Raw genomic sequence first — 57,671 nt, forward strand, 5'->3', positions numbered from 1 at the left:
GTCGTTCATCAGGTTCTCGCTCGTAGGTGCCGGAAAGGTCGAGGTCGCCGCGTCGCCAAAGGATGCAGCCAAGACTTCCCTGGCAATTAACCACACAGGTCTTGAAAGCGCAGGTCTCGTGGAGGATTGGCGCGCATACTGGAAGGCATTGCTCACCGAATTGTAAGGCGAGGTGCCACGTGAAGAGAACCCAGAAGGTCCTGATCGCTTCGGGTGTCGGCGTCATCGTGCTCGGTGTTCTCGTCGCACTCGCTGGTCCGCCAATTTATCGAGATTTCATCGCCCCGCCGGCGGCCGAGGCGCCGACGCTGATGGGCGATCCATCACTGACTGGCGAATCTGAGGTGCCAGCGCTCGACGGCCCCTCGAACCGGCAGATATTGCGGGGGCCTGGTCGATCTCTGAGGGATCAGTTGCTGGGTACCGAGTCAATGAGGTGCTGCGCGGAACCGACGTTACGGTAACGGGCCGCACGTCTGAGGTGACCGGTTCGCTCGAGATCAGTGATGACGGGCTCACGCTCGAAACGGCAGAGTTCACGGTCGATGTTGCGTCGATCGCGACCGACCAGAGCCAGCGCGACTCATATTTTAGGGACTCAGCGATCCGCGTATCCGAAAACCCCGAGGCAGGGTTCGTGCTCACCTCACCGGTGACGGTCGATGCGCTCCCCGAGGCGGGCGAAATTGTCGAGCTTGAGATCACGGGCGACCTCTCCATCGCTGGCGAAACCAACGCTGTCACAACGGTCGTGCAGGTGCGCAGCGATGGATCCACAACCGAACTCGCGGGCTCGATACCCATCACCTTTGCCGACTACGGCGTCGAGGCACCAAGCCTCGGGTTCGTGAAGGTCGAAGACAACGGGTTCGTGGAATTTCAGCTCGTCGCCATGAAGGGTTAGCCTACGCCCCGGCCTGGGGGCCCTCGGCGAGCTCCTGCGCCTCGGGCGAAAGCTTGCGCACGCGGGCACGGCGGCGGCGACGCTCTGGAATCATGCCGCGCATCTCCTCAAGCTTGCCGAAGCACAGCAGGCGATCTTCAGCCTCGAGCACCACGTGCTTGCGAGGGTTCGGGATCACCTGCACACCACGGTGCAGGGTAAGCACGGTGATGTCGCGATCCCACAGCCCAAGCTCGCCGAGCTGTTTGCCGACCTGCTCGGCACCGGCGTGCATCACGAGTTCGGCAACACCGTACCCTGTCGACACTGAGAGCCTCTGGCGCACGTCGATCTCTGGGAAGTTCACCTGGTTCGCGATGTAGTCGATGATCGCGCCGGCCACGTCGAGCCCGGTCGCGGCCTCGATGCCTTGAAGCCCCGGTGACGAGTTCACCTCCATGACGAGCGGCCCCTCGTTGCCCTCAAGCATGTCGACGCCGGCGACGCGCAGCCCCATGATCTGCGCCGCGCGCACAGCCGCCTGCTCGTATGAGGGGTCGAGCTGCACGGCCTCCACCGATCCACCCCTGTGCACATTGGATCGAAACTCATCGCCCGACGCACTGCGTCGCATCGCCGCAACCACCCGGTCGCCAACAACGAGTGCCCGCACGTCGCGGCCTCGGCTCTCTGACACGAAGCGCTGAATAAGCACGTTCTGGCGGGTCGAATGCAGCGTCTCAATGATGGCCTCGGCGACCTTCACCTGCGGCGCGAGGATCACCCCGATGCCCTGCGTTCCTTCGAGCAACTTGATCACGACGGGCGCACCGCCGACGCTCTCGATTGCCGGGCGCACGTCTGCCCGGTTGCGCACAAACGCGGTCGCGGGCATCGCAATATTGTGACGCAGCAGAATCTGCGTCGCGCGCAGCTTGTCGCGCGAGTTCGTGATGCCGTTCGCGGTGTTCGGGGTGTACACGTCCATCTGCTCGAACTGGCGCACGACCGCGGTGCCGAAGTAGGTGATGGAGTTGCCGATGCGAGGTAGAATCGCGTCGTAATCGCTGAGCTGTTTGCCCCGATATTGCAGGTCTGGCTCGTCGCCCGCAAGGTCAATCGCAAAGCGGAGCGTGTTCAGCACTTTCACCTTGTGTCCGCGCTCTGCAGCGGCAGCGCGAAGGCGCTGCGTGGAATAAGCCTGCGGGGCGCGCGAGAGAATCGCGAGTTTCAAGTAAATTTCCTGCCAATATAGAGAACGTGAACTCCCACTATTCAAGCACTCTCACGGGCTGGCGTGAATGGGTCAGCCTGCCCGATGTCGGGGTGCCGTGGATCAAAGCCAAGATAGACACGGGCGCGCAGACCTCAGCGCTGCACGCAGACGACATTGTCGAGTTCGAGAACGACGGCGTGGCGTGGGTTCGGTTCACCGTGCACCCGTGGCAGGTCGGCACGGGCGATGCGGTGACGGTGGAGTTGCCGATCCACGACCGCCGCACCGTACGCAGCTCGTCTGGCCACACCCAAGATCGCCTGGTCGTCATGATGAACCTCATGCTCGTCGGCCGCGAGATTCCCGTCGAGGTCACGCTCACCGACCGCGATGAGATGGTGTTTCGCATGCTCATTGGGCGCGAGGCGCTGCAGCAAGGTTACGTTGTTGACTCGGGCGCGTCGTATTTGGGTGGCCGCCCGGCTGCTTCAATCCGCCGCCGCAATCAAGGCAAGTAACCAAGGTAAGTAGGCACACGCGCAGGCCACAGTGTGACGGTCTGTTACGTGTTTTCGTGACGCCAGGTTACTCCGGGCATCGCGCTTCTCGGGCCTGAGGAGCATGATGGGCACATGTCCGACTGTCCCGCTCCACAGCTCCCCCTCACCGACGCTAGCGGTGTGCCGTTCTCGGCACTCGACCCGGCACTGCTGCGCGAGCAGCGCAGGAGCATTAAGTGGACGCGGTTTCCGGCCGACGTGCTGCCCCTGTTCGTCGCCGAAATGGATTTCACGGTTGCTCCCGCGATCAAGCGCGAGCTCATCGAGCGGATCGAGCACTCCGACACCGGCTATCTCGAGGGCGCAGGTGACCTCGCGGTAGCGTTCGCCGAGTTCGCGCGCGACCGTTGGGGTTGGGAGATTTCGACCTCGCACGTGCGTCTCGCGACCGATGTCGCGACGGGCGTTGTCGAGTCGCTGCGCGTCTGGCTCAAGGCGCACGGCGCCGCATTCGGGGTGGATCGCGCTCCGCGCATCGCCCTCCCCGTACCCGTCTACCCGGGCTTCTTTGAAATGCTCGAGGAGGTTCCCTTCGAGATCGTGGAGCTTCCGCTCACAAAGGCCACCGATGCCGATGCCGATGCCGCTGCCGCTGCCGCTGCCGCTGGTGGATCCGCACGCCTCGACTTCGCGGCGATCGAGCGCGAGTTCGCGAGCGAGCGGGGCATCGACGCGTTTCTGCTCTGCAACCCGCACAACCCGCACGGGCTCGTGCACACCCGCGAAGAGCTCGCTGAACTCGCGAGGCTCGCCGCGAAGCACGAGGTGTTTGTCGTCTCAGACGAGATCCACGCGCCACTCACCCACGCAGGTGAGACCTTCACACCGTTTGCACCGCTCGCGGCCACCGCCGGGGCACTCGCGGTAACGACCACCTCTGCGAGCAAGGGCTGGAACCTCGCGGGCACCAAGTGCTCGGTCATTGTCGCGGCAGACGAGCGCGCGAACGAACTGCTGAAGTTGCTGCCACCCGAGACCGAGGTGCGGGCGAGCATTCTCGGTCTGCACGCATCGATCGCGGCGTTCCGCGATGCGCGCGATTGGCTCGACGCAACCGTCGCGCAGATCGAGTCGAACATCGCGCTCTTCGCAGAGCTCGCAGACGAGCATCTACCGGGTGTGACGTACACGATCCCGAAGTCAAGCTACCTCGTGTGGCTCGACTTCCGAGACGCGGGCCTCGGCGAGAACCCGTACGCACGGTTGCTTCGCGACGCGAAGGTCGCGCTCAACGACGGCGTCTACTTCGGCGCCGGCGGCGAGAGCCACGCCCGCATCAACCTCGCGTGCGCACCCGACACGATCCGCGAAGCCGTTCGGCGCATCGCTCAGGTTCTTCCTCAGGCAGATTCCACTCAACCAGAGGCTGGTGAATGATGAGCACGATCCACCCCAATACGCGCGAAGCGGCCACCCCAATCTACGACTGGGAGGGCTACGACTTCGACACCCGCCAGGTGCACGCCGGCGAGTACCCCGACCTCAATAACGGGCTACGAGTGCCGCCAATCGCCCTCTCGGCCGGATACGTGTTCGACGACTTCGACGATCAGGTCGAGCGGTTCTCCGCGGTTCCGTCGCGCGACGGGGCGTTTCACGGCGACTCCGAAGCGACCCCGGGCCCGATCTACTCGCGCCAGGGCAACCCGACGAACTCGGTTGCAGAAGAGCGGCTCGCCTCGCTCGAGGGTGGATCAAACACCGTGCTCGTCTCGAGCGGGCAGGCGGCGATCACCTCGGCGCTCTTGACGCTCGCGCAGGGCGGCGACCATATCGTCTCGACCGCGTCGATCTACGGCGGTACCCGAATCCTCTTCGGGCGCAGCATCAAGCGATTCGGCATCGACGTCGACTATGTGTGGGATTCGGAGGACGACGACGAGTGGGCCCGCGCGATTCGACCGAACACGAAGGCGATATACGCTGAGTCGATCCCGAACCCCCGCAACGACATCACCGACCTCCGCCGCATCGCTGAGGTCGCGGCGCGCTACCACCTGCCGCTCGTCGTCGACAACACCGTCGGGTCGCCCGCGCTCATCAGACCCTTCGAGCACGGCGCCAACATCGTCGTGCACTCGACCACGAAGTTCCTCACCGGACACGGCGCGGTCGTTGGCGGCGCGATCGTCGATGGCGGCAACTTCGACTGGGAGGCCGCGGTGGCTGCTGGTCGCGCGTACCCGCTGCTCACGTCGAGCCCGCGCCCGGGTGTTGGGTCGATGGTGGATCGCTTCGGCCCCGCCGCCTACGCCCGTGCCACCCGGGAGGCTGTCGTCAACGACATCGGCCCCGCGCTATCGCCGTTCAGCGGATTTCTGCTGCACCAGGGCCTCGAAACACTTTCTGTGCGCATGGAGCGGCACGTGAACTCTTCGCTTGAGATCGCCTCCTGGCTCGAGCAGCAACCCGAGGTCGAGCAGGTCGACTACGCGGGGCTCCCAACCTCTCCCCTATACGAGCTCGCGGTGCGGGACTACGGGCTCGCCACGAACGGGCTCGGTGCTCGGACGAGCTCTGTGTTCGGGGTGAAGGTTCGCGGCGGCATTGACGGTGCTCGTGCATTCGTGAACGGGTTGCGAGTCTTCTCACGCATGACAGGTATTGGCGATACTCGGTCTATGGTGATCCACCCCGGAACGTCGACGCACGCAACCTTCGCACCCGAGATCAATGATCGGCTTGGCATCACCCCGGGGCTGCTGCGCCTCTCGGTCGGCCTCGAGTCGCCGCGCGATCTCATTGCGGATCTGCGCGTCGGCCTCGACCACGTCGCCGTCCTATAGGGTCTCGACGAAGTCCGCAAAGCGGGCGTAATAGTCGTCTTGCAATTGGCGGAACGTGTCGAGCAGGAATCCGGGCTTCTCCTCGTACTCACGAAGGCCGCGGTAATAGAACGCCTTACGACCATCGAGCACGATGAACGGCATGATGTTGTTCTGCAGACACTGCTGAAACATAAGCGCCCTGCCAACGCGGCCGTTCCCGTCTTGGAACGGATGAATACTCTCAAAGCGATAGTGGAAGTCTGCGATGTCGGTGAAGGACATGCGCTGCGGCGTGACATCAAGCATCTCGGCGACTGCAAGTTCGACCTTCTCCGGCGGCACTGTGCGCTGATTCCCAACTACGTTGGCATGGCGCTTCCAGTCACGGACCGCGAACGACGGCCGGTTGGCGTCTGCAGTTCCGCGCTTAAGCGTTTGATGGTAATTCTTCATCGTCTGCGCAGTGATCGGCTCGTCCAAACCGTCGAGCACTGCATCGAACAACTCAAAGGAGTTCACCGTCTCCATGACGTCGTCGACTCTTACAGCTGGCGTGTCCTCATCGGTGAAGATCGTTCGCGTCTCGTAGATATAACGCGTCTGCTCCTCATCGAGCTGACTCCCCTCGATCCGGTTCGTGTTATACGCCATGAGAATCTGGTTCAGGTGGTAGAGACCACCCTTCTGACGGCTCGCGCGCTGACTCAGCAGCGTCTGCCGAAACAGACTGGCGTCGATGGCGTACTCATCGGGCTGCGAGCCAGTCATGTGCAGCGATCCTTCCGTGTAATTGGTCATTGGCTCTAGCGTACGCACCTAGATCGCCCTAGACACGACGAACACTCGAACAACATTCGAAGACGGCCTTCCAACCATGCTGGGTTACAGTGCTGTCATGCCCACACTGCGCATTCTGCACCTCAGTGACACCCACCTGTTCGGTGACGATTCGAAGCACTACGACGTCGTTGATACCGAGGAGCACCTGCGGCGAGCACTCAAACATATAGCTAAGCAGGAGTTCGATCTGATGGTGTGCTCGGGCGACGTGAGCAACGACGGAACCGAGACGTCGTATCGGAAGGCGCGAGATGTGATCGGTGTTTGGGCAGCCGAGCGCGGTGCCCGCACGATCTTCGCGATGGGCAATCACGATGAGCGCCAGGGGTTTCGCGCGGTGCTCGGCAGCGGGCAGCCCGGTGTAGAGGCGAGGTGTCTTGTGGGCGACGCCGATCCACCACACTTCGCCACCCCAACCACCGAACGCGCCACGCTAGCCGCACACAGTGAATCGCTCACCGAGCCACCAATCGCGTCTAGCGCGACCGTCGACGGGTGGCGAACCATCGTGCTCGACACGTCAGTCCCGCGCGCAGGGTATGGATCGCTTGAGCCCTCCCAACTCGACTTTCTGCGCGCCGAACTCGCCTCCCCCGCCCCGAACGGCACTCTCATCATCATGCATCACCCGCCCATTGCAGCCCAGACTGACCTGCTGGAGGCACTCGCGCTCGGCGAGCAAGATGCCGCGGCATTCTGGGAGATCGTGCGCGGTGCCGAGGCCGGTAGTTTATCTGAAGGCAGTTCTGCGGGCCAGGGCGCTTCCCCAGGCCAGAGCACCGACGTACGGGCGATTCTCTGCGGTCACTACCACCAGCCGATCGTCGAATACGTGCACGGAATCCCCGTGATTGTGGCGCCTGGAGTGTCCAATCTCGCCGACGCGTTTGGCCCCCGTGATGAGGAGGCCGCGAGCGATTACTTCGGCGGGGCGACGGTCGAGATCACGGGCTCAATCTCAGCCAGCCGGGTACGCGTGCTCCTCTTTACGGTGCCGGTGACGGGCGCTGAGGTGTTCCGCTACCCCAACAACATAGTGGATCAGATAATAAGGGCCGCCGGTCGCCAAGATCAGGAAAAATAGGCGCAAGAGAATCCCTTTCTCAGGCCCCAAATCACTGATTCTCTTGCGCAGATTCTGCGAGAGAGAGAGAGAGAGAGAGAGAGAGAGAGAGAGAGAGAGAGAGAGAGAGAGAGAATCGGCCCTAGAGCTCTATCCCATAGAGGTTCGGCTCAGGCACGAGCAGCACCCCGAACTCCTGCTGCACGCGCTGCACGATAAGCCTGGCAAGCTCGCCGATATCCTCCGCGGTGGCGGCCCCACGGTTGGTGATGGCAAGCGTGTGCTTCGAGGAAATCGCGGCCCCCGAACCCGGCAGGCGGAACCCCTTGGGCACGCCAGATTGCTCAATCAACCACGCCGCCGACAATTTGACCCGCTGATCGGGGTTCGCCTCAGGAATCGACACCGGAACACCGGCGTTGAACTCGTCGAGCGACAGCACCGCTGGCTCAACCTCTTGCTCACCCAAAGGAAACGTAGGCGCTCCAGCAGGCAGCGCACGAGCAAAGTGGGCAGAAACAATCGGGTTCGTGAAGAAGGATCCGGCGCTCCAGCTGTCGTGATCCTCGGCATCCAACACCATGCCCTTCGACGCACGCAGCGACAGCACGGCCGATCGCACGACGGCGAGCGGCACCCGAGAACCAAGCTCAACGCCAACGGCAGACGCCAGTTGCGGAAATCTAATGCGACCCGAAACCGGCACCGGCCCGGAACTCGCCGAGGTAAGCACAGCAGCGTCTGCGAGCACGAGGTCGATCGACAGCACAACACCCTGCAGCCCCTGCTTTAACACCGAATCGCGGTATCCGAGTCCGAGCTCAGCAGCGAGCATACGCCGAGGCTCATACGTCTCTGCGTCGAGAAACTCGATCGAGTGCAGCACGTCAGACAGCTCTTGGCCATACGCGCCAATGTTCTGCACGGGCGCGGCACCCGCAAGCCCCGGAATACCCGAGAGCGCCTCGATGCCCGCCCAGCCGCGCTCGACGCACTCAGCAACGAGCGCATCCCAGTCGTGGCCAGCCTGCACCCGCAGGCGCACGGAGCCGGCACCGAGCTCCGGATCATCAACTATCTCGAGACCAGACGTGCGCACCAGCAGGACGGGACCCGGATAGCCTTCGTCGGCGACGACCGTGTTCGATCCACCGCCGAGCAGTAACCAGTCTTCGCGCGTCTCCCAGAGTTCGACGGCTCGGTCGATGAGTTCGTCGCGAGTGCTGGCCGTGATAATACGATCGGCGGGCCCGCCGACGCGCATCGTCGTGAGCTCAGCGAGGGTAGTCACGCGAACGCCACCACCAGTTGCGACTTGCCGAGCACCGTCGACCCGTCGAAGACAACCTTGAGGTCGATGCGCGCGGTTCTGGCCTCGGCGTCGAGTGCGCCGACGGTCGCAGTGACGTTCACGAGCGCTCCAAGCTGCGCATCAACGGGCACGGGCCGCGTGAAGCGCGACTGGTAGTCCTTGACCCAGCCGGCATCGCTGATCCAGTCGGTCGCCACGGCTCCAGCGACGCCCATCGTGAGCATGCCGTGCGCGAGCACACCGGGCAGACCGACAGACTGCGCGACGTCGTCGCGATAATGGATCGGGTTGAAGTCACCCGATGCCCCGGCGTACCGCACGAGGTTGTCGCGCGTGAGCGTGATCTCCCGCTCGGCAACGACTGCGCCAACTTCGAGTTCGTCAAACACAGGTGCGCTCATTCTTCGCCCCTCACTACCAGTGTCGAAATTGCTGTCACGACGTGTGCACCCTCGGCGTCGACGATCTCGCTCGAGGCTGTTACCATCGAGTGCCCGCCGAGTTGCTTCACCGCCGCGATTGTCAGTGTCGCGGTCAGTTCGTCGCCAGCGACAATTGGCCGGGTGTAGGTGAAGCGCTGGTCGCCGTGCACGACGCGCGAGAAGTCGACGCCCGCCTCGTCGTCTGCGAGCAGTTGCGCGAGCGTCGCCTCTTGAATCGTCACCGCGAAGGTCGGCGGGGCGACCACATCTGAGAACCCCGCGGCACGGGCCGCTTCGGGGTCGTGGTGGATCGGCGACTCGCTAAGCACAGCCCGAGCGAACTCGCGCACTTTCTCGCGACCGACGAGGTATGGCACTGTCGACGGGTAGACCCGCCCCTGAACGTCTGGATTAACCACGCACCCAGTCTATGCGAGGTCGCAAATGCCTATCGGCCGAGCAAGCCACCAAGTAACCCGCCGAGGCCACCGCCATTGCTGCCGCTCGACGCTCCGCCCGATCCACCGCCAAGGAGACCACCGAGGATATCGCCGAGGCCGCCAGACGATGCTGCGGTTGAAGAGCCCGATCCACCACCGAGCAGGCCGCCCAGCAGGTCGCCGAGGCCACCCGCGATGCCGCCCTCGGACTGCTGCTGAGTCTTCTCAGCGCCGCCGCCGAACTTGCCCGCAAGAAATTGCATGACGATCGGCGCGAGAATTGGCAGGAGCATCGGAATGAGCTTCGCGATGCCCGAACTCTGCGCGTTCGTGCTCAACGCATTCGTGACAGCCTCTTCTTTGTCGCCAAGCACGTGCTTCACGATCTTCTTGCCGTCTTCGGTGTCGACCGCGTCGAGCGAGATCTTGCCGTCTTTGGGGGTGTGCTTGTCGAGCGCACCAACCAGCTTCTGCTCACCCTCAGCGTCGCTCGCATTGACGGCCATTCCGCCGAGGAGCCCCGGTAGCGTCTGCTTCACCGCTCCAAGAGCCGTGTCTTCATCGACACCAAGCTGCTTCGCAATGTCGTCAACAGGAATCTGCGCAAGCAGAGCATCGAGGTCAACGTTATTCGCCATGAGATCTCCTTCATTGGAACATGCCGCGAGTGGCGGTGCTCAAATCCTACTGTGCTACGCGAACGCTGTGCCCGTAACTTATGCACAACTGTTGAACTGTGCACTCCGGCAACGTTTTCGTGAAAGTTTTGTACTGAATATCCAAGGGTTGCGTGCGTTCCTCCAATAGGCTGGAACGCATGTCGCGCATTCGTAAAGTGCTTATCGCCAACCGTGGTGAGATCGCCGTTCGCATTATCCGTGCCGCAGCAGACAGTGGCATCGCCTCAGTCGCTGTTTACGCAGACCAAGATCGCGATGCGTTGCATGCGCAGCTTGCTGACGAGGCCTACGCACTCGGTGGATCGACGAGCGCAGAGACGTACCTCGTCATCGACAAGATTCTCGGGGTCGCACGCCGCTCTGGCGCCGATGCGGTGCACCCGGGCTATGGGTTCCTCGCGGAGAACGCAGAGTTCGCGAAGGCCGTGATTGACCAGGGACTTACCTGGATCGGGCCAAGCCCCGAGGCCATCGAGCGCCTCGGCGACAAGGTGTCCGCACGCCACGTCGCCGAAAAGGTGAACGCGCCACTCGCCCCTGGCACAAGCGATCCCGTCGCGGGTGCCGAAGAGGTGCTCGCGTTTGCGGATCAGGTCGGGCTTCCCGTCGCCATCAAGGCGGCATTCGGTGGTGGTGGTCGCGGCCTCAAGGTTGCGTACGAGCGCGACGAGGTCGCAGACCTCTTTGAATCGGCAACCCGCGAGGCCGTCGCCGCATTCGGTCGAGGCGAGTGCTTTGTCGAGAAGTTCCTTGAGAAGCCCCGCCACGTTGAGACGCAGTGCCTCGCCGACAGCCACGGAAACGTCGTAGTCGTGTCGACCCGCGACTGCTCGCTTCAGCGACGCCACCAGAAGCTTGTCGAAGAAGCGCCTGCACCGTTCCTCAGCGATGAGCAGAACGAAAAGTTGTACGCCGCGTCGAAGGCGATCCTCAAAGAGGTTGGTTATGTGGGTGCCGGCACCTGCGAGTTCCTCGTCGCAATCGACGGCACGATCTCGTTCCTCGAGGTCAACACCCGCCTACAGGTCGAGCACCCGGTCTCTGAAGAGATCACGGGTATTGACCTCGTGCGCGAGCAGTTCCGCATCGCCGAGGGCGGGGTGCTCGACTACGACGACCCCGTGACGCACGGTCACTCCATCGAGTTCCGTCTCAACGGCGAAGACGCAGGCAACGGGTTCCTCCCGGCTCCTGGCCCGGTCGCGCTCTTCAAGCCTGCGTCGGGCCCTGGTGTTCGCATCGATACCGGCGTCGAGACCGGTGACGTAGTTTCGGGCGCCTTCGATTCCATGCTCGGCAAGCTCATCGTTACAGGATCAACACGTGAGGAGGCGCTGCAGCGCGCCCGCCGTGCCCTCGACGAGTTCGAGATTCAGGGTCTGCCAACCGTGCTGCCGTTCCACCGCAAGATCGTGCGCGACCCCGCATTCACCGCGCCAGACGGCGACTTCAAGGTCTACACCACCTGGATCGAGAACGAGTTCGAAAACGACATCGCTCCGTGGGAGGGCGAGACGCCGCCACTCGCGAACGACCCACGCCGCCAGGAGGTCGTTGTCGAGGTCGCTGGCCGCCGCATTGAAGTATCGATGCCAACCACACTGCTGCCGCTCGCCGATCAAGACGTGACTCGTGGCCCAGCGCCGAAGCGCGCGAAGGGCCTAGGTGTCGCTGCGACGACCGGCGACGCCGTGCTCGCGCCGATGCAGGCGACCGTCGTGAAGGTGCTCGCTGAAGCTGGTCAAGAGGTGCAAGAGGGCGATCTGCTGCTCGTGCTCGAGGCGATGAAGATGGAGCAGTCCGTCTACGCACACCGCGCGGGCACCGTTTCGACCATCGATGCACCCGTGGGGCAGACGGTTCCGAGCGGGCACCTGCTGCTCGCGATCACCGACGCGGTGTAACCGACGCGAAGTAATTGCGGGTCGGTCGCGGAATAGTCGCGGCCCAGACCCGGTTGCATCCAGCATGGCCGACTTGAAGCTCTCGTTCCTTGACCTCGCAACTGTCGAACGCGACGGTGACATCGCCGCTGCCCTCGCGCACTCAGTAGAACTCGCGAGGGCCGCCGAGGCGGGCGGGTACGAACGAATCTGGTACGCAGAGCACCACAACATGCCGACCATCGCGTCGAGCGCGCCCGCGGTGCTCATCGCGCACATCGCGGCGCACACCGAGCGAATCGGGTTAGGTTCGGGCGGCGTTATGCTCCCGAATCACTCGCCGCTTGTGGTCGCCGAGCAGTTTGGCACGCTCGCCGAGTTGCACCCAGGGCGGATCCACATTGGCCTCGGCCGAGCCCCCGGCACCGATGGTGCGACCTTCCGCGCACTGCGTCGTACGGTTCAGGCCGCTGACTCGTTCCCGCAAGACGTACTCGAACTGCAGGCGCTCCTCGGCGACGAGCTGCCCCGTTCAGGAGTGAACGCGTATCCCGGTCGCGGTACCAAGATCCCGCTGACGATTCTCGGTTCGAGCCTCTTCGGTGCGAACCTTGCAGCACAGCTTGGCCTCCCCTACTCCTTCGCCTCGCACTTCGCACCTCAGGCGCTCACGCAAGCCGTGCAGCACTATCGCGACAACTACCAGCCGAGCGAGGCTCACCCCGAACCCTACGTCAGCGCCGGAGTGAACGTGGTCGCTGCCGAGTCAGACCAGGCCGCCGCCGAGCTCTTCGGCCGGGCAGAAGTCGAGCGGATCCGCAGTTTTCTCTCGCGCGGTCGCGAAACGCCGATCACTACCGAGCAGGCCGAGCAACTCATCGACTCACCCGCGGCGTACGAAATTCGCCAGATGCTGCACTACTCAGCGGTTGGCGGGCCCGAGCGGGTGCGCGAGCAACTCGCTGAGTTCGCGAAGCTCGCGAACGCCGATGAACTCGTCACGGTGCACCCGCTGCCCACTCGCGAAGAGCAACTCGCGTCGCTCCGCATCGCTGCACCGGCTGCTGCTGCTGCCACGGTTTAGCCCGTCAGTTAACATGAACGACCCCGGTCATTTCGGGGTGGATCGAGCAGACATACGGGAACTCGCCTGACTCATCGAACACGTGAGTGTAAGTACCCTCGTACATGAGCTCGCTCACAAAGCTGCCGTCATCGGCCACTACATCGTGCTTTGCTGAGCCCTGGAACACCCATTGCACTGCTTCGCCAGCTTCGATCTCGACCTCGCTCGGCTCGTACCTGTTATCGATCACCGTCACGACGACCGCGGGCTCGACACCGTCATCCGAGGGCACCACTTCGGGCGGCGAGGCACACGCTGCGAGCGTGAGAGCGAGGGTCAAGGCGCCGAGTGTTGCGGCGGCGCGAGCCGCGATCCGCCTGCTCATTGCCGCACGTGCATCGCGCGGGCGGCGTCGGTAATCGCGCCCGTGAGCGATGGGTAGACGGTGAATGCTGACGCTACCTGATCCACTGTCAAACGGTGCTCAACCGCGAGTGCGAGCGGGAAAATCAGCTCACTCGCGCGGTGAGCAACGATGACGCCGCCGATCACGGTGCCCGACGCCTCCCATGCGAAGAGCTTTACGAAGCCGTCGGTGAACCCAATCATCTTCGCGCGAGGGTTACCGTTCAGCGGAATCGTGTGTGTGACAGCCTTCGCAACGTTGCTCGCGTCGGCGAGGGTGTGCTCGTTCCACCCGACCGTCGCGATCTCGGGGTAGGTAAACACGTTTGCGGCGACGTTGCGCAGCGATATGGGGCGCACGAAGTCGCCGAGCGCGTGCATGATCGCGGTGCGGCCCTGCATCGAGGCCACCGATGCGAGCGGAAAGAAGTCGGTGCAGTCGCCAGCCGCGTAGACCGAAGGTATCGACGTTCGAGCAACCTTATTCACGCGAATGTGGCCGCTCTCGGTGAGCTCGATGCCGGCTTCTTCGAGCCCAAGACCCTCGGTGTTCGGGGTGGATCCCACAGCCATGAGACAGTGCGACCCCTCAACTGTGCGCCCGTCGGCAAGCGTGACGAGTACGCCCTTCTCGGTACGCTCCACGGACTCTGCGCGCGACTTCGACATCACGTTCATGCCGATCCGCTTGAACTCGTGCTCGATCACCGCGGCGGCATCTGGGTCTTCGCCCGGGAGCACCTGCTCGCGGCTCGACACGAGAGTTACCTCGGCCCCGAGCGTCGCGTACGCGTTCGCGAACTCTGCACCGGTCACGCCAGACCCGACGACAATGAGGTGCTCGGGCACATCTTGCAGGTCATAGAGCTGTTTCCAGGTGAGAATTCGCTCGCCATCTGGCTTCGCCGAGTCGAGCTCGCGCGGGCTCGCACCCACCGACACCACAATGGTGTCTGCTTCAACCCGGTCAAAATCAGTTCCGCCGTCACTTGAGGTCGACACCAGTACAGCGCCTGGCCCGTCGAGACGCCCCGATCCGTGAACAATGCGTACGCCCGCAGCCTCGAGGCTTTCTCGCATATCTACCGACTGCGCACCCGCCATCGCGAGAAGTCGCTTATTCACTGCCGCGAGGTTGACCGCGATCTCAGGACGCAAGGGCTTGCCGTCGCCACCAGGCAGAAACGCCTGTACTCCAAGCTTGCCTGCGTCGCGCACGGCCTGCGCCGCGCCAGCGGTTGCAATCAGACTCTTCGACGGCACAACATCGGTGAGCACCGTCGATCCACCAACGCCCGCGCGTTCAATGAGCGTGACCTCGGCACCCAACTGCGCGCCGGTGAGCGCGGCTTCATATCCGCCCGGACCGCCGCCAACGACAACGATTCGATGCTTTCGTTCTTTCGCCATACCTCAAGTCTAGGCGCGCGCAGGCATGGGTCGCACCGTATGATCAGGGAGGCGGATCGCAGCACAGGGGTGTTGCTCGCGTCGCCACCGTGTGAACAGTGCAGTTGGAGGCGAAATATGTCAGACCCGCAGGCAGAATCAGTGCTTGAACGCGACTCGGGTATGCCCGCGAGCACCTGGAGATTGCGAAGCGATGCCTGGGAGTTTCTGAGGTTCGCGGTGAAGCGCCTCGTGTACGGCGATGGATCCGAGGTTTCTGAAGCTCTTGCTCCGGACGGCGAGATTCGGCGCTCACTTCGCACACTTGAAACCGTTGAGATGTACTGGGCGGGGTTCGGCAGACGCTACACCAGGGAGATTGGTGAGCTCCTCGATGAGGGCAAGTTCCAGATCGCGCTCGATCGCATCGGCAAGGTCGTCAACCGACTCCGCACCGCGGGCACGCCCGAAGAGGCGACGAATCTCGCGGTCGAAGAAGACGAAGTTGAAACCGACGTCGACCCCAGGCCGCGCTTCGAGGTGCTCGTTATTGATGAGACGACCGAGGCTGACCGCGAGGCGATGCACGCCGATGTGCTGCGCATGCGAAGCTCTGCCGACGCGTTCGTCTACGAATACGTCATCGTACCGTCGGCGGACGATGCGGTCGCTGCGGTGCTCACCAACCCGAACATCCTCGCCTGCGTAATTCGCCCCGGATTCAGCGAGCGAACCAAGCGCAGCCTGAGTTCCGATCTTCGTCGGTCGATCGAACTCGCGCACGGGGCGGTTACTGCGCCGCAAACCTCGCTGCGCAATCAGCTCCAGTCAGTACAGCGCGTGCTCGGACTTGCCGACACACTCGCGAGCGTCAGGCCCGAGCTCGACCTCTACCTCATGGCGGGCGCCCACATCGAAGACCTTGCGGGCTCCCTCACCAAGCGTTTCCGCCGTATTTTCCGCCGCGAGGACCAGCTAGAACTGCACCTCTCGCTGCTGCGTCGCGTCTCGCACCTGTACGACACTCCGTTCTTCTCCGCGATCCAAGACCACGCACGTCGCCCGGTCGGCGTGTTCCACGCGTTGCCCGTCGCTCGCGGTGGCTCGGTGGTTTCGTCGAAGTGGATCCGCGACCTCGCCGACTTCTACGGCCTCAACCTACTACTTGCCGAGACGTCTGCGACGTCAGGCGGGCTCGATTCGCTGCTCGCTCCAGTGCACACGCTCAAGAAGGCGCAGGAGCTCGCCGCCCGCGCATACGGCGCGAAGCATACGTTCTTTGTGACTAACGGCACGTCGACCGCAAACAAGATCGTGCACCAGGCGCTCGTGTCTCCCAACGAGGTCGTGATGGTGGATCGCAACTGCCACAAGTCGCACCACCACTCAGTAATGCTCACGGGTGCCCGACCCGCCTACCTCGAGGCGTACCCGCTCAACGAGTTCGCGTTCTACGGCGCGGTTCCGCTCAGCCAGATCAAGCAGATGCTGCTCGACTACCGCGCCGCTGGCCGCCTCGACGAGGTGCGAATGGTGACGCTGACCAACTGCACCTTTGACGGCATCGTCTACGACCCTGCCCGCATCATGGCTGAGTGCCTCACGATCAAACCAGACCTCGTGTTTCTCTGGGATGAGGCATGGTTCGCCTTCGGCGCCTTCCATCCCGTCACCCGCCGCCGCACGGCAATGGCCTCGGCGAAGCAGCTGGAACAGCAGCTCAAGACGTCGGCACACGCTGCCGCGTATCAGGAGCAACAGGAGCGGCTGTTCGACGCCGACGGTAACGCAGCCCCCGATGAGGTGTGGATCAACGAGCGTCTCATCCCTTCACCCGATGCCCGTATTCGGGTCTACGCCACCCAATCTACGCACAAGACTCTAACGGCGCTTCGCCAAGGTTCGATGATCCACGTTTATGACCAGGACTGGGTACGCGACGCGGAAGATCCATTCCACGAGGCGTATATGACTCACACGTCAACCTCGCCGAACTACCAGATTCTCGCCTCGCTCGACATTGGCCGTCGCCAGGTCGAGCTCGAGGGTTTCGAGCTCGTGCAGCGGCAGCTCGATCTCGCGACGAGCCTGAAGCAGTCGATCTCGCGCCATCCGCTCTTGAAGCGCACCTTTAGGGTGCTCACGGGGCACGACCTGATCCCCGAGGAGTACCGAGGCGTGGGCGGCCCGATGCCGCTCCGCGAAGGGCTCTCGAACATGTGGGAGGCGTGGGATCACGACGAGTTTGTGGTGGATCCGTCGCGCATCACCATCGAGATTTCTCGCTCTGGCGTGAGCGGAGACACCTTCAAGCACGAGCTGCTCATGGACCGCTACGGCATCCAAGTCAACAAGACGAGCCGCAACACCGTGCTGTTCATGACGAACATCGGCACCTCGCGCAGCGCGATCGCATACCTCATCGAGGTACTCGTGAAGCTCGCCGAGCGCTTCGAGGAGGAGAGTGCGCAGCGCGATCCGGACCAACTGGTGCCCGAGGAAGTGCCGATGCCTCCGCTCCCCGACTTCAGTTCATTCGCGCCCGAGTATGCGAGCGACGAGGTACTTCGTGACGGAGACATGCGCCGTGCGTTCTTCAAGGGCCAGCGACGCAACAATGTTGAGTACGTGCTGGGTGATGACCTGCGCGCCCGCGTCGAGGCCGGCGAGCAGCCGGTGTCTGCCGCGTTCGTGACGCCGTACCCACCGGGCTTCCCCGTACTGGTTCCCGGTCAAGTTGTCTCGCGCGAGGTGCTCGCGTTTATGCAGGTGCTCGATACGCGCGAGATCCACGGCTACGACCCGCTTCGCGGATACCGCATCCTCAAGTAAGCGAGCAACGGCACGGCGAAGTACGCTTGTGCTCATGGAGAACTCACAAGACCCGAAGGCCCTTGCTGCCGAAGCCGCAGCAGTCATCGCTGACCTCACCGGTGTCGCTCACCACGACATCGCGCTCACGCTCGGAAGCGGCTGGGGCAAGGCCGCAGACGTCATCGGCGAGACCGTGTCGGTGCTCGACGCCGAGCAGGTGCCGGGCTTTCACACGTCGGGCGTGCCCGGTCACTCGGGAACGCTGAAGTCGATCCGCCTCGAAAACGGCAAGCATGCGCTCGTCATCGGCGCCCGCACCCACTTCTATGAGGGGCGCGGCGTGCGCGCGGTCGTGCACGGGGTGCGCACCGCGGCCGCCACTGGCGCGAAAATCATGGTGCTGACGAATGGCGCGGGTGGCGTGAACCCGAACTACGCGCCGGGTCAGCCGGTGCTCATTCGCGATCACATCAATCTCACGGCGGCGTCGCCGCTCGAGGGCGCGACATTTGTGGATCTCACCGACCTCTACTCGCAGCGACTGCGCGCACTTGCCCTCGAGGTGGATCCGACACTGAACGAGGGCGTCTACACCCAATTCACTGGTCCTCACTACGAGACTCCGGCGGAGGTGCGCTACGCAGGGATCATTGGCGGCGACATCGTAGGTATGTCGACCGCGCTCGAGGCGATCGCGGCGCGTGAGGCTGGCATGGAGATTCTAGGGTTCTCGCTCATCACGAACCTTGCCGCCGGAATCCAAGAGACCCCACTAAGCCACGCCGAGGTGCTCGAAGCCGGCCGCGACGCCGAGCCGCGCCTCGCGAAGCTGCTCAGCGAGATCGTCACTCGTTTCTAATCAAGCTCACCGGGCGCCTTAGGTCCGTCGAACTCGTCATGCACATCGGGCCAAACAGGCCGCACAGGACCCGGCCCGGAATTACCAGAAAAAGCAGAAGGATCTCATGCACACTGTCGATGTTGTGGTGATTGGTGCGGGCTTCGCGGGGCTTACTGCATCGCGCGAACTCTCGAACGCGGGCTACGAGGTGCTCACGCTCGAGGCGAGAGACCGCATTGGTGGACGCACCTGGACCGACTATCGCCTCGGTCACGACCTCGAACTCGGCGCGAACTGGGTTCACTGGGTGCAGCCGCACGTCTGGGCCGAGATGACCCGCTACTCCCGCGGCATCGAGCGCAGCCCAAGGGCCGAAGAGGCCTACTGGCACGGTGCCGATGGCAAGCCGAGGCAGGGCACACTCGAGGAGTTCATGGCGCTCATCGACGAGGGTCAGCAGCTCGTCATCGACGATGTGCGCGAGGCGATGCCGCGCGGCGCAGAGCCAACAGTGGGGCGGATCGAAGAGCTCGACCACCTCTCAATACAAGATCGGTTTGACCGCCTCGGCCTCGCCTCAGAGGCCAAGGCAGCGAACGAGTCGGTGTGGGTCGGGCACGTGAACGCTCCGCTCTCAGAGGTCGGCCTATCGAGCGCCCTCCGCTGGGTGGCCGCCACAGGCGGGCACTGGCAGCTCATGCACGAGGCGTCGGCAACCTACCGAGTGGCGGGAGGGCTCAAAGCTTTCACCGCCGCAATTGCGAGCGAGATCACGGGCGAGATCCGCCTGAACTCGCGCGTCGCCTCGGTGGCCCAGTCAGGAACAGGCGCCGACGCGCACGCAGTGGTCACGCTCGAAAGTGGCGAGCAGATTCGCGCGAAGCGCGTCGTCTCCACCCTCCCCGTGAACGCAATTGGCGAGATCGCCTTCGAACCAGAGCTTCCGCTCGCCTGGCGTCGCCAGCACGCCGAGCGCGTTGCGTCACAGGGCACTAAGGTGTGGATCCGCGTAGGCGGCCACGTGTCCAGGTTCTTCGCGTACGCCAACCAAAACGACCCGATCTCGGTGCTCAAGGCAGAGTTCTACTGCGCGGATGAGCGCGGTAACTACACGATCCTCGTTGGGTTCGGCCCCGACCACAGTCGCGTCGATGTCGACGACATCGCCTCGCTGCAGGCGGCAGTTGACCGCTGCAGGCCGGGGCTCGCCGTGGAAGAGGCGACCGCGCACGACTGGATGGCCGATCCACTGTCTCAGACGACCTGGATGACGCATCGCCCGCACCAACTCACCCGCGACCTCACCGAGCTACAGGCGACGCAGGGCATGCTGCACTTCGCGACCACCGACAACGCGAACCTCTGGGGCGGCTTTATCGATGGCGCGATTGAGAGTGGGCTTCGCGAGGCGCGGCGCATCATCGATTCGCTTCCTCGGCCGCAACGTCGATCGGGGTCGTGAGCGGACCGCAGCAACCTCTCACGCCCTCAATGCGGGGTTCGTCGCAACTGGGTGGTAGCTTAAATGGCGTTACCTAGACATGTCGGTAAGGGGGAGATGGTGGAACAGGAACAGCTCGATCAGCTGATTGCGCACGCAGAACGCTGGGCTGCAGACGATATTGACGACCTCACCCGAGCCGAGGCAACACGCCTCTTGGAACACGCACGCGAGGGCGACGAAGCTTCAATTGCCGAGCTCGAAGCCTGCTTTTCCGATCGGCTCGCCTTCGGCACCGCGGGTCTTCGAGGCAAGCTCGGCCCCGGCCCCTCACGCATGAACCGCATTGTTGTTTCACAAACCAGCGCGGGCTTCGCCGCGTTCTTGCTCGCCCGGGCGGCTGCCGGTGAGACCACGTCTCCTCCATCTGTCGTCATCGGATACGACGCCCGCGTGAACTCAGACGTCTTTGCAAAGGACGCGGCCGAGATTATGGCGGGCGCGGGCGTTCGCGTCATCCTGCTACCTCAAGCCGGCCCGACTCCGCTCACCGCCTTCGCTGTTCGGCACCTCGGCGTCTCGGCTGGCGTGATGGTGACCGCAAGTCACAATCCTCCGCGCGACAACGGGTACAAGGTGTACCTGGGAGACTCAGACGGTGGATCGCAGATAGTGCCCCCGGCCGACGCCGATATCGCGAAGCGTATTCTCGAAGCCGCCTCGCAGCCAGTTAGCGAGTTCGCCCGCAGTGACAAGTACGAGGTCGCCGACGAGGAGATCGCGAACGCGTACGTGCAACGGACCGCCGCGGCCCTGGTTGCCGGATTTGATGCCGACAAAGATGGTGCGGTGCTCGGCAGTGACACCCCACTCACCGTCGTGTATACGGCAATGCACGGGGTCGGCGCGGAGCTCGCGCAGCGTGTCTTCCTTGCGAGCGGGCTGCCGAAGGTTACTGTTGTCGCCGAGCAAGTCGAGCCCGACGGGAATTTCCCGACAGTAGATTTCCCGAATCCAGAGGAGCCGGGTGCACTCGATCTCGCGATCCGCACCGCGAACGAGACCGAGGCAGATCTCATCGTCGCCCACGACCCCGATGCCGATCGCCTGGCGATCGCAGTACCCCACCCCGATGCCGAGGGCGGGTACCGCAGGCTCACCGGCAATGAACTCGGGCTGCTGCTCGGGTGGCGCGCGGCAGAGCGTGCACAGCAGGCGGCCGAACTGCGCAACGAGGAGTTCAGCGGTTCCCTGGCTTGCACCATCGTGTCCTCTCCGGCGCTCGGTGCGGTCGCACGCGAGTTCGGACTCGACTACGCGGAGACGCTGTCGGGCTTCAAATGGGTGTCTCGCGTTCCGAACCTCATCTTCGGGTTCGAGGAAGCCCTTGGCTACCTCACGCACCCCGATGTAGTGCGCGACAAAGACGGCATCTCTGCGAGCGGTGACGCCATCGCGATGGTGCGTGAGTGCAAAGCCCGCGGCATTGATATCTGGGGTCTTCTCGACGAGGCTGCTGAGCTGTTCGGGCATTTCTCGAGCACCCAGGTCACGCTGCGGCTCGACTCGATGGCTGCGGCTGCAGACCTTTCGAGCAAGGTTCGCGATACTCCCCCGACCTCGTTCGGTGTGCGCGTCGTCGAGACTACGCAAGACTTGCTCGAGCCGGGTCTCGCGGAGATTCCCTCGAACGTGCTGCGCTATGACCTGTCAGACGGCTCGCGCGTCATGATTCGCCCGAGCGGCACCGAGCCGAAGCTCAAGGTATACCTCGACACGTTTAGTGATCGTGGCAATGCCGCTGCTCGGCGCTCGGCCGCGGAGAGCGCTCTCGCAGAGCTCGAGACCGACGTGCGGTCGTTCCTCGACAAGCTGCAGTAGCTTACCCAGCTCCGGCGTCTAACAGCCTGGCTCAGCCGAGCCCGGCCTAGCCCGACCCCCAGCTCCCAGCCTTTCTACCCACCCCGGCCCAGCTCCCACTCCTGGCCCGGCCCAAACTTCGAGTCAAAGTTTGCCCTTATCCCTGGCCTCTTGCCAGCAAACTTGCACTCGGATTTAGGCCGCATGAGTACGTTGGTAGATCGCATGAGCCAAACGACCAAGATACTCGCGGGGATCACGAAGATCACGGGCAGTTGCCTGCAGCACGATCCACCCAGCATCGACCATTGCTTCGCGCCGAGACACATCGCGCCTAGCTTGTTCAACTCCGCCAGTGAAGTGGTACTCGCCCTCATATTCACAAGCGATCTTCCACTGCGGGTACCCCAAGTCTGAGTGGAAGAGGCGAATATTGGTAGGAACAGGACAGCACGTGACGAGGTCGGGAAAACCAGCGCGAAGAATATGAAGCCGCAGTTGGCTCTCAGATGGCGATTCGACGCCGGTGCGCAAAAGCGGAAGGGCCACGCGCATCTTCTGGGACCCGGCGCACCCCGAGAAGCGAAGCCGAGCTGCCTCTAGCTCTTCCAGTGAACTCAACGGGCGGCTGCGGCGAGAAAGACCCGAAATGAGTGCGTCACCGACTGCAATGAGCTGATCGACAGTGAGTACGGCCGCGAGAAGTGCCCATACATCGGCTGGCACGGGAAGCCAGTCTGGTGCGCTTGGCAACTGCAGTAGGCACCCCTCACGCACCCTGTGAGGAGAAATACCTACACGTCGAGGAGGAGTCGTCGGCCAATGGACCCCAACGTCAATTGCTCCATCGCCACCGTATTCCGGGAGGTCGTAAAGTTTTGCGGCCGTACGTCGAGAGAGAAAACTGCCTGGTTTGAGGAGTAACTTCGCGGCTGCAACACGTGTTGTGAATGCGTCCGGATCTACGCCTGGCGCTGGCACGATTCCATAAATAGTGCGGGCCTGATCACTCGCATAGAGTCGGTGGTGAGGCACACCCGATGCGCGCAAATCAGCAACGCGCGCGATTGGTCCAGATGTGACGATAGGTGGCAGCGGTCTCATTCGAAAACCGTAGGGGTGGATCGCACCTCTAAAACGGTTCTCCACAACAGAAGCACCTGGATCTGAGCAATCGCCCACTGTGGACGAGGCTCTCCCCGCCGGACCAGGCAAACCCACCTGGCCCCCCAAGTATCACGCCGATCCGAGTCAAAGTCTTCGGTAAACCGTGGCCGAATTGCCACAGACATTGACTCGGATTCACTAGCACAACCAAAGATGCAGCTGACGAGGCTGCATCAGGATGCTACGGCCCCAATCCGAGTCACAGATTGCGGTTAAAAGTGGCCAGATAGTCGCAAACTTTGACTCGAAGTTGGTGGAGGGGTGGGGTGGGGTGGATCAGGCAAGGCCCGCCAGGCCCCTAGAGCACGTCGCGGTGGGCCTCGCGAAGGTCCTCAACGGCGCGGTCGAGCGATGGGTCGTCGCCGCGGGCGAGCCCCGCGTACTGCAGCACGATGCCGTCGTCTGTCGGGATCGCCTTCACCCAGACGCGACGCCGCGGCACAAAGAGTGACCAGAGCAGGCCACCGAGCGAGAGCAAAGCGAACAGCAGCACACCGATCTGGAACGGGTTCTGCATGACGTCGAACGATGCGTAACGCGGCACGTCGGTGAGGGTGACAGTGCCGAGGCCGTCTGGCAGATCCACCGTATCGCCCGGGCGCAACTCGAGCGAAGGCACATCGATCGCGCGACCTGTCAACTGAGTCATGCCGTCTGTTTCGAGCACGTAGACCGACTGCGGAATGCCGTTGTCGACTCCGAGGTCGCCCTCGAATGCGTCGAGTGTGAGAACCGGGTTCTCAAGGTCTGGGTAGTTCGACGTGTACGCACCTGATTCGAGCTTGGTCTGGGTCGGGTAGAAGAAACCACGCAACCCGAGCTGCACCGTGTTGCCGTCGGCATCGGTGAGCCCGTTGAGCACCTTCACGACACCGATGGAGGTGAGGTTTGGATCGGCTCCCTGCGGAATGAACGGCACCGACTCCTCGAACACAACTTCACCGTCAGCGTTCTTAATGGAGAGTGTCGGTGCGTACCCGTTGGCCAGAAGATAGACCGGCGAGCCGTGCACGCGCAACGGGTGATTCACACGGATAACCTCGCTCGACTCCGTGCCGTCGGGGCTTGTAAGGGTCATGCTCGCGACGAAGTCTTTGACCTGACCGATGGCGTTGTTGTTGCCGTCGTCTGGGGTGATGTAACTCACGTCAAGATCGTCGAGCCTGAGACTGAAAGGTTCGAGTGTGGCTGGGTTGAACGCACGACCAGACTTCGCCGAGTCATAGTCGATGAGCTGGTTCACAAAGGTTTCGCCCTCGTAGATGACTCGCTGTCCGTTAAAGGTGAATGCGCTTCCGAGCCCCACGCACACGAGCACGCCGAGCAGCGCGAAGTGGAAGATGAGGTTACCAGTCTCGCGAAGGTAGCCTCGCTCTGCCGACACCGAGACCTCTGAAACGCCACGCACGGTAGCCTCTTGCACCTCAACGCGGTAACGCTGGCGCTTGAGCAGCGCCGCTGCCGATTCGACAGCTTGTTTCGCAAAGCTCTCACGCTCTGCGGCACTCGCCTCAGCGTTGGTGACACGAATCTCAGAGAACCCGGCCATGCGATTCAGCCGGGCGGGAGTCTTCGGCGGCGTTCCGCGCCACGCCTTCCAGTGGTGCACGAGTCGTGGCAGCACACAGCCGATCAGCGAGATGAAGAGCAGCAAGTAGATGGCCGAGAACCAGACCGAGCCGTAGACATCGAAGGCCTGGATTGGGAACGCATCAAGCACCTTGAAGAGCTTCGGGTGTTCCTCTTCATACTGGATCACACCATTGGGGTCCGCGCCACGCTGTGGCACGAGTGACCCGGGGATCGCGGCAACCGCAAGCAGGAGCAGCAGGATCAGCGCGACCTTCATGCTCGTGAGTTGACGCCAGAACCAGCGCCCCCACCCGATCAGGCCGAGTTCGGGGTTTGTGATTGCGCGCTCTGGGGCGCCCGATCCATCATCGTAATCAGAGGGGCGTGACATAGCCGCCGATCACCACCTGCAGTTGGTTCATAATTAAGCTCCACACGCCCGTCACCATGAGCAAGCCAATCACAATGAGCAGTATGCCGCCGACGATGTTCACCGCGCGAATGTGTCGCCGGAAGAAGCTCAGTGTCTGTGTCATCCAGCCGAAACCGAATGCAGCAAGGATGAACGGCAATCCGAGTCCGATGCAATACAGTGCTGCGAGGATCGCGGCTCTCGGTGCTGACCCCTGCTGCATTGCCAAGAGCCCGACCGTGCCGATTGTTGGCCCGAGACACGGTGCCCACCCGATCGCGAAGACCACACCGAGGAGCGGAGCACCCGCGAGCCCAACCTTCGGGCTGAACTTCATGCGACTGGTTCGCTGGAGTCGCGAGAACGCGCCCATAAACACGAGGCCCAAGACAATGACGATGACGCCCATCACGCGCAGAATCACGTCTTGCCAGTCGAGATACCAGGTGCTCGCCCCCACCGCGCCAGACAGCATGAGCAGCAGCACGAACACAGCGGTAAAACCAAGCACGAACAGCAGCGCACCGAGCACCATGCGGCGTCGTTCGCGAACTGCGGCGCGCTTCGGGTCGGCCGCAGCAGCGCTCGGGGCACCCGCAATGCCCGAGACGTAGGCAAGATAGCCGGGAATGAGTGGAAGCACGCACGGCGAGAGGAACGAAACGAGTCCAGCGGCGAGCGCAATCGCCGCAGCGACGAGCAGTTGACCGTTAGCGATCGTCTGCTGGATATCCATCAGCTCGCGTCCGATGCAGCGGCATCCGAGGTTTCAGCACCGGTGGTCGCTGCATCCGAGTCGGTCTCTGCGAGGGTCTCTGAAATGAGGGTGCGCAGCTGCGATGCACCTGCGATCTGCCCCACTACGCGGTGTGCTACGCGCCCCTCGGTATCAAGCACAAGAGTTGTTGGCACCGCGTTCAACGGGATCTGGCCCGCAAACGCGCGCTGCACCGAACGGCCGCCCGGATTGTCGAGAATCGACGGGTATTCGATGCCGAACTGCTCTGCGAACTGGATCGCCTGGGCGGCTTGGTCTCTCGTGTTCACGCCGACGAACTGCACGCCCTCTGGTGAGAACTCGTCGTATGCTTCTTCGAGGTCTGGCGCCTCGGCGCGGCAGGGCGCGCACCCGGCGTACCAAAAGTTCACGACGGTGACGTTGCCAATGGTGTCTGTCGACCCAAATGATTCACCGTGCTCGGTTTCGCCCGCAAATTCAACGGGCTCACCGCGTTCTGACGCGGGCAGGGAGTACGACGATCCATCGCCAGCGACATAGCCCTTATCGCCACCGTCTTGCCACTGCTGTGAAAGACTGTCGGCCTCGTTCGTGCTGCATCCCGTGAGTGCGAGCGCGGCTACAGCCGCTACTGTCACTGCGAACTTCGCGCCTCTCATACAGCACCCACGTCGAGTGCGCCGTCGAGCAGCCCATCTGCGGGGGTGCGGTAATCGACCTCGAACCAGCGCTCGCCACGGCGTTCGAAGCTCGTGATACTCGAAAGCGCGCAGCGGCGCGATGCCGGGTTGTGAAAGAGGGGCTTGCCCGCGATGTCTAGGTGCGCCATCCAAATAGGCGACTGGTGCGAGACCATCACGATGTCACCATCGGTGGTGTCCTCCCACGCATCGTCCATTGCCTCGCGCACGCGCGCCGCCACCTGGCGGTACGGCTCGCCCCAGCTCGGGCGGAATGGGTTCGCAAACTTGTACCAGTAGATCGGGTTCTTGAACGCAGCCTTGGGGCCAGAGTTCACTTTGCCCTCGAAGAAGTTCGTGGGCTCGATGATGCGCTCCTCGGTCTGAATGTCGAGGTTTAGCGCGTGCGCGATTGGCTTTGCAGACTGCTGAGCGCGCTCAAGCGGAGATGCGTACAGCGCCGCAACCTTTCGGTCGCTGCCTGCGAGTTCGAGTGCTGCCGCTTCGGCCATTTCGTGCCCGCGTTCTGACAGGCGAAAGCCCGGAATGCGCCCGTACAGCACGAGATCAGGGTTGTGCACTTCACCATGGCGCACGAGATGCAAGAGTTTGTCGCTCACGCCCTTATTCTAGGCGGGGTGCACCTGAGAGATTGGCCAACGGCGTTGTCGCGGCAAGCACGGTGAACGTCTTGTCACGCGCGAGCTGGCGCACAGGCCCTATTGCGGCCTCGACGAGCGGTCGGTGTGCGAGGTGCGAGTTGTAGACGATTCGCAGTTCGCCGCCGGGCCGTAGCACGCGCGCGCAGTCGCGAATGAGTCGGTGCGCGACCCCCGCGTGCACGGTTGCACCGGTGTGAAACGGCGGGTTGAGCAGCACCAGGTCGATCGATGCGTCGGGCACGGCCTCGGTTCCGTCTGCCCGGTGGATCACTAACCGCTCCGAGACTCCGGCAGCCTCTGCGGTGAGAGCCGTCGCTCGAACCGCTGCCTCAGATTGGTCGCTGGCAACAATCTCGGCGTCCGGCCAGGTCAGAGCCGCCGACACGGCAAGCACACCGTTGCCGCACCCGAGATCGAGCACGCGTTTGGGCTCACGCGCGGGCGGCTGTGACCGCAGCGTCGAGAGCAGCAGCCTGCTGCCGTGGTCGAGCTTTGGGCCGCCGAAGGTCGCGCCGAATGCGGCGAGTTTGAACGGCAGTTCGCGATCCACACCCCACTTGGGAAATGGCGGCTCAGCGACCGGGCGTGGCACAGCCGTCTCGAGCACCCTGGCTTTGCGCCAGCCGAGCCCTGCCTTGACCTCGCCAAAGTACCGCCTGAGCACTTCGTTCTGCGCGAGCATCATGTGCTTCACGCGGCCGCCCGCGAAGACCCTCACGTCTGGATGCGCGCGCTGCGCGATCGCCCACGCGATCTCGTCAAGCGCTTCGAGGCCGCGCGGCAGTTGCATAATCACCGTACGAGCGCCCGACAGCAGCGAGGCATCGAGCGGGTGAGAGCTATAGGTTTCACTAAGCCCCAGTCGATCTGCGTTACGCGCGAGGGCTCGCTCGCCAAGCAGTGGGTCTTGGTGGGTGCGGATCCCCCGTGCACCCAGCACAGCCGCTGCGCCCAGGGTGAGTGCGCCGTGCCGATCGCCGATGATGGCGAGCGAGCCTGGAGCAGGAGGCTCGCCCGCATCGCTGAGCAGTTGAGGCGCCGCGGTGCGCATTAGCAGCGCGTCGGCAGCATCGTGTGCCAGCAGCTCTGGTGCATCAAAGTCTGGTGTGCGCTCTAACCGCTGGAACAGCGCCTCGAGCTCCGCGGCGATATCGTTCGCGCGAGCATCATTCTCGGTCACCTGTGTACGACTACGGCTTCCATACAACGATCTCGGCGTTGCGGCGCACTCGGGTCCCTCGGCGGATCGTCACAACCTCGCCACCCGCGCCAGCTGCAAACACCCGGCGCTCGGGCCGCTTGAGCACCTCGTCAGAAAGAGCTCGTTCGAGGTCGCGCACCTGTAATTCAAGTTCGCGCACCCGATCTTCGAGACTGAGCACCCTGCGAATGCCCTCGAGGCTCAGCCCTTCGGCCGACAGCCTCGCGACTTCTTGCAGGCGCTGAACATCGTGCAGCGAGTATCGCCGCGTGTTGCCACTCGTGCGTTGCGGCACGACAAGGCCAATGCGGTCGTACTGCCGAAGGGTTTGCGGATGCATCTCGGCGAGTTCGGCCGCAGCGGCGATCGCAAATACCGGGGTGTACCGATCCATTTGCACTCTCGCCACTGCGTCCCTCCCTACGTCGTTCTATTCAGCATATGTGCGAACCCTACGCGCGCGCCCTCGCAATGAGGTCTTCACGTGGATTCTCTTGCGGTTCAACCTTTTGGAATGCCTCGAGGGCTTCCTTCGCCTCGGCGCTCATGTTGCCGGGAACGGCCACTTGAACTTCTGCGAGGAGGTCGCCAGTGCCCTTTGAGGTCTGCACCCCGCGGCCCTTCACGCGAAGCACACGGCCGCTCGGTGTGCCAGGCTGCACCTTGAGTTTCACACTCGGGCCGCCAAGAGTCGGCACCTCAACGGTCGCCCCGAAGACCGCCTCAGTGAACGTCACTGGCAGCTTGAACTTGAGGTTCAAACCGTCACGCTCAAAGATGGGGTGCTTGCGAACCGTCACCGTGAGTAGCAGGTCTCCAGCGGGCCCGCCGCTTGGGCTTGGTTGGCCTTTGCCCTTCACTCGGATCTTTTGCCCGTCTGCGACACCGGCCGGAATCTTCACCTTCACGGTGCCGCTCGTGGACTGCAGCGTCACCGTCTTGCCGTTGACTGCGGTTTCGAAGTCGATTGTTGTCGTTGCGTTCGTGTCTTGCCCCTTTTGGGGCCCACGAGGTGCTCCGCCACCAAACATGTTGAAAATATCTTCGTAGCCGCCGCCCTGCTGAAAGTTGAACTGGGTGTTCCGACCTCCAGCACCGCCAAACATGCCGCCAAAGATGTCGTCGAATCCTTGACCACCGGCACCGCCCGCGGTGAAGCGGGCGCCGCCCGCGCCCATGGCTCGAATCTGGTCGTACTCCGAGCGCTGCTCTTTGTCGGATAGCACCGAGTATGCCTCGCTGATCTCCTTGAACTTCGCCTCGGCCGCAGTGTCTCCCGGCTTGGAGTCAGGGTGATACTCCCGTGCGAGCTTGCGGTACTTCTTCTTCAGCTCAGCGTCACTAACGTCTTTCGAGACACCGAGGATCTTGTAGAAGTCTTTCTCTAACCAGTCTTGACTAGCCATCAGCCCCCACCGCCACCGCTACCTTCGCGGGGCGTAACTCGACATCTCCAATGCGATAGCCCCGTTCTACAACGTCGAGCACAGTGTGCTCTTCTGTGCCAGGAACCGGCACCTGGGCAATGGCTTCGTGGAACTGGGGGTCGAACGGATCACCCTTCTCCCCAAAACCTTCGAGACCGAGGCGTTCGAGCGTGCTGCGCAGCTTCTGAGCAATCGTTGCAAACGCGCTGCCCTCTTCAAGGTCGCCGTGTTGTTCAGCACGATCGAGATCGTCGAGGATCGGAAGCAGTGCGACAACCGCCGCCGCGGTTGCGCGCTGCTTGTCGATCTCTACGTTCGCCTCAGTGCGCTTGCGATAGTTTGCGTACTCGGCCGAGAGCCTCCGCAGATCTTCGAGGTAGGGGTTCGCCGTGTCCTCGAGCGGATCAACGGCCTCCTCAGCCTCTTCCGCGTTAGTTGCCCCCTCAGCCTGAGCAGCCTCATCGGTCTGCTCAGCACCGAGAATGTCTTCTACCGTAAGGTCTTCGTCCTGCGGCTCGGGGCCGGAGCCCTGAGGCTCCGAGCCCTCTGCAGGAACGCTGTCGTCCCGGTTCGCCATTGTTACTTCTGCTCTCCGTTCGCTTCAGTCTCATCGTCTTCAACGACCTCAGCATCGACCACATCTTCGTCATTCGACTCGGTGCTGTCGGCCGGTGCCTCTGCGTCGTTCTGAGCCTGAGCATAGATGGCTTCGCCGAGCTTTGTCTGGCTCTCGCCCAGCTTGTCAGCGGCTGCCTTCACTGCGTCCTCGTCATCGCCAGCAAGTGCGGCCTTGAGCGCGTCGAGATCGCCCTGCACCTCAGTCTTGACGTCTTCAGGCAGTTTGTCGGCATTCTCCGAGAGCAACTTCTCGATCGAGTACGCGAGCTGTTCTGCGTTGTTCCGCTGCTCAGCAGCCTCGCGACGCTTCTTATCGTCTGCAGCGTGTTCTTCGGCCTCGCGCACCATGCGCTCGATGTCTTCCTTCGAGAGCGTCGATCCACCAGAAATGGTGATCGTCTGCTCTGTGCCAGTGCCCTTGTCCTTAGCCGAGACCTGCACGATGCCGTTCGCATCGATGTCGAAGGTCACCTCAACCTGCGGCACACCGCGCGGAGCGGGTGCAATACCGGTGAGCTCGAAAGTGCCGAGGTTCTTGTTGTCACGAGTGAACTCGCGCTCGCCCTGGAAGACCTGGATTGCAACCGAAGGCTGGTTGTCTTCGGCGGTAGTGAACGTCTCCGAACGCTTCGTCGGAATAGCGGTGTTGCGCTCGATGAGCTTCGTCATGATGCCCCCCTTGGTCTCGATACCGAGTGAGAGCGGGGTCACGTCGATGAGCAGCACGTCCTTGCGCTCACCCTTCAGCACACCAGCCTGCAGTGCAGCGCCAACTGCAACAACCTCATCAGGGTTCACACCCTTGTTCGGCTCCTGGCCACCGGTGAGCTGCTTCACGAGCTCAGAGACAGCGGGCATACGCGTCGATCCGCCGACGAGCACGACGTGAGCGATCTCCGAGACCTTCACGCCCGCTTCCTTGATGACATCTTCGAACGGCTTGCGCGTACGCTCGAGCAGATCCTTGGTGAGCTCCTCGAACTTTGCGCGGGTGAGCGTCTCGTCGAGGTTCGCTGGGCCGTTCTCGGTGAGCGAGAGGTAGGGCAGCTGGATCTGGGTGCTCGTCGAGTTCGAGAGCTCCTTCTTCGCCTGCTCAGCGGCCTCCTTGAGACGCTGGAGTGCGATCTTGTCGTTCGACACGTCGACACCGGTCGAGTTCTTGAACTGCTCGCTCAGCCAGGTTACGACCCGCTGATCCCAGTCATCGCCACCGAGGCGGTTGTCGCCCGCGGTCGAGCGAACCTGAATGGTTGAGAAGTCTTCGTCTTTGCCAACTTCGAGCAGCGAAACGTCGAAGGTACCGCCACCGAGGTCGAACACGAGAATGAGCTCGTCTTCTTTGCCCTTGTCGAGGCCGTAAGCGAGAGCCGCAGCGGTTGGCTCGTTGATGATGCGGAGTACGTTGAGGCCCGCAATTTCACCGGCCTCCTTCGTTGCCTGGCGCTCTGCGTCGTTAAAGTACGCAGGCACGGTGATAACCGCGTCAGTGACCTTGTCTCCGAGGTAGGTCTCTGCGTCGCGCTTCAGTTTCATGAGTGTACGCGCGCTGATCTCTTGCGCGGTGTACTTCTTGCCGTCGACCTCGTCGCTCTTCCAGTCGGTGCCCATGTGGCGCTTGACCGAGGCAATGGTGCGGTCAACGTTGGTGACTGCCTGGCGCTTCGCGGTCTCACCGACAAGCACCTCGCCGTCTTTCGTGAATGCAACGATCGAAGGAGTCGTGCGGAATCCCTCGGCGTTCGCGATAACGGTAGGCTCGCCGCCCTCAAGCACAGCGACGACAGAGTTAGTGGTGCCGAGGTCAATTCCTACTGCACGTGACATATGTGATCTCCTTGGTGTTGGTTCGTTCCGGTGGCGATCGCCACTCGGTGGATCGAAGCGGCCCAACCGCAATATCCACGCAAGTTGAGCCTTATGCACTCAAGTTTAATTGATCTCACAATCACGTCAAGTTGATTCTCCAAAATCTGAGTCGAGTTCACTCAACTCTCAGGAAGCACCCACACAAAGGGGAGTGCCCGAAACCACTGGCTCCGGGCACTCCCCTTTTCATGCGCGCTCAGGCGCGATGTTACTTCTCGTCGTCGACGAGCACGACTGCGTTCTCAGTCGCCCATCCAACGACCACTGCGTCACCAATCTTCGCGTCAACCGCACGCTCAACCGGCACACGCACAACAGCCTCACCAATCTCGGTCGTGACGTTGTACTTGACGCTCGAACCGAGGTAGACGATGTCGTCGATCGTGCCAGGAACACGGTTTGCGACCGATTCCGACAGCTGCGATCCTGAGATGGTGCGCCTCTCGCAGTTGTCATTCAGATACAGATTTCGAGCAGTCATCGTGCCTGAGTACAGTGGCATTGTGTAAAACAGGTCACAGTTTGGAATCAATTGCCCCCACTTCCGAGGGGGTCACGCTACCGCCCGCTGATGAGGTTCGCGACGCGCGCCGAGATGTGCGTCTTGTCCTGGCCGGTACGGTACTCCTCCTGGTCGGCAAAGCGATACGCAGCGTACAGCGCGGTCGCGGCGATCCACCGCAATGGCTCGAACTCCCAGTTGCGAGCCGCGCGACCGACCCACGGAAGGCGGGTGATCTCGGTCGATTCACCGAGGATCAGGTCGCGCAGGGTTCGGCCAGCGAGGTTGGTTCCGGTCACGCCGTGACCCACGTAACCACCAGCGTCGGCAAGACCTGTTGCAGGGTCGTAGTTCACGCCCGCGCACCAGTCGCGCGGAACACCAAGCACTCCTGACCAACTGTGGGCGAGTTTCACGTCACGAAGCCCCGGGAAGAGTTCAACGATGCGAGCCCCGAGTTGCTCAACTGCCACATCTGCGGTGCGACCGTCGCGATTGAAGCTCGATCCAAAGTTATACGGAACCCCGCGCCCGCCGAGCGCGATGCGGTTGTCAGCGGTGCGCTGAATGTACGCAAAGTTGTGTGCAACGTCGCCCATCAGTTCGGCACCATTCCATCCGACCGAGGCGAACTGCTCGTCGGTGAGTTGCTCGGTGACCACCATCGAGCTGTTCATCGGCAGGAAGCGTCGGCGCTGCCCCGCGAGTGTGAGCGTGTACCCCTCGAGCGCCTGCACGATGTGCTGCGCTCGCACGTCGCCGCGATCAGTGTGCGCGACTCGCGGTTCGATGCTCGTAACCGTCGTGTCCTCATAGATCGTGACACCGAGGCGCTCAACCGCGCGCGCGAGTCCGAACGTGAACTCCGCAGGGTTAATGCGTGCGCAGTGAGGGCTCCAGTACGCTCCGACTGCGTTTGCAACGTGCACTCGCTCGTCGAGGTCAGCGGGCGTGAGGTACTGAAAATCCTCGCCTTCGACCCAGCCGTGACTCGGGAGCTTGCCAATCTCGGAGCGAAGACGGCTGTGCTGCGCCTCGCTCGTCGCTACGTGGATAAGCCCGTCGCGCACGACGTGCTCACCGAAACCTTCGGCCTGCGCCACGTCGACTGCCTCTCGCACCGATGAGAACATCTCCCGCTCAAGCGCAACTGCGGCTGGTACCCCTCCGGCTTTTGCGTAGCGGCGGAACTGTCCGGGTGCCTTCGCACTGAGCCAGCCGCCATTGCGGCCCGACGCACCGAACCCGGCGAACTCTTTCTCGAGCACGACGACGTTCAGGTCTGGGCGGGCCTTCTTCAGGTAATAGGCAGTCCACAGACCGGTCATTCCGGCGCCGACAATCGCGACGTCAGCCTCGATCGGGCCCGGTAATGCAGGCCGCTGCGAGGGACGCCCCTCTTGATGTACCCAGAAAGATACGTTGCCATTGACAAAGTTCGATGCCACGTTGGCACTCATTACTGAACCTTCTTAGTCTCGATTGCTTGCGACTGCGTCCGTGCACTCGCGCTCGAGACGAGCGTAAACTGTTCCAGCGAACAGGTCGACTGTACTGGAGTATGAAATTTGGTTCAGCCGTGAACTTGGGTAACAGCCCCGTATTTCTGCCAGGCCTGTGACGCGATCCAGAGCGCCGCGAGATCCTCAGTCTTAGCGATCGATCTACCCGTTAGTGACTCAACCTGACGCAGTCGATACGACAGTGTTTGGCGGTGGATCCCAAGATCTGCCGACGTATCGTTCCAACTGCGCTCGTGGCGAAGATAGGTGAAGAGTGTGTCACGAAGCACGGCCGCCCGCTCGGTCGACTCTCCCAATGGGCCAAGGACCTCCTTGATGATGTCGTGGGCCTCGCGCTCACTTCGAGAGAGCATCGCGATGCGACTCCCCGCAAATTCAGACCATCTCGTTCCGGTTGACTCCGCGTCCATGAGCGCGCTCTCAGCCTCGGATACAAGGCTTCTCGCATCTGAAAGCTCGTCAAACAGACTCGAGACTCCCGCGAGCATGTCGCATTCTCCGAGCAACTGTTTTACCCGCCCAATTTCGACCGCTGGCGCGACGATGATTCCCAACGACCTGTTACGCCCCACAAGTACCCGGAAATTTCGCACTATCGCTGCGCGTGCTACGAGCTGAGCGCCCTCTTGGGGAAACGCGATGATTCGAAATGCACCCCCGAGAGAGTGCGCTGCAAAGAGTTCTGCCGCGCCCTCGGGCTCGTTACCTTTCAGCAACTGTGCAAGGTGCTCCTGGAGAGCGTCGGCCTGAGCCGACACCTCAAACATCAGTCGGTCAGTCTCAACCTCAAGCACGCGCTTGAGGTGCACAAGCACCATTGCCCCGAGTCCGGCTCCCGGGTATTCACCGACCTCAAGGCTCGCCGCGAATCTGCTCGAGAGTTCGTGAGTTCGCACGCGCAACGACACCGTACTGTCGTCTTCCGCGCCTTCATCATTGCCTGTTGTTGTGTGATCGCGAGAGCTCATGATCTCAAGACCCGACTCAGTCTCGTGCACGGTGAGCTCGATCCGAAGCAACGTGGCGATGTTGCGCGCGAGCTCGGTGGCGTTTGCACTCATTGCAGTGAGTTCATACAGCTTCGCGAGCGTCATCACTTGCGATGTCTGACTGGCACTCGTCGCGGCCGCGACGTGCCGCGCGACGGCCGACCACGGCACCTCGGGCGCAGTGTTCATGATCGGAAAGCCGAGTTGGTTTGCTTCTTCGAGCATTTCAGGGCTGAGCGTCAGATCTTCGATCCGCGCCCCGATCATCGCCCCCACGATGCCTGCCCGACTGAGTTCGCGCACAAACTCAACCTGCTTCGCCGCAGACTTCGGCACACAAAACCCGACCGTCATGAGCAGCTCATCGGTACCGAGCCACTTCCACGGCTCGTCGAGTTCGCAGCTGTGCGCCCACTGAACCCGGCGGTCGAGGCCCGAAGCACCCGCGATGACGTGAGTGTGCAGAGTATCGATCGAAACGAGCTCCCCGAGAGTCATGGGTGAAGTGTTCATCGGCCGTTCACCCCTTCTCCCTAATACGCGCGCCGCGCCAGGCGGTGAAAGTACTGTATCGCGCTACGCTGAGACCATGAGCGAGACACCGACGACCTCGATACCTCCCGCCAAACGACGCACCGTCGCATCGTGGGCGCTGTGGGACTGGGCAACGCAGCCTTTTAATTCCGTCATTCTGACGTTCGTGTGGGTGTCGCTCTACCTCGTCTCTGACACCTTCCTTCCGACTGAGGTCGCGGCCGAGAACGCAGACGGCAGTCTCGTGTGCTCGCGCGCAGCTGATGCGTCGACCGCGTACTGTTCGGGGCTCTCAGAGCTGTCAGCCTCGTATGGGTGGATCACGTTCGCCGCCGGCATCGTCGTCTTACTCATCGCGCCGGTGCTTGGACAGCAGGCCGACGCCCGCGGTAACAAGAAGCGCTGGGTCATCGGTGCGACGGCGGTGCTCGCGCTCCTGCAGTTCTCGCTGTTCTTCGTCTACGCCGATCCACAGTATTTCTGGTTCGGTGCGTTTGCCGTCGCATTCGGCTCGGTCGCTTCTGAGATCGCGGGAGTGAACTACAACGCGCTGCTATTCGACGTCTCAACGAAGAAGACCGTCGGGCGCGTGAGCGGCCTCGGCTGGGGCCTCGGGTACATCGGCGGCATCCTCGCGCTCGTCATCGTGGTCGTGGTGACCCAGCTCGACTGGTTCGGTATGGACACATCGAACGGTCTCGCCTACCGCTTGATCGCCGCTGGCGCAGCCGTGTGGACGGTGATCTTCGCGATCCCATTCCTGCTCTGGGTTCCCGAAGCGCCCGCTCGAGACGAACGCCCAAAGGTCGGATTCTTCCGCAGCTACGCCGTGCTCGTGCACGACCTCCGCGGGCTATTCAAGTCGAACCGCACGACCTTTTGGTACCTCATCGCCAGCGCTGTGTACCGCGATGGACTTGCGGGGGTCTTCGCATTCGGCGGCATCCTCGCGGCCGTGTCGTTCGGGTTTTCAGCGAACGAGGTCATGATCTTCGGCATCGCCTTGAACCTCGTTGCGGGCGTCGCAACCATCTTCGTGGGGCGACTCGACGACCGGTTCGGGCCGCGAACCATCGTCGTTTGGTCGCTCATCGTGCTTATCGCGAGCGCGCTGTTTATATTCCTGTTCCGCGAAGAGGGCAAGATTATTTTCTGGATCGGTGGGCTCGTGCTTTCCGCTGCCGTGGGCCCCGCGCAGGCTGCGAGCCGCTCGCTACTCACCCACCTCACGCCATCGAATATGCAGGGTGAGGTCTTTGGACTTTACGCCACGACCGGGCGCGTGATGAGCTTCCTCTCACCATGGCTCTGGGCAGCATTTATCGGCTGGTTTGGGGCGACGCACTTCGGCATCCTTGGCATCACCATCGTGCTCGCTGCGGGCCTCGCGCTCATGCTCTGGCTCGTGCGCGCTCCGAAGAGTTCGATTGAGCAACTCACGAACGCCTCGGCCTAACTTGCAGACTTAGTCGAACATCTCGCCGATGGCGATTCCGCTCGTGTCGACGTTGCGACCCTTGTCCCGACGCTCAACCGCGAGGCTGGCGAGCATGAGTACGAATCCGCCCGCGGCAAGCATTGCACCGAGCCATCCGGGAGCGAGATAACCGAGCCCCGCAGCGATCACGATTCCGCCAAGCCAAGCACCGAGGCTGTTTGCAATGTTTCCGGCGGCGTGGTTCATCGCGGCGCCGAGCAAACGTGCCTCATTCGACACACGAATGAGGCGTGCTGATAGCGCTGGGCTGAACGTCATCGTTGCTGTGCTCACGAGGAACGCGAGCAGGAACAACGACACCGGAGTTCTGGCGAACGCCGCGTAGAGCACGAATGCTGTTGCAGACACCGCTAGGCCGAGAAGTGCTGCCATGCGCATGTTCTTGTCGGCGAGCAGGCCACCGATCCAGTTGCCGACCACCATGCCGAGCCCGAGCACGGCAGTGACCCACGGAACCATCGATGGAGCAAGCCCGATCTCGCGCGTGGTCACGTCGGCGATGTACGAATACACCGCGAAGAACCCGCCGAAACCAATCGCCGTAGCACCGACCATGAGCCACACGCGAGGATTTGCGAGGGCGCGCACCTCGTGCCTGGCGCTCCGACCCGGGTTTCCCGGTGTCGCTGGCACGAACAACACGATGAGCAGCAGGGTGACCGCGAACACCGCCGCAACTACGACGTAGACCCAGCGCCAGCCGAACTGCTGACCGAGCACGGTCGAGAGAGGCACCCCGATCACGTTGGCAATTGTGAGGCCACTCATCGAAATCGCAATGCCCTTGCCCATGTTGCCGGGTCCCAACAGTTGCGCAGCCAGAAGCGCTGCAGTGCCGAGGTAAATGCCGTGCGGTAGGCCCGAGGCGAACCGAAACGCGGCGACCGACCAGAATGTTGGCATAATCGCTGAACCGAGCGTCGCAAGCACGAGCACACCGAGACTCCAGCGAATGAGCATCGTCTGAGACATGCGCGCGAAGAGGATCGCGATAACCGGCGCACCCACGACCACGCCGAGTGCGTAGATGCTGATGAGTGTTCCAGCTTGTGCGATCACCTGCGTGGGATTCTCGTCATATCCGGGCAGCAATCCTCGCGCGATATCGGGAAGCACACCCATCGTCGCGAACTCGGTGATACCGATTGCGAACCCTCCGAGGGCGAGCGAGAACAGCGCGAAATTTCGTCGCAGAGTGTTTGTCAGCACCGAGTAAGTATGCCACTGCGATGCTACTTACTGTGCCGCCGCCGTGCCCCGTGCCGATCCACGACGGCTTCTCACGGTACCCTAATCGAGTGCCCCGCCCCGAACTCAGCCCCGAACAGCTTGCCGTGTACGAGCGCATCGAGCACACTCGCGAGCACCTCTTCATCACTGGGCGTGCGGGCACGGGCAAGTCGACTATTCTGAACCACCTCGCATGGAATACCTCGAAGATCATCGCGGTCTGCGCGCCGACGGGGGTTGCTGCGCTGAACGTGGGCGGGCAGACGATCCACTCGCTACTGAGGTTGCCGACCGGCATCATTGCGGATCACGAGCTCGACCAACCCGCTGAGCTCAAGAAGATGCTCGCATCGATCGACACCCTCGTCATCGACGAGATTTCGATGGTGTCTGCCGACCTTATGGATGCGATTGATCGCTCACTGAGGTTGGCCCGCGGCAAGAAGCACGACCCGTTCGGGGGCGCGCAGATCATTATGTTTGGTGACCCGTTTCAGCTGCCGCCGGTGCCGCCGCGCGACCCGCACGAGCGCGCGTACTTCGACGACACGTATCGGTCCCTCTGGTTTTTCGATTCAAACGTATGGCAATCGACACCGCTCACCGTCATCGAACTCACCGAGGTGCACCGTCAAAGTGACGACCGGTTCAAACAGATTCTCGGCGCCGTGCGCTTCGGGGTTGTTGAGGAGACGCACGCGAGCGAGCTCAACACCGCGGGTGCGAGGCCTGCGCCGCGCGATGTCATCACACTCGCGACCACGAACGCGACCGTGAACCGCATCAACGCTGAGCGCCTTGCCGAGATTCGTGGGTCGTCACTGAAGGCGGTTGCTGAGGTCACCGGCGAATTTCGCGAGAACACGTACCCCGCCGATGAGGTGCTCGAACTCAAGGCTGGCGCGCAGGTCATGTTCTTGCGCAACGACCCCGACGGGCGCTGGGTCAATGGCACAATCGGCACGGTCTCGCGCATCGACGGAACGGTGTGGGTCGAGATAGGCGATGGAACCTCAGACCCCGAAGAGTTCGAAGTTGAGCCCACGGTGTGGGAGCGCTTCAGGTACCGCTACGACGCCGACACGAAGAAGCTCGAGAAAGAGGTCGTTGCCGAGTTCGAGCAGTTTCCGCTGCGACTGGCGTGGGCTGTTACGATCCACAAATCTCAGGGACACACCTACGATGCCGCGCAAATCGACCTCGGGCCGCGGGCTTTCAGTGCCGGTCAGACGTATGTTGCGCTCAGTCGAGTGCGCTCGCTTGAGGGGTTGTATCTCGCGAGGCCGCTGCAGCCGCGCGATGTGATTGTGGATCCGAACGTGGTTCGCTTCATGCGCGAGCGCGCGGAACTCGGGTAGTTCAATCCCTAGGCGCTGAGGGCTGCCTCGATAGCTTTGCGCAGTGCGGGGTCTTGGGGCTCGGTGTCAGATCTGAAGCGCGCGATGCGGGGCGAGCCGTCTGCGGGGTCGCGATCCACAACGAACTTCTCGAAATTCCACCGCACGAGCCCGCCGTGACCCTCGGGGTCTTTGCCCTTACGCAGTTCTTTAAACAGTGGATCGGTGCCGCGCCCATTCACCTTCGTCTTTGCGAGCAACTGAAACGTGACCCCGTAATTCAGTTCGCAAAACTCCGCGATCTCTGCGTCGGTGCCTGGCTCCTGCATCATGAACTGGTTGCACGGCACCCCGATCACCGTGAGGCCCTGGGGCGCGAACTCCTTGTGCAACTCTTCCAAGCCCGCGTACTGCGGGGTGAACCCGCACTTCGACGCCACATTCACCACGAGTGCTGCACCCGGCGCGATGTCGCCGAAGCGCTTCGTTTCGCCGCCGGGCAGCTGGACTTCAATGTCTCTGATCATGGGTACACCGTACTCCCCCTTGCTTAGCCGGTGCTCAGGTCGAGACGGCAGTAGTGGTTGCTTCGCGTGAACTCAAGCAACCACTACTGCCGGGTCGACCCGCGAAACTACCGCACGGTCGCGCGGCGCATCACCCACCAGGTTGCAATGAGGGCGAGCACCGCAACCCCAAGCCCCACACCAGCAAGCAGCGGCCGGGTAACCGCGGCAATGATCGACTCAAACTGCGGCACGAAGATGAGCATGAGTACAACGAGGATCAGCGCGAGACCGAGAGCCACAAAGGTCGGCCCCTTGCTCCCGAACCGCACCCATACCGCTCCGAACATTCCGCCGATCGACGTCGACACAAACGTGAGTAAGAAGGTCGTTACGAACAACACCAGCGGATTGCCCGCGCCGAGCATGTAGATGTCGAGCGCGTAGACCGAGAAGAACCAGTGGTTTGTCGCGAGCTCGATGCCGAGCAACAAGAGCATGAACAGCGAGACGTAGAGCGACAACACGAGGTTCGCGACCGCGGTGCCGAGCACGTGGGCTCGACGCGTCGCGCCGAGTGCCAGCGCAAACGGGTAGGTGGTCGCGACAGCCTGCACCCCGTAGTAGATAAGGAACCCTGGGAGCGACCAGATCATGCCCTGATTCCAGCGCGCACCATCGGCGTAATCTGGCGATGATGGATCGAGCCCCGCCCGCTGCAGCATAAAGGAGATTAGCGCAGTGACAACGAGCACGATAAGGATGATGAAGCTAGGAACCCCGAACATCACCATCGGCTTATTGAAGTGGAGTTTTGTGACCTTCAGTATGTGATTCATGAGCGTGCCTCCTCGAGCTTTACGGGGCTCTCCACATCGTCGAAACCGTAGGCTGCGACGAGTTCTTGCAGGGTGACCGGCCCGTATTCAAGGTCGGTTGCGGTGAGGGTGTCGTGATCCGCCTGGGTGAGTGTGCCCTCGATGACGAGGGTCGCGAGCCCGCCGACCCGGTGGCTGCTCAACACCCGGCGACCTTCAGCGAACGCATCGACGGCCTGCGCTGGCCCCGAGATTTGGTACGCCGCGCCGCGAAGCTCGTCGACGTCAGCGTCTTGCACAATGCGGCCCCGGTCGATGATGATGACGCGCTCGAGCAGCCTGTCCATTTCGTCGATGAGGTGCGTCGATAGCACGATGGTGCGCGGGTGCGCCTGGTAGTCGCGCAGCAGCACGTCGTAGAAATAGTGTCGCGCGGTTGCGTCGAGACCCAGGTACGGCTCGTCGAAGAAGGTGACTGGCGCTCGCGAGGCGAGGCCGAGCACGATGCCGAGAGCCGAAGTCTGCCCACGTGAGAACTTCTTCACGATGGTCTTTTTCGGAATCCGGAACATCTCGACGAGTTCATCGGCGAGTTCCTGGCTCCAGTTCGGGTAGAAGATTCGCGCTGCACGCAGTGCGTGCTTGAGCGAATAGTCGTCGGGATACCGCTGGTTGTCGCGAATGAAGCAGAGCTGGTCGAGCACTCCCGCGTGCTCGAATGGCGCCTCGCCGAGCACGCGAACCCGACCAGAGGTCGGCCGGTCTTGCGCAGTCGCGAGCGACATGAACGTCGTCTTGCCCGCACCGTTGCGCCCGAGCAGGCCGGTGATGGTGTTCTTGCGAATGTTCACGGTCACGCCGTCGAGCGCGCGCGTGGATCCGTGCACCCTCGTCAGGTTCGTCGTTTCTATTGCGTAGTTCATAGCCTTCTCAATCTTTCGTGGGCTGTGGCTGTTGGTCAGTTGCGAGGTTGGTTGATTCGCTGAGCGCTTCGTCGACGAAGCGGATCACTGTCGCGCGATCGAGTCCAATCGACCGGGCTTCACGAACAAGCGGCTCGACGAAATCGCTTACAAAGCCGCCGCTTCGTGCTGCGGCGATCCGCCCCTTTGCCCCCGCGGTGACAAACATGCCGATGCCGCGACGCTTCTCGAGAATTCCCTGCTCGACCAGCAGCCCAAGCCCCTTGCCCGCGGTTGCGGGGTTAATGCGCAGAAACGCGGCGAGTTCGTTCGTCGACGGCACTTGCGCGCCCTCTTCGTAGCGGCCGCGCAAAATGTCGTCGACAAGGCGCTCTGCGAGCTGAACAAAGATGGGCCGTGAATCGTCAAACACGGTTCACCTCGCTTCTTGGTGGATCATCGCTGCGCTCCCGCAACCTCTTTGGTTAGTTACTTCACTAATGAACCTACGCACCTGTGCTGGAGCTGTCAACCCCCAATCTCACCCGTCACCATTTCGGCCCCACCAGGCTCGGCCTCTGAAAAAAGTCCGAGTCAGTTTCTGCCCTTAAAGCTCACCGCTTAAGGGCAGAAACTGACTCGGATTTGAACCGCGGTGGGGTGGCGGGGCCGGGGTGGCGGATCGGGCCAGCCAAGGCCCCGGCGGGCGCCAGCCCTTAGCTCTTCAGCGCCTCGCGGATCTTCACGCGTGCCCCGGTGCGAAGGATCGACCCCTCATACATGCGCGCGGCAAGCCCGACGATGAGCGCGATCGAAGCAACGAGGATCCCGAGCGAGAGGAACGGCTCCCACCACTCAGCGGTGCCGAGGTACAACCGCATCGGCATGCCAACGGGCGCAGAGAATGGAATGTAGCTCATGATCGCAAGCGCGAGCGGGTTGTCATGGAACAGGATGATCGCGATGTACGGGAGCATCACCAGCATCATGACGGGACTCGTCACCGACCCGATATCCTCCTGCCGCGATACCAGCGAGGCGAGCGCCGCGTAGAGCGTCGCGAGCAACACGAACCCGAATGCGAAGAGCACCGCGAACCAGATGAGCGAGGTGCCGAGCTCCCCGAGCAGCAGATCTTGACCCGTCGCGAGCAGGCCGACCGACGCGAGCGCCGCAATCGCGACCACCTGAGCAAGCGCAAGGATCGAGTTACCGAGAATCTTGCCCGCAAGCATCGTGCGCGCCGACACGGTCGCGAGGAGGATCTCGACGATGCGGGTCGCCTTCTCTTCGACCACGCTCTGCGCGATCGTCGTGCCGAACGTAACGGCGCTCATCATGAAGACGACGCCGAACGCAATCGCGATGAGGTAGGCAAGGAATGGGTTGCCAGCGTCTGGGTCCTCTGGCGCAAGGATCTCAACGTCCGGCGACACCGTGAGCGACTGCAGCAGGTCCACCGCACCAGCATCCTCAATGAGCACGGTGAATCCGAGTGGGCCTTCCCCGCCGGGCACGAGCGCGGCTTCGACCTCACCGGAGCGCACGAGCTCTTCGGCGGCAGCACGGTCGGAGACCTGATCCACTTCGAACCCGGCCTGCTCAGCAAAATCGCTCGTCTCACTGACGGTCGCAACCCGCGTCGGCTCGTCACTGCCGAAGCCGCCGGTCTTCGCCATGAACCCGCCAAACACGACAGCGGCGAGGGTGAGAAACAGCAGCACGCCGGTCGAGATAAGAAACGCCTTCGACCGCAGCCGGGTGGTGATCTCGCGCTCGGCGACGAGCCAGACGGCCTTGGGTGCGCTCATCTGTGTGGCAGATGCGCTGGGGGAAAGCTGCGTGGTCACTGTACGACCTCCTTGAAAATCTGGGCGAGCGTTGGAACGACCGGTGCAAAGCGTCGCACTGTCGTGCTGGTCGCGGTCGAAACTGCACCGGCCGCATCGGTCGCAGCGCCGGGTGTGGATCGCGATCCACTAACCGCAACCTGCAACACGGCCTGTGCAGCCGCATCACTCTCGGCCTCAAAGCGGGCGTACCCGCCATCGAGGTGCGTCACCGTAACGCCCGGCTGCTCTCGCACCCAGCCGGCATCGGCTGAGTCACCCGAAAGCTCGATCTCGAACTCGCGCCCGGCATGCGCCTCGCGTAGGCCCTCGCGCGACCCCGATGCGAGAATCTTGCCGCCGCCGATGACCGTGATGTCGTCGCAGAGCCGCTCAACAATGTCGAGCTGGTGCGACGAGAAGAGCACCGGCACACCCTTGGCCGCGTAGTCGCGCAGCACACCAACCACCACGTCGACCGCCATGGGGTCAAGACCCGAGAATGGCTCATCGAGCACGAGAGCGATCGGGTCGTGCACCAGCGCCGCCGCAATCTGCGCGCGCTGCTGGTTGCCGAGCGACAGGCTCTCGAGTGTGTCGTTCGCGCGCTCCGAGAGTCCGAGCCGCTCAAGCAGCGACGAAGCTGACGCCTTCGCGGCCTCAGCGCTCACACCGTGCAACTTCGCGAGATAGACGAGTTGCTCCTGCACCCTCATCTTGGGGTACAGCCCGCGTTCTTCGGGCATGTAGCCGAAGCGTGCGCGATCCGCCCGCGTCAACTCGTGCCCATCGAGCGTCACCCGACCCGCGTGGGCGGCCAACACTCCGAGCAGGATGCGCATCGTCGTCGTCTTACCCGCGCCATTGCCGCCGACAAAGCCGGTCATGCGCCCTCGGTCGACCGTGAAACTGACGTCGTTCAGCACCAGGCGCTCGCCGAAGCTGCGCGAGATGCCCTCTATCTGGATCATGCGATACCTTTCATTGCGTCGTACCTCAACGGTATTCCCGGGCGGGGCCGCACCGCCTCCCCCTCGCGATTGAATTCGGGCAGCGGTGGATCAACCCGCTCATCCTTCTGGCGGAGGCGATCCACCCCACGCGCCCCTACGCTTGAGGTATGGCCACGACTCTCGATGACACGGTGATCAGCGCGCCTGCAGCGGTGAATGGAAGCTGGGTGCGCCCGCGACCTAGCGCCGCTGAGTTACGGGTGGATCTGGGGCTCGCGCTCGCGCTCGCCCTCGCGGCGCTCACGACGTCGCTGCTCTACATGCGCACCGGAATCTTCGACGAGTACGCTGCGCCATGGGTGTGGACGATCTCGCTGGCGCTCGGCACGCTTCCGCTCGCGTGGCGAAGGCGCTACCCGTCGTACGTCGCGATTGCGGTCGCCATCGGGTTCTTCATTGCTGGCCAGTTCGGGGTTCCCGAGATTCTCATCTTGAACATCACGCTCTTCCTCGCGCTGTATTCGGTCGGTGCGTGGGAGCCAAATCGCAGGCTCGCCTTCTGGGTGCGCTTCGGCATCGCCGCGGGCGTTATCGTCTGGCTTATCGTGGCACTCGTCATCTCATCGTCGGACACGAGTGCGTTTGAGGGCATCTCGCGCTCGGGCTTGTTCTCTGCCTACGCGACCTTCGCGGTGCTGCAGATCATCACGAACCTGATGTACTTCGCCGGAGCCTTTTTCTTCGGCGAGCGCGCCTGGCGCTCGGCCAACGCGCAGGCGCGGCTCGAGGCGCAGGCTCGTGAACTCGACCGCGAACGTCGCACGAGCGCGGCCCAAGCCGTTGCCCTTGACCGCGTCGCGATCGCCCGCGAGCTGCACGATGTGGTCGCGCATCACGTGTCGGTCATGGGCATTCAGGCGGCTGCTGCTCGGCGGTCGTTTGAGACCAATCCTGCGGCGGCAACGAGCGCCCTCGAGATCGTAGAATCCTCGGCACAGGCGACCGTCGAGGAGCTTCGGCAGCTGCTGCACACGCTGCGCGAGCCCGGACCCGAGGGCATCTCGAGCACACTCGGCACCACGCAGATCCCTGAGCTTGTGCGTTCCTCGCAAAGCTCGGGAGTACCGACGACCTTCATCGTGGCCGGCGAAACTCGCCCGCTTCCGATGCTCGTCGACGTCGCGCTGTACCGGGTCGTGCAAGAGGCGCTCACGAATGTGCGCAAGCACGCGGGCCGCGGAGCTGAAGCGACGGTTAGGCTGCGCTTCGCCCCCGAGTTTGCTGAGGTTGAGGTCAGCGACAACGGAGTGCGCACCACCCTCGCGCGCGAATCCGAACTCCCGGGCCTCGGCTTGCGCGGCATGCGCGAGCGCATCGGCGCCGTCGGTGGATCAGTAACCGCAGGGCGCCGCGAAACCGGCGGCTTCATCGTTCGCGCAACGGTACCCATCAGCGATCCTGGAATACTTGAAGCATGATCCGCGTACTCCTCGTCGACGACCAATCACTCGTACGATCGGGATTTCGCGTGATCCTCGACTCAGAGCCCGACATAGAGGTTGTCGGTGAGGCTACGAACGGGTCAGAGGCGGTCGCGCTCGCCGCAGAGCTTTCGCCCGACGTGATCTGCATGGACGTCGAGATGCCCGTCATGAACGGTATCGAGGCCTCACGGCAGATCCTTGGGGCGGGTGGATCCGGTGGGCCCGACGGTTCGAAACCGGCGGTGCTCGTGCTCACCACCTTCGGCCACGAGGAGTACCTCTTCGACGCGCTCGCCGCAGGCGTGAGCGGGTTCCTGCTCAAGACCTCACGTGCCGAACAACTCATTGACGGCGTGCGGCTGCTCGCCTCGGGCGGGTCGCTGTTGAGCCCAGAGGTGACGGGCGCGGTACTCTCGCGCGTTCGAGGCAGTGGGGCGCCGGGCGGTGGATCGGCAGCGCCCACAACCTACTCGGCTCAAAACGCGAGTGGCTCCGCTGGCAGCAACGCGGGCGGTACCGTAAGCAACTCCGCCCTCAACGTAGCGGTCGAGGCTGCGGGCCTCACCGAACGGGAGCGCGAGGTGCTGGGGCTACTCGCTCACGGACACACGAATGCTGAGATCGCCGGTTCCCTATTCCTCGGCGAGGCGACAGTGAAAACTCATGTGTCGAACCTGCTGCAAAAACTCGGGGTGCGCGATCGCCTGCAAGCAGTCGTCTGGGCGCACACGCGGAGCTAAGGATTCACGCGAGCACCGCCATTTAAGGCAGCGGCGCTACGCCTCGCGACTGCTCAGCAAGCTGCTTACGCTGACTGGGCAGCCTTCTCTTTGCTCATGTCTACGAACACCGCGGTATTGAAGGCGTAAGCACGGCGCACCTCTGCGACCATGCGCTGCTGCTCTTCCTCGTCGATGCGCTCGCCAAGACGATCGAGGCCTGCGCGGTACTCGTTCTTGAACGCTGCCAGGTCGCCGAGCGACTCGAAGTTGTAGAACTCGACGCCCGCACCGTCGAAACCGTGCTGCTTCGAGACACGCTTCGCGATCATTTGGCCGCCAGAAAGGTCTCCGAGGTATCGGGTGTAGTGGTGTGCGATGATTCCCGCGATCCACCCCTCTGCGCCAATTTCGCGAATGCGCGCCGCGTACTCTGCGGTCGCGGGAACTGGCTCGATCTGATTGCGCCAGTCGCCACCGATGAGGTACTCAAGGTCGGCTTCGAGGGTTGCGAGTCGCACGAGGTCTGCCGGGTGGAACTTCGCGAACTCAGGGTCTGAATCGAGCTGCTGCGACACCTCTTCGAGCGCGTCGTACATGAAGTAGTGCTGTGCGACGAGGTCGATGTAATCCTGCTTCGTACCCTTGCCACGCATTATGTCTTCCATAAACGTGGAGCCCTCGCTGCTCGAGTGGTCGCCCCACGAGCTCTCGCGAATCACCTGCGAGAACGACTTTGGGCCGCCCTCTTCCTCACCTGTCGCGCCGTGTGGGTGACCATGGCCGTGCACTCCGTGCCCGTGGCCATGCGCACCAGAACCCGCAGGCGCCTGGTGCTCTTCACGCGCCGGAACACCGAGCTTCTCGCACGCCGCCTTGTACAGGTGCACGACCTCGCGACGAATCTCTGGCCGCTCCGAGATCTCACCCGAAGGCCACTCGACACGAAGCTCGTGCTCCCCGGCACCGTCGGTCACGCTCCAGATACCGGCCTTGGCGTCGAGCCCGACCATCTTGCTCGCCTTCGCTTCGGGAAACCCAAATGCGCGCGCAATAAGCAAGGAGTCTTCAGGGTGGTCGCCATTCATATGGCCCGTAACGGCAGCGGTAACAGCGTCGTCAAAAATCATCACATGTTTCATACTACTCGCCGAGTACACTCAGCGTCGACGCGGGTGCCACAGAGTATCATCGGAGGGTTCATGCCCTCGTCATTCGCAGGTCAGGTTAGGCGGTTCCGTGTTCTCCAAGCTCAAGTCAGTACGCAAGGTAGCGATACTCAGTGTGCTCACTGTCGCAGCTCTCGGACTCACCGCATGCACCGGCGGCGAAGCAGGCACGCGCGATTCCGACGTGAATACCGTAAGCGCTGAGGTTGCAACGTCGTTCGACGAGGCAGTCGCGAACGCGCTCACTCTGAGCGGATCCACAGAGGCAGTCGTCGGCGTATGGAACGGCGACACCGCCTATGTGCAGGGATTCGGCGACGGTGTTGACGCTGCGACTCGCTTTCGAGCGGCCCAGTCTTCGCAGCCCGTCATGTGCGCGTTGCTTCTGAGCCTCGTCGAAGAGGGCGAGCTCTCGCTCGACCGAAAGATCACGAAAGACCTCACGCGCCAGTCAGGCGTTGACGAGGTAACGTATCGCCAACTTTGCGACCAGACCTCGGGTCTTGCCGACTTTAAGAAGGGGCTCTCCGACCGAGTCACCAACAACCCCACGCGCCCATGGCCCGAACAAGAACTCATCGCGTATGGGCTCGCCGAGTCCCCCTCCCCTGGGCAGGCGAAAACGTGAACCTTTCTGACACGAATGCGCTTGTGCTCGACCGGTCGATCCGCCTGCACACCCATCTCAAGACCGCGAATCTCCTGCAACTGCGCGTCTTCACGCCCGCGGGAATGACCTCAAGCTCGTATCCCTCGGATTTTGATGACACCGAGATTCCCCAGAGCAGCCTCACGCCGCTCACCTACCCGTCAAGCGGCGGAGCACCGGTGTGCGAGGCCGAGGCGGGCACGCTCTCGGGGCTCTCCACCAGCATGATTCAGGGTGCGGGCGCCTCGCTCACCACGGTCACCGACCTTAAGAAGTTCTACGACGCGTACCTCTCGGGCGACTTCGGTGGCGGGCAAGACACCACTGAGGTGCGCCCAGCGAAGAACCCCGAGCGTGACGAACAGGGCAACCCCACAAGCGAGCCCGACACCGAAGGTCGCCAGATTGGGTTTGGTGGTATCGAAAAGATAGGCCCGCTCTTCGGTCGCAGTGGATCAGTCACCGGCACCATCAGCGCCGCGTACTCCGATCCTGAGACCGGACTCACCGTGATCGTTGCACTGAACAACTCGTCGGCGGGATCTGGTTTCGCCCAGGCTCTCGCGTTCCAGCTGGCTGCACTCACCGGAGCCGAGCTGCCATGGACCGCTGAGGAACAGGGCGCCTTGCTCACCGAGCGCGCGGTGTGCCAGACACCACCAGAAGAGGCCGCGGAGTAAGTTCCGCCCTCCTGCAGGTGAGGCGTGCGCCACAATTCTGCTAGGCTCATACAGGCTCGCGAGCACGTAATTGCTCGTTCCGGGGCCGTCGTCTAATGGTAAGACATCAGCTTCCCAAGCTGAGAACGCGGGTTCGATTCCCGTCGGCCCCTCCACATAGTGTCGGATACTCCGGGAATCCCAAGAACCCGTAACTGGCTACCGCCAGCGCCGTCGCCGTGCAACGCGATGCGTTGCCCCAAGCGGCTTGCCGGGGTTCGATTCCCGTCGGCCCCTCCACTCTCCGCATACACTGATCAACATGATCCGCCACGGTGTGTACCCCACCACGCTCGGCGAGCTGTTGCTCACCGCAGAGGGAGATGCGCTCACGGGCCTGTACTTTCCAGACCACAGGTACCCACCGGCGCCAGAGATGCTCGGCGAAGACCTCGGGTTCGAGCCAGAAGACGCCGTGCTCGCTGAGACTGCTCGGCAACTCCGCGAATACCTTGCGGGCGAACGAACCGAGTTTGACCTGCAACTCGCTCCGAACGGTGACGAGTTTTCGCAGCAGGTGTGGAACCTGCTGCGCGACATTCCTTACGGCGAAACCACTACCTACGGCGAACTCGCTGTGACGCTCGGCAACCGGGCCCTTGCGCAGAGGGTCGGGCAATCCGTGGGGCACAATCCCGTGTGCATCATCATTCCGTGTCACAGAGTGCTCGGCTCCGATGGCTCACTGACCGGGTACGCGGGTGGGCTCGACCGCAAACGGGCGCTCCTCGAGCTCGAGGAGCCAGAACCCGCGACTGCGGGTCGCCTGTTTTAGAAACCATGTGAACACCTGCCGATTGACATGAGGCACTTTCAATCGCTTTCCAACCTGTTTGTTACCCTCACTGAAAGTAATTTCAGTATGTACACAGATCTTAAACAGTCAGAGTGAAGGTATGCCGCCAAAATCAGACCAAGTACATCAAATTGCTGCTTGAGTTCTAAGAAATATGAACAAGTACTGTAGAAATCTTCACTAATGATGTAAAGTCGTGTCTACGTCCCCCAGTCGGGAGTTCGCAGTGAGGCAGGCTTATGGACCACGAAGACATCGGACCAATGGTCCGACGCATGCGCAAGGGTGCTGCCATGACGCTACAACAGATGTCTATGGCAACTGGTCTATCCCAGAGCTTCCTCAGCCAGTTCGAACGAGGAAGGACCCAAGCCAGTATTAGTTCATTACGACTGATCACTGAAGCGCTAGGGATGAATATTCACGACGTGTTCGGTGCGGTAGGGACAGGCGGCTACTCAGCAGTTGTGCGCGCTGCCGGGCGGCCCGGTTTACCCTTTGGGGATAAAGCCCTTAAGACGATCGTCAACTCCAGAGGCCTCAGCAGATTCGAAATTCTCGAAGTATCTTTCGAACCGGGAGGTTCCACTGGTGAGGGGCAATATTCGCATGGGCATCACGAGGAACTCATTGTCGTACTCGGCGGAAGCATCGGCGTAGAACTCGGTGAGGAACGGCATCTTCTCGATGCGGGAGACTCGCTTTCATTCCACTCCACGACACCCCACCGTGTCGTGAATGCCGGCGGAGATATAGCGCGAGTGTTCTGGGTAATAAGTCCTCCTGGCGCACATCGGATGACTCCCCCAGATCTACACACCGTAAGCCCTCGAATACAGCAACAAAACTTTCAAGCTCTTCCACAATGAAAAAACCAGAAAGGCATGAAACGCAATGAAATCAACGAAGATTCAACGGCGACTAGGTCTCGGCAGCATCGCTGCACTCGGCTTAGCTGCATCCCTCGGCCTCGTAGCTTGCTCAAGTGGCGGCGGAACGACAGGCGAGGGTGACGAGAATGGAGGAGAGGTCTCACTCGTAATAGCAAGCTGGGGTGACCCGTTCACGTCGGCAACTATGGAGTTCCTCGCAGAACCGTTTATGGCGGAAACTGGATACGACGTGCAGATCGTCGATGCGCCCGGCAAGTACGTCGCGAGCCTTGAAGCGCAGAACCAGGCGAATAATGTCGAATGGGATTTGCTTGATTCGACCTCTGCACCTGATGCATACATCGCCTATGACAAGGGCCTTGTCCAGAAGATGCCCGATGACGTCAAGAAACGTATCCTGGAAGCACTGCCAGAGGACGCAGTCACTGACTTCGGTATCACTTGGTCGATCCTCGGCTATACCACGGCGTGCAACGCTGACGCAGTGACTGTCTGCCCGCAGAACACCACTGAAATGTTCGACACCGAGACGTTCCCCGGGTCACGCACGAGCATCTCGACGTCACCCCTTGTCAATTTGAGCCTTGCGGAGATTGCATCGGGAGTCGATCCTGCCGAACTCGCTAACCATGAGATCGATATGGATCGCGCATTCGCCAAACTCGAGGATTTTAAAGCGGCTGGCGGCACTTGGTGGAATAGTGGCGACCAATACATGCAGATCCTCTCAACCAACGAGGTGGATATGGGGATCGGATATAGTGGCCGATCGTACGCCATCTCAGATGAAATGGGCAACCTCGAGATCCACTGGGATCAGGGGCTTTACAACCCTGGCTTCTGGAACGTAGTCGAAGGGTCTGAAAATTCAGACGCGGCCTGGGAGTTCGTCGAATGGATTGCGACCCATCCGGAGGCTGCAGCGAACTGGGGCCAGGCACTCGGCTACTCAGTACCAAACCCCGAATCATTCGATTACATCGATGCTGATGTAGCGAAGACCCTTGCGGACTACCCCGAGAATCGCGAATTGCTCGGTGGCATGAACTTCAACTGGTACGTGGAGAACTATCAGGATATCAACGACCGTTGGCAAGAATTCCTCCGCGGCTGATTTCGCATAACTAAGAATAGGAGAACGGGGATGTCCAATCCAACCATGACAGAACTGCTGGCTGCTGTAAGCAGCCGAAGGCGAAAGTCGTGGACCGCGAGTTTGCCGAGGCCGACCGCGATCCTAATGGTGATCCCGCTCGTCATCCTCGTTCTTCTCTTTGTGGTCTACCCACTCGTGAAATTGACCGTGGACGCATTCACCGAAGGCGAAGGAGGTTTCTCAAACTTTGCAGCAGTTTTCGCGTCGGGTGCGATCCGAAATTCGATGATCAACACAATGGTCATGTCGATCATCGTCACGGCTCTGTGCCTGATACTCGGCGGGACCCTAGCCTGGATTCTTGCCACACCACAACGTGGTTGGGTAAAGGGTCTCGTATGGGCTGCAGTACTGTTGCCGTTTTGGATGGGTGTTGTCGTGAAAACCTACGCCTGGGCGGTGCTGCTCGCAAAAAACGGCGTCATCAACTCGTTTTTAATCTCGATTGGGATGATTGACGAACCGTTATCACTGCTGTACACGCCATTCGCTGTCATTCTCGGCATGACGTACACCATGTTGCCGTATGCGGTGCTCGCGATGTATCCGACGATTTCCGGATTCAACCTCGAGCTCATCAATTCTGCCCGAATCCTTGGATCTTCTCGGACCGGTGCGATGTTGAAGATTTGGCTCCCCAGCGTCATGCCGGGCCTCGTTGCTGCCGCAGCGATTGTATTTGCGATCAGTATTGGCTTCTACATCACCCCCGTCCTTCTGGGCGGAGCACAAGTGCCATTCATGGCGTCAGTGATCGGCGACGACATATTCAGCTTCTTTAATTACCCACGAGCTGCCGCATCCTCAGTTGTCCTGCTAGCGATAGCACTCGTAGTGCTGCTCGCGACACTGCGTTCAGTCGGCGCAAAGGCACTGAAGGGAGGGCTCGGAGGATGAACGCATCAAATCTGAATCAGCGACTACGGCGCGGGCCGCGCCTGACAGACCTTTTCAGCAAGTGGCTGGGTCGAACTGTCGCTTTCGTCGCACTACTGTTTCTGATTGCTCCCGCGCTCGCCATCGTAGTGATGTCATTCGCCAATGATGCGCGCATTCTTTTCCCACCGAAGGAGTGGGGATTCGCCAGATATATCGAGGTGTTCACCTCGGGCAAATGGGGAGCTCCGACGGTTCTTTCCATTGAAATCGGACTTTGGGTAGGCGTTCTCTCACTTCTCATCGCCCTGCCGCTCGTGTTCGCGTTGAAGCGCAGCACGCTCAGGGGGAAAGGTGTACTCGAGGGTTCTGCGATTGCTCCGCTTGTCATCCCGGTCGCCGCCTATGCGGTTGGTCTTTACGGCGTGTTCGCTCAGCTCGGATTACTCGGCGAAAAAGTCGGCGTCATTCTCGCTCACACCGCTTACTCACTTCCGCTCGTCGTCATCGTGCTATCTACTTCGCTCGAGCAAATCAAGCCGGATCTCGAGCTTGCCGCCATGACAATGGGGGCCTCACGAATGAAGGCATGGCTCACCATTACGCTGCGTCTCCTCATGCCGTCACTGCTCGCTGCATTCCTCATGGGGTTCATCACGAGCTTCGACGAGGCAGTGCTCATTACGTTCCTCGGCGGGGTGGGCCTCGTCACTCTGCCGAAATTCATCTTTGATTCAGTGCAGTACGCAGTAGATCCTGCAATCACTGCAATTGCCACACTGCTCATGGTCGTCACCACGGCACTAATGCTTATTGCCACCTCGCTTCGAAAGGGAAAGAAATGACAGCTGCAGGCACCCGGGATGTGAAACTTCACATCCGTCGGCTCGTCAAGAACTTCGGTGACACTGAAGTGTTGAAGGCGCTCAACCTCGACGTGAGTGACGGTGAGTTCCTTACTCTGCTTGGGCCGTCGGGCTCCGGCAAGACTACCTTGCTTCGTATTATCGCCGGCTTTGAAAACGCAACAAGCGGCGAACTGCGAATCGGTGACACCGATCTCAGGAGCCTCACGCCTTCTGAACGGCAACTTGGGATGGTCTTCCAGAACTATGCGCTCTTTCCTCATATGACCGTGGCGGAGAACGTCGCGTACGGACTAAAGGTGCGCAAAGTTCAGGGAGGTCAGCGCAATAAGCGCGTTGCGGAAATGCTCGATATCGTCGGGCTTGCTCACTTGCGGGATCGGAAGCCAGCACAGCTCTCAGGGGGTCAGCAACAGCGCGTCGCGCTTGCCCGTGCCCTCGCGTACGAGCCGGAGATCCTCCTCATGGATGAGCCACTAGGTGCACTTGATCGAAGTCTTCGTCTGCAAATGGAATCAGAGATCAAGCGTGTGCATCGGCAAATCGGCACCACGGTAATCTACGTCACGCATGATCAAGAGGAGGCACTTGTGCTCTCTGACCGGGTGGCGATTATGAACCAGGGAAACTTTGTCGGTCTCGACACACCCATGCAACTGTTCAAACAACCGTCGAACTCGTTTGTCGCCAAGTTCTTCTCAGATTCGAATATTTTCGACGCTGAGCTCTCCGGTGGTGTGCTCCGTGCGTTCTCGCAGGCAACTTCACTCAACAGTGCCCTGTCCGGAGAAGTGAAGTTCGCTGCGCGGCCCAGCCTCACGCGGATCGGTGAACTGCCCGCAGATACCCCAGGATTCGAACTGCGAGGGACAGTGGAAGAGATCAATCTGCTCGGCGAGAATGAGCAGCTTGAACTCTCAATCCCCAGCATCGGTCGTGCGGTCGCTCGTCGCCCAATCGGCAGCGGCAGCGTCGTCAACATCGGAGAGACTGTTCCTCTGCATTTCAGGGCAGATGAAATCACTGTTATGTCCGACTAAGCATCCTGAGCCAGCATCTGTGGCCACCGCACCACGTAGATCATGAAGAAAAGAGAGAGAGAACAATGACGAAACACATCGCTATCGCAGGTGGCGGCATCGCCGGACTCGCGGCCGCGGCCTCGTTCGCGAAGTTAGGCTTCGACGTCGATGTCTACGAACAGGGCAACAATCTGCGCGAAATCGGTGCCGGAATTTATGTCAAAGAGAACACTTTCGATGTTCTGGACGAACTTGGCCTCAGCGAGCGCATCGAATCCGCCGGCGTCCGAATCAATGCAGCCCGAATTGTTGATCAAGATCAGGTGATTGTTACGAGTCGCGATGTGAGCAAGGAACGCTTGGTAGTTTGCCTCCGTTCCGAATTGCACAATGCGCTGCGCGACCGCGCGATCGAACTCGGAGCCAAAATACACACTGGTCGTCGGGTTGTCGGTGCTGACCCAAAGGGCGTGCTGCACTTCTCAGATGGCGAGCAGGTCGAGGCGGATCTCGTCATCGGGGCGGATGGTCTGCACTCGCGTGTGCGCGATTCACTGCAGCTCGCTCGACTCAAAGTCGGTCTCGGCGATGGGGCCACGCGCGTACTAGTTCCGAAACATCCGAACGAAGCACCCTTCAGCACCGAACATTGGTCCGGTCAGCTGCGTGTCGGTATTGCGCCGTGCTCCGAAGAATACACCTACCTTTTCATTATTGGTCCGGAGAAGGACCGTCGCGCGACACGCGTTCCACTTGACAAGTCGTACTGGAAACGGAACTTCCCTCACCTTGCGCAGTACTTTGATGCTGTTGTCCCGGAGATGTCCGTTCACCACCGCCACGAGGTTGTGTACTGCGACAGTTGGGTGAAGGGACGCGTTGCGATCATTGGTGATGCGGCTCACGCACAGCCGCCCAATTTCGGTCAAGGTGCAGGTGTTGCCATCTGCGCAGCATGGGAGCTTGCCGAATGTCTGGCAGCAGAAGAGGATGTGCGCGATGCGTTGCACGATTGGGAGAAGACCACTCGTCCGCGCATCAATATGGTGCAGGGATTGACAACCGCCTACGACATCCTCAACTACAAGTGGCCTCGACCATTGACGCCGCTTCGGTCGAAGCTGTTCACCGCCATATCGAAGTCGTCTGTGCTTAGTAAGCCGTGGGAGTTCTATTGGCGTGGTGGCCGGGTCGAACCTCGGGAGCTCGGTAACTATGCGATCGGTGACCCGCGTCCATGAGCGTGCGACCTGATTTGTATATCCTCCACGGATGCAGTGTCATCACGATGGATGCGGACATGCCCCGCGCCGACGCGATCGCCGTATGGGGAGGGGAGATTCTCGCCGTTGGCGACCTTGCGACTGTACGAGCGGAGGCGACTGCAAAGGTAGGACCCAACTTTCTGGAATATGACCTCGGAGGAGCAACGATCCTCCCGGGATTCATCGATGCCCACACCCACGTCGAGATGATCGCACTCTCTCGCCACCTCTGGATTGATGTGCGAGACCTCACCTCACCTGAAGCGATCGTGGAGCGTCTTACCAAGCGTGCTGCTGACCTACCCAAAGGCGAGTGGGCAATTGGACAAGGAACTTTCGGGCAGGAGCTACCAACCAAAGCCCAACTCGACGCGGCATTCCCTGATCGAGCCGTTGCCGTGCGATGGACGATGCACAAATACGTCGTGAATCAAGCTGCGCTCGAAACCAGCGGTATTGATGAGCTCACAACCGCTCCTCCCGGAGCACGGATCCAGCGAGACGAACAGGGTCATCTCAATGGTGTGCTCGAGGAGGCATGGGATCTCCTCGCCATACCACCGTATACAAAAGAACGGCTAGAGCTGGCCATCCAGGAGTCTCTCCGCGAGCTGTTCCTCAAGAACGGTGTCACCACAGTGCACGAGATCGGGTGCACGGCTGAGGGACTGCAGGCGATGCAGGTTCTAGCTCGCACACACGAAATTCCTCGTCTCGGCGTGCTTCTTACCGCACGGCCTGGCCACCAGCCGCTCATCGATGCGACGAAAAACACTGCTCGAGTGCTGGGCGGTCAACTTGGCGATGATCGATATTGGATCCAAGGAATCAAGGTTTTCATGGATGGTGGACGAGATGGAGCCTTCCGGTCTGAGGATCTTAATGCTCCTGCCGACGGGTGGGGATTGCTGACACGGCTGTACCCAACACTTGTTGAAGAACTTGTCGCTGCCGTGCGAGCCGGTATGCAGGTGTGCACGCATGCTATTGGTGACCTAGCCCAAGAGATTGCAGTGTCGGCAATCGAGCGGGTACATCAATTGTTTCCAGAGATCGACCATCGTTTACGAATCGAGCACTTCTTCAATGAGAGTTTCGGCACCAAACATCTCGAGCGACTCGTGGCTGCTGGGGGAATTGCTGTACCGAACCCCGGTTTCGTATTTGCGGAGCCTGACGACCCCGCGAAACGTCAACCACCTGGAGCAG

The 57,671-nt window shown here is 61.8% G+C and carries 54 protein-coding genes, 1 tRNA gene and 1 pseudogene (2 of these 56 running past the window's edge); 27 read left to right on the forward strand and 29 right to left on the reverse strand.

The genetic code is table 11. The features are described 5' to 3' along the window. The 3 genes in view from H9L06_RS05830 to H9L06_RS05835 are tightly spaced (at most 13 nt apart) and all read left to right on the forward strand, a layout consistent with a single transcriptional unit that may run on beyond the window. On the forward strand, positions 1-166 hold the final stretch of the coding sequence (locus tag H9L06_RS05830; protein WP_187554332.1) for a hypothetical protein. The gene continues 398 nt to the left of window position 1, outside the view; only the last 166 of its 564 coding nucleotides appear in the window; the start codon falls outside the window, past its left edge; its stop codon occupies positions 164-166. 13 nt (positions 167-179) lie between these two features. Continuing rightward, positions 180-464 carry a hypothetical protein gene (locus H9L06_RS11760; RefSeq protein WP_246454268.1) on the forward strand — a complete coding sequence of 95 codons (285 nt, stop codon included), beginning with the start codon at positions 180-182 and terminating at the stop codon, positions 462-464. Then, entirely contained in the window at positions 437-904 is a 468-nt protein-coding gene (locus tag H9L06_RS05835; RefSeq protein ID WP_246454269.1) for a YceI family protein, read from the forward strand. Before H9L06_RS11760 ends, H9L06_RS05835 begins: the two co-directional genes overlap by 28 nt. 1 nt (position 905) lies before the next feature. Here H9L06_RS05835 and H9L06_RS05840 read toward each other — a convergent pair whose 3' ends face one another. After that, a complete protein-coding gene (locus H9L06_RS05840; protein WP_187554333.1) occupies positions 906-2,117 on the reverse strand; it encodes a RimK family alpha-L-glutamate ligase in 1,212 nt (403 codons plus the stop codon). Positions 2,118-2,143: 26 nt separating this feature from the next. Between H9L06_RS05840 and H9L06_RS05845 the strand changes: the two genes are divergently transcribed. The 3 genes from H9L06_RS05845 to H9L06_RS05855 all read left to right on the forward strand — a co-directional run bounded on the left by H9L06_RS05845 (position 2,144) and on the right by H9L06_RS05855 (position 5,445). After that, a complete protein-coding gene (locus H9L06_RS05845) occupies positions 2,144-2,617 on the forward strand; it encodes an ATP-dependent zinc protease family protein (RefSeq protein WP_187554334.1) in 474 nt (157 codons plus the stop codon). Between the two features lie 114 nt (positions 2,618-2,731). After that, positions 2,732-4,036, forward strand: a complete 1,305-nt coding sequence (locus H9L06_RS05850) for a MalY/PatB family protein (RefSeq protein WP_187554335.1) — start codon at positions 2,732-2,734, stop codon at positions 4,034-4,036. Next, positions 4,036-5,445 (forward strand): O-acetylhomoserine aminocarboxypropyltransferase/cysteine synthase family protein, encoded by a 1,410-nt coding sequence (locus H9L06_RS05855; protein ID WP_187556379.1) that lies wholly within the window; start codon positions 4,036-4,038, stop codon positions 5,443-5,445. Before H9L06_RS05850 ends, H9L06_RS05855 begins: the two co-directional genes overlap by 1 nt. Here the strand turns inward: H9L06_RS05855 and H9L06_RS05860 are convergent. Next, on the reverse strand, positions 5,440-6,225 hold the full coding sequence (locus H9L06_RS05860; RefSeq protein ID WP_223165171.1) for a Fic family protein: 786 nt from the start codon (positions 6,223-6,225) through the stop codon (positions 5,440-5,442). The genes H9L06_RS05855 and H9L06_RS05860 overlap by 6 nt on opposite strands. A 97-nt stretch (positions 6,226-6,322) precedes the next feature. On the opposite strand from H9L06_RS05860, the gene H9L06_RS05865 reads away from it, so the two are divergent. Next, entirely contained in the window at positions 6,323-7,351 is a 1,029-nt protein-coding gene (locus H9L06_RS05865; RefSeq protein ID WP_187554336.1) for a metallophosphoesterase, read from the forward strand. A gap of 121 nt (positions 7,352-7,472) precedes the next feature. Here the strand turns inward: H9L06_RS05865 and H9L06_RS05870 are convergent, their stop codons facing one another. The 4 genes from H9L06_RS05870 to H9L06_RS05885 are packed head-to-tail and all read right to left on the reverse strand — an operon-like array spanning position 7,473 to position 10,142. Beyond that, positions 7,473-8,594: a UDP-N-acetylmuramate dehydrogenase gene (locus H9L06_RS05870; RefSeq protein WP_187556381.1), complete on the reverse strand. Its 1,122-nt coding sequence runs from the start codon at positions 8,592-8,594 to the stop codon at positions 7,473-7,475. A gap of 23 nt (positions 8,595-8,617) precedes the next feature. After that, positions 8,618-9,043 carry a MaoC/PaaZ C-terminal domain-containing protein gene (locus tag H9L06_RS05875; protein ID WP_187554337.1) on the reverse strand — a complete coding sequence of 142 codons (426 nt, stop codon included), beginning with the start codon at positions 9,041-9,043 and terminating at the stop codon, positions 8,618-8,620. Further along, positions 9,040-9,483, reverse strand: coding sequence for an FAS1-like dehydratase domain-containing protein (locus H9L06_RS05880; protein WP_187554338.1), 444 nt, complete (start codon positions 9,481-9,483; stop codon positions 9,040-9,042). The genes H9L06_RS05875 and H9L06_RS05880 overlap by 4 nt, the downstream gene beginning before the upstream one ends. 29 nt (positions 9,484-9,512) lie before the next feature. Next, positions 9,513-10,142, reverse strand: a complete 630-nt coding sequence (locus H9L06_RS05885; RefSeq protein WP_187554339.1) for a DUF937 domain-containing protein — start codon at positions 10,140-10,142, stop codon at positions 9,513-9,515. Positions 10,143-10,321: 179 nt separating this feature from the next. On the opposite strand from H9L06_RS05885, the gene H9L06_RS05890 reads away from it, so the two are divergent. Both H9L06_RS05890 and H9L06_RS05895 read left to right on the forward strand, forming a co-directional pair. After that, on the forward strand, positions 10,322-12,088 hold the full coding sequence (locus tag H9L06_RS05890) for an acetyl/propionyl/methylcrotonyl-CoA carboxylase subunit alpha (protein ID WP_187554340.1): 1,767 nt from the start codon (positions 10,322-10,324) through the stop codon (positions 12,086-12,088). 64 nt (positions 12,089-12,152) lie between these two features. Next, entirely contained in the window at positions 12,153-13,151 is a 999-nt protein-coding gene (locus tag H9L06_RS05895) for an LLM class flavin-dependent oxidoreductase (protein WP_187554341.1), read from the forward strand. A 4-nt stretch (positions 13,152-13,155) separates the two neighbouring features. Here H9L06_RS05895 and H9L06_RS05900 read toward each other — a convergent pair whose 3' ends face one another. Together H9L06_RS05900 and H9L06_RS05905 are read right to left on the reverse strand one after the other, a co-directional pair. Continuing rightward, positions 13,156-13,518, reverse strand: coding sequence for a cupredoxin domain-containing protein (locus H9L06_RS05900; protein ID WP_187554342.1), 363 nt, complete (start codon positions 13,516-13,518; stop codon positions 13,156-13,158). Next, a complete protein-coding gene (locus H9L06_RS05905; protein WP_187554343.1) occupies positions 13,515-14,948 on the reverse strand; it encodes an NAD(P)H-quinone dehydrogenase in 1,434 nt (477 codons plus the stop codon). The genes H9L06_RS05900 and H9L06_RS05905 overlap by 4 nt, the downstream gene beginning before the upstream one ends. Positions 14,949-15,065: 117 nt before the next feature. On the opposite strand from H9L06_RS05905, the gene H9L06_RS05910 reads away from it, so the two are divergent. The 4 genes from H9L06_RS05910 to H9L06_RS05925 all read left to right on the forward strand — a co-directional run bounded on the left by H9L06_RS05910 (position 15,066) and on the right by H9L06_RS05925 (position 21,904). Then, the gene (locus H9L06_RS05910; protein ID WP_246454270.1) at positions 15,066-17,759 is read left to right on the forward strand and encodes an aminotransferase class I/II-fold pyridoxal phosphate-dependent enzyme; all 2,694 of its coding nucleotides are present in this window, start codon (positions 15,066-15,068) and stop codon (positions 17,757-17,759) included. A 34-nt stretch (positions 17,760-17,793) separates the two neighbouring features. Then, positions 17,794-18,600, forward strand: coding sequence for a purine-nucleoside phosphorylase (locus H9L06_RS05915; protein ID WP_187554345.1), 807 nt, complete (start codon positions 17,794-17,796; stop codon positions 18,598-18,600). 106 nt (positions 18,601-18,706) lie between these two features. Continuing rightward, positions 18,707-20,044, forward strand: coding sequence for a flavin monoamine oxidase family protein (locus H9L06_RS05920; protein ID WP_187554346.1), 1,338 nt, complete (start codon positions 18,707-18,709; stop codon positions 20,042-20,044). 63 nt (positions 20,045-20,107) lie between these two features. After that, positions 20,108-21,904: a phospho-sugar mutase gene (locus H9L06_RS05925; protein WP_246454271.1), complete on the forward strand. Its 1,797-nt coding sequence runs from the start codon at positions 20,108-20,110 to the stop codon at positions 21,902-21,904. Between the two features lie 174 nt (positions 21,905-22,078). Here H9L06_RS05925 and H9L06_RS05930 read toward each other — a convergent pair whose 3' ends face one another. From H9L06_RS05930 to H9L06_RS05990, 13 genes are all read right to left on the reverse strand, one after another. Further along, complete coding sequence (locus tag H9L06_RS05930) at positions 22,079-22,987, reverse strand: hypothetical protein (RefSeq protein ID WP_187554347.1); 909 nt, start codon at positions 22,985-22,987, stop codon at positions 22,079-22,081. 361 nt (positions 22,988-23,348) lie between these two features. Beyond that, positions 23,349-25,013: a cytochrome c biogenesis protein ResB gene (gene resB / locus H9L06_RS05935; RefSeq protein ID WP_187554348.1), complete on the reverse strand. Its 1,665-nt coding sequence runs from the start codon at positions 25,011-25,013 to the stop codon at positions 23,349-23,351. Beyond that, complete coding sequence (locus H9L06_RS05940) at positions 24,997-25,770, reverse strand: cytochrome c biogenesis CcdA family protein (protein ID WP_187554349.1); 774 nt, start codon at positions 25,768-25,770, stop codon at positions 24,997-24,999. Before H9L06_RS05940 ends, resB begins: the two co-directional genes overlap by 17 nt. Further along, the gene (locus tag H9L06_RS05945) at positions 25,770-26,411 is read right to left on the reverse strand and encodes a TlpA family protein disulfide reductase (protein ID WP_343069231.1); all 642 of its coding nucleotides are present in this window, start codon (positions 26,409-26,411) and stop codon (positions 25,770-25,772) included. Before H9L06_RS05945 ends, H9L06_RS05940 begins: the two co-directional genes overlap by 1 nt. Positions 26,412-26,428: 17 nt before the next feature. Beyond that, positions 26,429-27,073, reverse strand: coding sequence for a histidine phosphatase family protein (locus H9L06_RS05950; RefSeq protein ID WP_187554351.1), 645 nt, complete (start codon positions 27,071-27,073; stop codon positions 26,429-26,431). Positions 27,074-27,077: 4 nt separating this feature from the next. Beyond that, positions 27,078-28,295 (reverse strand): class I SAM-dependent methyltransferase, encoded by a 1,218-nt coding sequence (locus H9L06_RS05955; protein WP_246454272.1) that lies wholly within the window; start codon positions 28,293-28,295, stop codon positions 27,078-27,080. 10 nt (positions 28,296-28,305) lie between these two features. After that, positions 28,306-28,710: a heat shock protein transcriptional repressor HspR gene (locus tag H9L06_RS05960; RefSeq protein ID WP_187556384.1), complete on the reverse strand. Its 405-nt coding sequence runs from the start codon at positions 28,708-28,710 to the stop codon at positions 28,306-28,308. A 58-nt stretch (positions 28,711-28,768) separates the two neighbouring features. Continuing rightward, positions 28,769-29,722, reverse strand: coding sequence for a DnaJ C-terminal domain-containing protein (locus H9L06_RS05965; RefSeq protein WP_187554352.1), 954 nt, complete (start codon positions 29,720-29,722; stop codon positions 28,769-28,771). After that, on the reverse strand, positions 29,715-30,320 hold the full coding sequence (locus H9L06_RS05970) for a nucleotide exchange factor GrpE (protein ID WP_187554353.1): 606 nt from the start codon (positions 30,318-30,320) through the stop codon (positions 29,715-29,717). Before H9L06_RS05970 ends, H9L06_RS05965 begins: the two co-directional genes overlap by 8 nt. 2 nt (positions 30,321-30,322) lie before the next feature. After that, positions 30,323-32,185: a molecular chaperone DnaK gene (gene dnaK / locus H9L06_RS05975; protein WP_187554354.1), complete on the reverse strand. Its 1,863-nt coding sequence runs from the start codon at positions 32,183-32,185 to the stop codon at positions 30,323-30,325. Between the two features lie 250 nt (positions 32,186-32,435). Continuing rightward, complete coding sequence (locus H9L06_RS05980; protein WP_187554355.1) at positions 32,436-32,708, reverse strand: TOBE domain-containing protein; 273 nt, start codon at positions 32,706-32,708, stop codon at positions 32,436-32,438. Between the two features lie 77 nt (positions 32,709-32,785). Further along, entirely contained in the window at positions 32,786-34,189 is a 1,404-nt protein-coding gene (locus tag H9L06_RS05985; RefSeq protein WP_187554356.1) for an NAD(P)/FAD-dependent oxidoreductase, read from the reverse strand. Positions 34,190-34,302: 113 nt separating this feature from the next. Continuing rightward, a complete protein-coding gene (locus H9L06_RS05990) occupies positions 34,303-35,739 on the reverse strand; it encodes a PucR family transcriptional regulator (protein ID WP_187554357.1) in 1,437 nt (478 codons plus the stop codon). Positions 35,740-35,830: 91 nt separating this feature from the next. Here H9L06_RS05990 and H9L06_RS05995 point away from each other — a divergent pair, with 91 nt between their 5' ends. Then, complete coding sequence (locus H9L06_RS05995; RefSeq protein ID WP_187554358.1) at positions 35,831-37,231, forward strand: MFS transporter; 1,401 nt, start codon at positions 35,831-35,833, stop codon at positions 37,229-37,231. Positions 37,232-37,240: 9 nt separating this feature from the next. Here H9L06_RS05995 and H9L06_RS06000 read toward each other — a convergent pair whose 3' ends face one another. Further along, the gene (locus tag H9L06_RS06000; protein WP_246454273.1) at positions 37,241-38,482 is read right to left on the reverse strand and encodes an MFS transporter; all 1,242 of its coding nucleotides are present in this window, start codon (positions 38,480-38,482) and stop codon (positions 37,241-37,243) included. 89 nt (positions 38,483-38,571) lie between these two features. Between H9L06_RS06000 and H9L06_RS06005 the strand changes: the two genes are divergently transcribed. Further along, a complete protein-coding gene (locus H9L06_RS06005; protein WP_246454274.1) occupies positions 38,572-39,861 on the forward strand; it encodes an ATP-dependent DNA helicase in 1,290 nt (429 codons plus the stop codon). Between the two features lie 8 nt (positions 39,862-39,869). Here H9L06_RS06005 and H9L06_RS06010 read toward each other — a convergent pair whose 3' ends face one another. The 6 genes from H9L06_RS06010 to H9L06_RS06035 all read right to left on the reverse strand — a co-directional run bounded on the left by H9L06_RS06010 (position 39,870) and on the right by H9L06_RS06035 (position 44,866). After that, a complete protein-coding gene (locus H9L06_RS06010) occupies positions 39,870-40,367 on the reverse strand; it encodes a glutathione peroxidase (RefSeq protein WP_187554359.1) in 498 nt (165 codons plus the stop codon). Between the two features lie 107 nt (positions 40,368-40,474). Continuing rightward, positions 40,475-41,185 (reverse strand): DUF2254 domain-containing protein, encoded by a 711-nt coding sequence (locus H9L06_RS06015; RefSeq protein ID WP_187554360.1) that lies wholly within the window; start codon positions 41,183-41,185, stop codon positions 40,475-40,477. Beyond that, a complete protein-coding gene (locus H9L06_RS06020; protein WP_187554361.1) occupies positions 41,182-42,087 on the reverse strand; it encodes an ABC transporter ATP-binding protein in 906 nt (301 codons plus the stop codon). Before H9L06_RS06020 ends, H9L06_RS06015 begins: the two co-directional genes overlap by 4 nt. Positions 42,088-42,094: 7 nt before the next feature. Continuing rightward, positions 42,095-42,499 carry a GntR family transcriptional regulator gene (locus tag H9L06_RS06025; RefSeq protein ID WP_187554362.1) on the reverse strand — a complete coding sequence of 135 codons (405 nt, stop codon included), beginning with the start codon at positions 42,497-42,499 and terminating at the stop codon, positions 42,095-42,097. Between the two features lie 283 nt (positions 42,500-42,782). Next, positions 42,783-43,916, reverse strand: a complete 1,134-nt coding sequence (locus H9L06_RS06030) for an ABC transporter permease (RefSeq protein WP_382336263.1) — start codon at positions 43,914-43,916, stop codon at positions 42,783-42,785. Continuing rightward, on the reverse strand, positions 43,913-44,866 hold the full coding sequence (locus H9L06_RS06035) for an ABC transporter ATP-binding protein (RefSeq protein WP_187554363.1): 954 nt from the start codon (positions 44,864-44,866) through the stop codon (positions 43,913-43,915). Before H9L06_RS06035 ends, H9L06_RS06030 begins: the two co-directional genes overlap by 4 nt. A gap of 149 nt (positions 44,867-45,015) precedes the next feature. On the opposite strand from H9L06_RS06035, the gene H9L06_RS06040 reads away from it, so the two are divergent. After that, positions 45,016-46,326: a sensor histidine kinase gene (locus tag H9L06_RS06040; RefSeq protein ID WP_187554364.1), complete on the forward strand. Its 1,311-nt coding sequence runs from the start codon at positions 45,016-45,018 to the stop codon at positions 46,324-46,326. Continuing rightward, a complete protein-coding gene (locus H9L06_RS06045) occupies positions 46,323-47,072 on the forward strand; it encodes a response regulator (protein ID WP_187554365.1) in 750 nt (249 codons plus the stop codon). Before H9L06_RS06040 ends, H9L06_RS06045 begins: the two co-directional genes overlap by 4 nt. Positions 47,073-47,137: 65 nt before the next feature. On the opposite strand, the gene H9L06_RS06050 is transcribed toward H9L06_RS06045, so the two are convergent. Then, entirely contained in the window at positions 47,138-48,181 is a 1,044-nt protein-coding gene (locus tag H9L06_RS06050) for a biliverdin-producing heme oxygenase (RefSeq protein WP_246454529.1), read from the reverse strand. A gap of 340 nt (positions 48,182-48,521) precedes the next feature. On the opposite strand from H9L06_RS06050, the pseudogene H9L06_RS06055 reads away from it, so the two are divergent. The 10 genes and pseudogenes from H9L06_RS06055 to H9L06_RS06100 all read left to right on the forward strand — a co-directional run. Further along, positions 48,522-49,549: pseudogene (locus tag H9L06_RS06055) on the forward strand (serine hydrolase domain-containing protein). 81 nt (positions 49,550-49,630) lie between these two features. Beyond that, positions 49,631-49,704 (forward strand) — tRNA-Gly (locus H9L06_RS06060). A 146-nt stretch (positions 49,705-49,850) separates the two neighbouring features. After that, positions 49,851-50,363 carry a methylated-DNA--[protein]-cysteine S-methyltransferase gene (locus H9L06_RS06065; RefSeq protein WP_187554367.1) on the forward strand — a complete coding sequence of 171 codons (513 nt, stop codon included), beginning with the start codon at positions 49,851-49,853 and terminating at the stop codon, positions 50,361-50,363. A 260-nt stretch (positions 50,364-50,623) separates the two neighbouring features. Further along, complete coding sequence (locus H9L06_RS06070; protein ID WP_187554368.1) at positions 50,624-51,253, forward strand: helix-turn-helix domain-containing protein; 630 nt, start codon at positions 50,624-50,626, stop codon at positions 51,251-51,253. A 25-nt stretch (positions 51,254-51,278) separates the two neighbouring features. Next, positions 51,279-52,391 (forward strand): extracellular solute-binding protein, encoded by a 1,113-nt coding sequence (locus H9L06_RS06075; protein WP_187554369.1) that lies wholly within the window; start codon positions 51,279-51,281, stop codon positions 52,389-52,391. A gap of 30 nt (positions 52,392-52,421) precedes the next feature. After that, entirely contained in the window at positions 52,422-53,330 is a 909-nt protein-coding gene (locus H9L06_RS06080) for an ABC transporter permease (protein ID WP_187554370.1), read from the forward strand. Further along, positions 53,327-54,154, forward strand: coding sequence for an ABC transporter permease (locus H9L06_RS06085; protein WP_187554371.1), 828 nt, complete (start codon positions 53,327-53,329; stop codon positions 54,152-54,154). The genes H9L06_RS06080 and H9L06_RS06085 overlap by 4 nt, the downstream gene beginning before the upstream one ends. Next, a complete protein-coding gene (locus H9L06_RS06090) occupies positions 54,151-55,215 on the forward strand; it encodes an ABC transporter ATP-binding protein (RefSeq protein ID WP_187554372.1) in 1,065 nt (354 codons plus the stop codon). The genes H9L06_RS06085 and H9L06_RS06090 overlap by 4 nt, the downstream gene beginning before the upstream one ends. 65 nt (positions 55,216-55,280) lie before the next feature. Further along, complete coding sequence (locus tag H9L06_RS06095; protein ID WP_187554373.1) at positions 55,281-56,438, forward strand: FAD-dependent oxidoreductase; 1,158 nt, start codon at positions 55,281-55,283, stop codon at positions 56,436-56,438. A gap of 47 nt (positions 56,439-56,485) precedes the next feature. Next, a protein-coding gene (locus H9L06_RS06100) for an amidohydrolase (RefSeq protein ID WP_187554374.1) crosses the window boundary here: on the forward strand, positions 56,486-57,671 show its 5' portion. 407 nt of this gene lie beyond the right edge of the window; 1,186 of the gene's 1,593 nt are visible here — the first part of the coding sequence; its start codon is at positions 56,486-56,488; its stop codon lies off the right edge, out of view.

The organism is Leucobacter denitrificans, assembly GCF_014396385.1.
Taxonomy (GTDB): Bacteria; Actinomycetota; Actinomycetes; order Actinomycetales; family Microbacteriaceae; genus Leucobacter; species Leucobacter denitrificans.

Coding starts and splice junctions, on each gene's coding strand:
- H9L06_RS05850 (WP_187554335.1), top strand. CDS start 2,732: ATGTCCGACTGTCCCGCTCCACAGCTCCCCCTCACCGACGCTAGCGGT.
- H9L06_RS05855 (WP_187556379.1), top strand. CDS start 4,036: ATGAGCACGATCCACCCCAATACGCGCGAAGCGGCCACCCCAATCTAC.
- H9L06_RS05860 (WP_223165171.1), bottom strand. CDS start 6,225: ATGACCAATTACACGGAAGGATCGCTGCACATGACTGGCTCGCAGCCC.
- H9L06_RS05865 (WP_187554336.1), top strand. CDS start 6,323: ATGCCCACACTGCGCATTCTGCACCTCAGTGACACCCACCTGTTCGGT.
- H9L06_RS05870 (WP_187556381.1), bottom strand. CDS start 8,594: ATGCGCGTCGGCGGGCCCGCCGATCGTATTATCACGGCCAGCACTCGC.
- H9L06_RS05875 (WP_187554337.1), bottom strand. CDS start 9,043: ATGAGCGCACCTGTGTTTGACGAACTCGAAGTTGGCGCAGTCGTTGCC.
- H9L06_RS05885 (WP_187554339.1), bottom strand. CDS start 10,142: ATGGCGAATAACGTTGACCTCGATGCTCTGCTTGCGCAGATTCCTGTT.
- H9L06_RS05890 (WP_187554340.1), top strand. CDS start 10,322: ATGTCGCGCATTCGTAAAGTGCTTATCGCCAACCGTGGTGAGATCGCC.
- H9L06_RS05895 (WP_187554341.1), top strand. CDS start 12,153: ATGGCCGACTTGAAGCTCTCGTTCCTTGACCTCGCAACTGTCGAACGC.
- H9L06_RS05900 (WP_187554342.1), bottom strand. CDS start 13,518: ATGAGCAGGCGGATCGCGGCTCGCGCCGCCGCAACACTCGGCGCCTTG.
- H9L06_RS05905 (WP_187554343.1), bottom strand. CDS start 14,948: ATGGCGAAAGAACGAAAGCATCGAATCGTTGTCGTTGGCGGCGGTCCG.
- H9L06_RS05910 (WP_246454270.1), top strand. CDS start 15,066: ATGTCAGACCCGCAGGCAGAATCAGTGCTTGAACGCGACTCGGGTATG.
- H9L06_RS05915 (WP_187554345.1), top strand. CDS start 17,794: ATGGAGAACTCACAAGACCCGAAGGCCCTTGCTGCCGAAGCCGCAGCA.
- H9L06_RS05920 (WP_187554346.1), top strand. CDS start 18,707: ATGCACACTGTCGATGTTGTGGTGATTGGTGCGGGCTTCGCGGGGCTT.
- H9L06_RS05925 (WP_246454271.1), top strand. CDS start 20,108: ATGGCGTTACCTAGACATGTCGGTAAGGGGGAGATGGTGGAACAGGAA.
- H9L06_RS05930 (WP_187554347.1), bottom strand. CDS start 22,987: ATGAGACCGCTGCCACCTATCGTCACATCTGGACCAATCGCGCGCGTT.
- resB (WP_187554348.1), bottom strand. CDS start 25,013: ATGTCACGCCCCTCTGATTACGATGATGGATCGGGCGCCCCAGAGCGC.
- H9L06_RS05940 (WP_187554349.1), bottom strand. CDS start 25,770: ATGGATATCCAGCAGACGATCGCTAACGGTCAACTGCTCGTCGCTGCG.
- H9L06_RS05960 (WP_187556384.1), bottom strand. CDS start 28,710: ATGGATCGGTACACCCCGGTATTTGCGATCGCCGCTGCGGCCGAACTC.
- H9L06_RS05965 (WP_187554352.1), bottom strand. CDS start 29,722: ATGGCTAGTCAAGACTGGTTAGAGAAAGACTTCTACAAGATCCTCGGT.
- H9L06_RS05970 (WP_187554353.1), bottom strand. CDS start 30,320: ATGGCGAACCGGGACGACAGCGTTCCTGCAGAGGGCTCGGAGCCTCAG.
- dnaK (WP_187554354.1), bottom strand. CDS start 32,185: ATGTCACGTGCAGTAGGAATTGACCTCGGCACCACTAACTCTGTCGTC.
- H9L06_RS05980 (WP_187554355.1), bottom strand. CDS start 32,708: ATGACTGCTCGAAATCTGTATCTGAATGACAACTGCGAGAGGCGCACC.
- H9L06_RS05985 (WP_187554356.1), bottom strand. CDS start 34,189: ATGAGTGCCAACGTGGCATCGAACTTTGTCAATGGCAACGTATCTTTC.
- H9L06_RS05990 (WP_187554357.1), bottom strand. CDS start 35,739: ATGACTCTCGGGGAGCTCGTTTCGATCGATACTCTGCACACTCACGTC.
- H9L06_RS05995 (WP_187554358.1), top strand. CDS start 35,831: ATGAGCGAGACACCGACGACCTCGATACCTCCCGCCAAACGACGCACC.
- H9L06_RS06010 (WP_187554359.1), bottom strand. CDS start 40,367: ATGATCAGAGACATTGAAGTCCAGCTGCCCGGCGGCGAAACGAAGCGC.
- H9L06_RS06015 (WP_187554360.1), bottom strand. CDS start 41,185: ATGAATCACATACTGAAGGTCACAAAACTCCACTTCAATAAGCCGATG.
- H9L06_RS06020 (WP_187554361.1), bottom strand. CDS start 42,087: ATGAACTACGCAATAGAAACGACGAACCTGACGAGGGTGCACGGATCC.
- H9L06_RS06035 (WP_187554363.1), bottom strand. CDS start 44,866: ATGATCCAGATAGAGGGCATCTCGCGCAGCTTCGGCGAGCGCCTGGTG.
- H9L06_RS06040 (WP_187554364.1), top strand. CDS start 45,016: ATGGCCACGACTCTCGATGACACGGTGATCAGCGCGCCTGCAGCGGTG.
- H9L06_RS06045 (WP_187554365.1), top strand. CDS start 46,323: ATGATCCGCGTACTCCTCGTCGACGACCAATCACTCGTACGATCGGGA.
- H9L06_RS06050 (WP_246454529.1), bottom strand. CDS start 48,181: ATGATTTTTGACGACGCTGTTACCGCTGCCGTTACGGGCCATATGAAT.
- H9L06_RS06065 (WP_187554367.1), top strand. CDS start 49,851: ATGATCCGCCACGGTGTGTACCCCACCACGCTCGGCGAGCTGTTGCTC.
- H9L06_RS06070 (WP_187554368.1), top strand. CDS start 50,624: ATGGACCACGAAGACATCGGACCAATGGTCCGACGCATGCGCAAGGGT.
- H9L06_RS06075 (WP_187554369.1), top strand. CDS start 51,279: ATGAAATCAACGAAGATTCAACGGCGACTAGGTCTCGGCAGCATCGCT.
- H9L06_RS06080 (WP_187554370.1), top strand. CDS start 52,422: ATGTCCAATCCAACCATGACAGAACTGCTGGCTGCTGTAAGCAGCCGA.
- H9L06_RS06085 (WP_187554371.1), top strand. CDS start 53,327: ATGAACGCATCAAATCTGAATCAGCGACTACGGCGCGGGCCGCGCCTG.
- H9L06_RS06090 (WP_187554372.1), top strand. CDS start 54,151: ATGACAGCTGCAGGCACCCGGGATGTGAAACTTCACATCCGTCGGCTC.
- H9L06_RS06095 (WP_187554373.1), top strand. CDS start 55,281: ATGACGAAACACATCGCTATCGCAGGTGGCGGCATCGCCGGACTCGCG.